We start from the raw sequence: 57,311 nt of genomic DNA, 5'->3' as shown, positions 1-57,311 counted from the left end.
CCACCGACGGCGGTGCTTCCACCTGGATCACCAGGTCGACTGCGCCCATGTCGATGCCCAATTCCAGGCTCGAGGTCGCCACCACCGCTTTCAATCGGCCGCTCTTCAAGTCCTCTTCGACGATGGCGCGCTGTTCCTTGCTGACCGAACCGTGATGGGCGCGGGCGAGTAGGGTTGGGGCGCCGTATGTTTGGCCGCTGCCGAGCAAGTGTGCGGGGGAGCCGCCGGCGACCTTCGGATTCGCGTCGTGCGACAACACTTCGCCCGAGCGTTCAGCGTGAATCTCGTTGAGCCGTGCGGTCAGTCGCTCAGCCAGCCGCCGCGAATTGGCGAACACGATCGTCGAGTTGTGCGACTCGACGAGATCGACCAGACGCGCCTCGACGTCGGGCCAGATGCTGTTATTGGCCAGATTGGCCATATCGGGGACCGGAACCTGCACGGTCAGCTCGAAAGTCTTGGCTGCCGGCGGGCAGACGATGGTCGTCGGAGACGCACCCGACAGGAACCGCGCCACTTCTTCGGGCGGACGTACGGTGGCCGACAACCCGATTCGCTGCGCCGGCGCCTGCAGCATGTCGTCAAGCCGCTCCAGTGACAGCGCAAGGTGCGCACCGCGTTTCGTGCCGGCGATCGCGTGCACCTCGTCGACGACCACGGTCTGCACGGCGGCCAGGGTCTGCCGGGCCGCCGACGTCAACATCAAGAACAGCGACTCCGGCGTGGTGATCAGCACGTCGGGCGGGTTGCTGATGAGCTGCCGGCGTCGGGCCGGCGAGGTATCGCCGGAACGCAGCCCCACGGTGATCTCCGGGGCGGGCAGACCCCGTTGGGCGGCCACCCGGGCCATCCCGGCCAGCGGCGTGCGCAGGTTGCGCTCGACGTCGACGGCCAGCGCCTTCAGCGGCGAGACGTAGAGCACCCGGGTACCGGGAGCCCGCTCGCCGCGCGGTGCGCCGGACAGGGCGTCGATGGCCCACAGGAACGCCGCCAGCGTCTTGCCTGACCCGGTCGGGGCGATGACCAGTGTGTTGTGCCCATCGGCAATCGCCGACCAAGCATCGGCCTGCGCTGGGGTGGGCGCCGCGAAGGTACCGGTGAACCAGTCGCGGGTGACGACGCCGAACCGGGCCAGCGGATCGTCGGGAGCAGAGGTCACCTAGCCATGGTGCCAGCGGGCACCGACAAAGCTAGCGCTGGTCGGGCGCGACCGCCTTGGCCAGTTGCTCGGGAATGTTGTTCACCCGGATGATCGCGTCGAGCAGCGAATGCGCGCACGAATTGCTGAGTTGGCCCGCGTCGGTGTCCGGGTGGATGATCCGCTGCCTGCAGATCTCGAAGGTCAGCGCCAGCCAGCCGTGGATGACGATGCGCAGGTCGCGTTCGACGTCCGGCTCGAGATGACTACCCGAGCCGTCGACCTCGCAGATGCGGCTCATGATGTGTTCCATCTGCCGGTCCTTGGCCTCATCGTCGATGCCGAGCAGGACCGGATCGGAGCGACCGAGCCCGACGTATGCGGCCCAGGCCGCGTGCGGGTGCTCCTGGTGATATTGCATGTAGGCAAGTACGCCGCCCCGCACCTCCTCGAAGAGATTCTCGCCGGGGGGCGGCGGCGTGTTGGTGGTCTCGAACAACTGGTCGGCCTGCCCCTTTACCACCGCGGCGAAGAATGCCCGCTTGTCGGGGAAGTAGTGGTACATCAACGCCCGGGACACCCCGGCCCGCTCCGCGATCTCGTCGATGCGGACCTCGTCGTAGGGCCGTTGCCCGAAGACTTCCGCGCCCAACGCCAGCAACTCGGCGCGGCGGTCGTCCGGGGATAACCGGCGCCGTGGGGTTCGCATAGAGCAGATGGTACTTGTCGATCCTTTGCGCAGGCGGTCAACGCTCACGAAGGTTCTGCAAACTTCTATTCGGCGTCGTCTTCGTCAATAGTTGGCGCTCCGCCGACGATCGCCGCGAAGCCCTGGCTGGCCGTTTACCTGGGGGTTTGCCCGCCCAGCGAAGTGAAGGCGGGCGTCGGGTGGCTTTGCGGCCCGCTGGCCGGGCAACCCGCAATCCGGGCAACCGACGCGCGGCGGCGCGGGCGACGCCGTCTGATCCGACCACTCGGACGCTGGTTTACCGCCAGCGGACCCACGGGTATACGCATGTGGCGCGTGTGTCCGCGCGTGACAGTGATAGAGGATTGCCGATGACCACACAACAGCAGCGCTCAACCGATGACCGACTTGGGCGCGAAGACAACGAAGTACACGCCGCCGTCAGGTTCGCCGTGCTGGCCGCGGCCGCGGGAGTGGGGTTTCTGATCGTTGCCGCGCTGTGGGACAGCACCTGTAAGGGCGCGATGTCCATCGACACCGTGGCATGCGGGGCGCCCCAGCTGACCATTCTGGCGTTCGGTGCCCCGGTGATCCTGCTGGCCACCGGGATCTGGGCTTTCGTGCGTACCTACCGGGTATGGCGCGACCACGGAACCTGGTGGGCATGGCAGGGCGCCGGATGGTTCTTGATGATGCTGATGTTCGTCACCCTCACCATGGGCGCCCCGATCGCTGGACCGATTCTGGCCCGTTGATCGGGCCGCTGAGCCCGGAAGGCTCAGTGGTGGCGCAGCTTGCTGATCAGCTTGCCCTTGGTCAGGCTCGAATAACCTGAGATACCAAGCTCTTTGGCTCGCTTCTTGAGTTGTGGAACAGTCCAGTCGTCATAGGAGCCCGACTGGCCGCCCGATTTGCCGACCTTCGATCGGCCGCGACCCGCTGCGGCATTGGAAATGCGGGCAGCCTTTTCCTTGGAGTCACCCTGCTTGCGCAGATCCTGGTAGAGCTTCTCATCTTTGATTGACGGGTTGGGCATCGTTACCTCCTGTTATCTCGGTAATCCTCGAGATCGTCGTCGACGCCGGGGATCTCCTGGCGCTGTTCCTGCCAGTCAGAGTCATTCGCCTCCACCGGCGGTCCGTCCTGGTCCGACTCGGCAGGCTCGAGCGTGGTTTCCTGCTGTTGCTCGACAGCGTCGGCGATCGGAGTCTCGTCGGAAAAGCTGTCACGTTGATCCATGAAGCTCCAATACGCGTCGTCTGGGTTTTATTTGTAGCCCCTTGTGGGTATTTGCTTCTGACCATGACGAGCTTGTCGGCCGGAGTTCCGCCATCACCCGATCATGGGGGACAAAATCACGAATGCGATGACATAGATGCCCACTGCGATCAATACGAGGATGACCAACGTGACGACGGAAACCACAGCGATGCGTCGAATGCGGCGCGTCCGCTGGACTTCCGTCGTTTCGCTTGAATCCATGGCACGTCGAATACCCGGCGCCGATCATGACTAACCAACTCGAACGCACGGGTAGTCTCGGTCAAACAATGCTTGGAGGCCCCATGACCGCTGCTGCAAAGTCAGTGGACAATCAGCAGCGCGGTGAGCGCGCCATCGAATTGCGCGTTGCGGCGAAGCTGGAGAACTTGGCTGTTTTGCGGACCCTGGTGGGAGCAGTCGGCGCCTTCGAAGATCTGGATTTCGACGCGGTCGCCGATCTGCGGCTCGCCGTGGACGAGGTGTGTACCAGGTTGATCCGCTCGGCCGTCCCGGGCAGCACGCTGGCGATCGTGGTCGATCCACGCGACGACGAGCTGAAGGTCGAGGCATCGACGACATGCGACGGCGATGACGTCGTGACCCCCGGCAGCTTCAGCTGGCATGTGCTGACGTCGTTGACCGACGAGGTGCAGACATTTCAGGACGGTCGCGGGCCAGAGGGCCACCGCGTTTTCGGTGTCACGCTGACCACCCGACGGGCGGGCTCTCACAGGTGACACCGCGAGCTGTCGGCGGTTCGTCATCTCGTCCCAACGAATACGCCGACGTTCCCGACATGTTTCGTGAGTTGGCTACCCTCGACGCCGACTCGTCGGATTTTCAGCGTCACCGGGACAAGATCGTCGCGCGCTGTCTGCCGCTGGCCGATCACATTGCCCGCCGTTTCGAGGGTCGCGGGGAACCCCGCGACGACCTGGTTCAAGTGGCACGCGTGGGACTGGTCAACGCTGTCGCCCGCTTTGACGTCGAGACGGGCTCTGACTTCGTCTCCTTTGCGGTACCCACCATCATGGGAGAGGTCCGCCGGCATTTCCGGGACAACAGCTGGTCGGTGAAGGTCCCGCGGCGTCTGAAGGAACTACACCTACGGCTCGGCACCGCGACCGCCGACCTTTCGCAGCGGCTGGGCCGCGCTCCGACAGCGACCGAGTTGTCCCACGAACTCGATATGGACCGCGCCGAAGTCATCGAGGGCCTGGTGGCGGGCAGCTCCTACAACACCCTGTCCATCGACAGCGGCGGTGGCAGCGGCGACGAGGAAGCCCGAGCGATCGCAGACACGCTGGGCGACGTCGACGCCGGTCTGGAGCGGATAGAGAACCGCGAGTCATTACGACCGCTGTTGGACGGCCTGCCTGACCGCGAGCGAACAGTGTTGGTGCTCAGGTTCTTCGAATCGATGACGCAGACACAGATTGCCGATCGCGTGGGCATTTCCCAAATGCATGTCTCGCGATTACTGGCCAAATCGCTGGCGCGGTTACGGGATGAGCTGGAATAACTGGTCTGGATCCCGGTTTTCGTCGTCTGTATCCAGCACATCGTGCACCGACTTGACCAACGGCAGCGTGCTGTCGGGGTCGCAGATCCGAAGTAGCCGAGTCACGGCCTTGTTCGGGACCACGGCCCAGCGCACATTCGCGCCCGCGCACTTGACGTTGATCAGGTGTAGTGCCGAAAAGCCGGCGGTGCCAAAGAATTCCAGGTCGGTCAGGTCCAGGATCAGTGGCATCGAGTGCGCGATGCAACGGTCGAAATAGTCGGCGAGCTGAGTTGCATTGGAGGCGTCGAGCTCGCCGCGGACGGTGATCACCACACGCGACGAATCCCACTCCGCGGTGAATCGTGCGGAATGGTTTTCCCACGCGGGCGATGGCAGTGCTGCGTCGGATTCACGAACCTGCGAAGCAGAATTCAGGTGTAGAGCAGACATCAAGTGACTCCATCAGTCGACAATCATCTGTGGATCACGTCAAGCGGATTACCTGCCGCGCGCGAGGAGAAGCTGGGAGGACCGGCCCCCCCTTGCGTCAATTAACGCTTTTTCCGGGCGGCTGCGAACTCAACCTGGATCAAACAGTACCCCGGCCCCGCGGTGCCCACAACGCTTGAGAACGTTTCTCAGAAAGCCTGGTAAATGCTTATCTCGAATTCTGTTCAGGCACAACGACTGCGGCGGCGAACCTGAGAACTGACTCAGCTGCCGCGGCGGCCGCGTCGGCGTGGCCGGTACGGGCTCGGGTGACGACCTCTGCGGTGGCCGGATCCAGCGTCACCTGAGCCAACAACTCACCGGTCGTGACCTCGCACACCGCCCAGCAGAAGCGGGAGTCCGTCGACCAATCGGCGACACTGCGCGCGACATGGTCCGGTTCGGTCACACCCAGCTCGGCCAACGCGGGACGGTCGTCGATGCGGCCGTCGGCGCGCAAGCCGCGCAGATACCACTGCCCGGCGTTGATCTCGATAGGGTCGATAAGCCCCGGCCGCGCTACTTGATCTCGGCGAGCACCGTGCCCTGGGTGACAGCGGCCCCAGTCTCGACGGCCAAACCGGTGACAACGCCGTCTTTGTGCGCGGTCACCGGGTTTTCCATCTTCATGGCTTCCAAGACCACCACCAGGTCGCCGGCCGAGACCTCTTGTCCCTCCTCGACGGCAACCTTGACCACGGTGCCTTGCATCGGGGCGGTCACCGAGTCACCGGACGCCGCGGCTCCGCCGGCAGCACCTCGCTTGCGCGGCTTAGGCTTCTTGCGGATGACACCGGCCGCGTCGGCACCGCCGTTGGACAGCGCCAGATCGCCCGGCAGCGACACCTCGAGCCGTCGGCCGCCGACCTCGACGACCACCTTCTGCCGCGGCAGTGCCTCGTCCTCATCGATGGGCTCGCCGCCGGTGAACGGTTCGATGGTGTTGTCCCACTCGGTCTCGATCCAGCGGGTGTGCACGGTGAAGCCGTTGCCGTCACCGATGAACGCCGGGTCGGACACCACCGCCCGGTGGAACGGGATGACCGTCGCCAACCCTTCGACGTGGAACTCGTCCAGCGCCCGGCGCGAGCGCGCCAAGGCCTCTTCGCGAGTGGCGCCGTAGACGATCAGCTTGGACAGCATCGAGTCGAACTGCCCGCCGATCACCGAACCGGCTTCGACGCCGGAATCCAGCCGGACACCGGGCCCGGTGGGAATGTCATACCGGGTGACCGGGCCGGGGGCGGGCAGGAAGCCGCGTCCGGCGTCCTCGCCGTTGATCCGGAACTCGATGGCATGCCCGCGCGGGGTGGGGTCCTCGGTGATGTCCAGCTTCTCGCCGTTGGCGATCTTGAACTGCTGCAGCACCAGGTCGATGCCCGCGGTCTCCTCAGTGACCGGGTGCTCGACCTGCAAACGGGTGTTGACCTCAAGGAACGAGATCAGCCCGTCCTGGCCGACCAGGTACTCCACCGTGCCGGCGCCGTAGTAGTGCGCCTCTTTGCAGATCCGCTTGGCCGACTCGTGGATTTCCTTACGCTGGGCGTCGGTCAGGAACGGCGCGGGCGCCTCCTCGACCAGCTTCTGGAAGCGGCGCTGCAGCGAGCAGTCGCGGGTCCCGGCGACGACGACGTTGCCGTGCTGATCGGCAATCACCTGCGCCTCGACGTGGCGTGGCTTGTCCAGATAGCGCTCGACGAAGCATTCGCCGCGGCCGAACGCCGCGACCGCCTCGCGGGTCGCCGACTCGAACAGCTCGGGGATCTCCTCGATGGTGCGGGCCACCTTCATACCGCGGCCACCGCCGCCGAAGGCCGCCTTGATCGCGATCGGCACGCCGTATTCCCTGGCGAAGGCAACCACCTCGTCGGCATCCTTCGCCGGCTCGGGGGTGCCGGGCACCAGCGGCGCCTGCGCACGGGCGGCGATGTGCCGGGCGGTGACCTTGTCACCGAGGTCGCGGATCGACTGCGGGCTGGGCCCGATCCAGATCAGGCCGGCGTCGATCACCGCCTGAGCGAAGTCGGCGTTCTCCGACAGGAAGCCGTAGCCGGGGTGAATCGCGTTGGCGCCGGACTTCTCGGCAGCCTCCAAGATCTTGCCGAAGTCCAAGTAGGACTCGGCTGAGGTCTGACCACCCAGCGCGAAGGCCTCGTCGGCCAGCTTCACGTGCGGGGCTTCGGCGTCGGGCTCGGCGTACACCGCCACACAGGGCAGACCGGCATCCTTGGCCGCGCGGATCACCCGCACCGCGATCTCACCCCGATTCGCGACCAGAACCTTAGAGATCCTCGCGGTCGTCGAGCTGGCGTGACTAGGCACTGCGCCTCCTGTATGGCTGAACACTTCTCACGTTGTCTAAGAGAAATTCTTACAAGTCGTGTCGGGGGAAGTTTAAGCGGCGCGCCGTGGGCGATACGACCCGGTGTCTACTTCAGGCTGACTCGCGCAGGCGACGCTTGATTCGGGCCAGCATCCCCGACATGCCACGCAGCCGCAGCGGGCTGACCAAGGCGGCCAGGCCAAGCTCGGCGTAGAAATCCTCCGGCACTGCCAGGATGTCGGCGGCAGGCTGCTCGTCGAGGCCGGCAGCCAGTATCGACGCGAAACCACGAGTGGTAGGCGCTTCGGCCGGCGCGCTGAAGTGCAGCCGCACCCGGTTGACGTCGCTGGCATCGACGTGCAGAAACACTGGCGATTGGCACTCAGGCACCGGCTCCATCGCCGCCTCTTCCAGATCGGCCGGCAACGCCGGCAGATCATTGGCGAATTCCAGCAACAGCGTGAGCTTGTCCTGGCCTTCGACCTCGGCGAAGTCGGAGACCACCTCGGCCAGCGGCGCGGGCATGCTCATAGCGCCGGCACGGCTCCCGGGCTTTCGCCGGCGACGATCGGCACTCGCACGGCGTTACCCCATTCGGTCCACGAACCGTCGTAGTTGCGCACACCGGGGATGCCGAGCAGATGCGTCAACACGAACCAGGTGTGGCTGGACCGCTCGCCGATGCGACAGTAGACGATCGTTTTGTCGTCCGGCTCGATGAACCCGTAGAGCTCCGCCAGCTCGTCTCGGCTGCGGAACCGTCCGCTGTCGTCGGCGGCCTTTCCCCACGGGATCGAGCGCGCCGACGGGATGTGGCCGGCGCGCAACGCGCCTTCCTCCGGGTAGTCCGGCATATGGGTGCGCTTGCCGGTGTATTCGTCGGGTGAGCGCACATCGATCAGCGGCTCGGAACCCAGCACGGTCAGCACGTCTTCTTTGAATGCGCGGATCGGCGCGTCGTTGCGCTCCACGACGGGATAGCCCGAGGATGTTCGGTTCGGGACATCCAACGTGGTGTCGCGTCCGTCGGACATCCACAGGTCGCGCCCGCCGTTGAGCAGCCGCACATCCGGATGGCCGAAGAGCGTGAAGACCCACAGTGCGTACGCCGCCCACCAATTGCTCTTGTCGCCGTAGATCACCACGGTGTCGTCGCGTGAAATGCCTTTGCGGTCCATCAATTCCGCGAACTGCTTGCCGTTGATGTAGTCGCGCACCCGTGGGTCGTTGAGGTCGGTGTGCCAGTCGACTTTGACCGCGCCGGGGATGTGGCCCACGTCGTAGAGCAGGACGTCTTCGTCGGATTCGACGATGGCAAGCCCGGGCCGACCCAAGTTGCCGGACAGCCAGTCGGCGGTGACCAGGCGTTCCGGGTGGGCGTAGGCGCTCAGCGTCGGGCTGGGATCTGCTGGCAGAGGCACACCGCGAGCCTACCTGCCGGTTGGTTTCGGTTGCCTCGGCGTCGACGCTCGGGTGGCGGTCGGATTGGCCGCCCACAGCTCGGCGACCGACACACCGACGCGTTCCAGCAGGGCCCTGGTCTGGGGCAGACTCAAGCCGATGACGTTGGACGGATCGCCCTCGATCCGCTCGACGAACCAACCGCCCAGCCCGTCCAGGGTGAACCCTCCGGCGACCGCCAGCGGCTCGCCGCTGTGCAGATAAGCATCCAGGTCCGCGGCCGTCGGCGTGGCGAAATGCACTGTGGTGACCAATGATTCGGCTGCCCGGCAACTGACTTTGCTGTCGATCAGCCGCACCAGGCAGTGTCCGGTGTGCAGCTCGGCCGACCGACCGCTCATCGTTTGCCACTCGCGTCGCGCGACAGCGGTCGACGCGGGCTTGCCGGCCAGCCGGCCATCGATATAAAGCATCGAATCACAGCCGATGACAACGCAATCCGCGGCGACCGAGTCATCCAGCACGGCCGCGACCTGATCGGCCTTGGCCTCGGCCAGCCGGCGAACCACGTCGCCCGCGGTGGCGTCCGGTCCCAACTCGGCGAGTATCGCGTCCTCGTCCACACCCGAAACCACAACCACTGGATCGACACCGGCCTGCCGCAGCACCCGCAGCCGGCCCGCCGAAGCGGACCCGAGCACCAGCCGCGTCATGCGCCACTCCTCGATCGCGGCTGCGCCGGCATCATCGTCGTGCCGGGCGGGTCATTTTCGCATGTGGGTCCGTTGCACCAGGGTGAGCTTCTGCCAGCTGAAGACCGAGTAACGCAGTTTGTCGACGGGCAGCCCCCACCGGGTGATCTCGGGCTGCCCGGGCTCACCGGGGCCGGCCGCGGCGCTGCCCAGCACCGTGATCAGCGCCGCCAGCTCCTGGTCGGTCGGCTGGCCCTTGAGCACCCGGATGTGCGGCTCGTGTGGCTGATCTGCGGCCGGCGTTTGGTCGCTCACTGCGTTCGCTTCGCTCGTTCCGCTCACAGCGGGATGTTCCCGTGCTTCTTCGGCGGCACCTGGGCAATCTTGCGCTCCAGCAGCCGCAGTGCCGTCCCGATGTAGCCGCGGGTGTGCGACGGCGGGATCACCGCGTCGACGTAGCCCCGCTCGGCGGCGATGTACGGGTTGACCAGGGTGTCCTCGTACTCCTGCTGTAACTGCAGCCGCAGCGCGTCAACATCCTCGCCGTTCTTGGCCGCTTCGCTGAGCTGTTGGCGGTAGACGAAGCCGACCGCGCCGGAGGCGCCCATCACCGCGATCTGAGCGGTCGGCCAGGCGACGTTGACGTCGCAGCCCATGTCCTTGGAGCCCATGACGCAGTAGGCACCGCCGTAGGCCTTGCGGGTGATGACGGTGATCTTGGGAACGGTGGCCTCGCCGTAGGCGTACAGCAGCTTGGCGCCGCGGCGGATGATGCCGTTGAATTCCTGTCCGGTGCCGGGCAAAAAGCCCGGCACGTCGACCAGCATGACGATCGGGATGTTGAAGCAGTCGCAGGTCCGCACGAAGCGGGCGGCTTTCTCCGAGGCGTTGATGTCCAGGCAGCCGGCGAAATGGGTGGGCTGGTTGGCCACGATGCCGACCGGGTGGCCTTCGATGCGACCGAACCCGATCACGATGTTCTGCGCGTAACCGGATTGCACCTCGAGGAACTCGTCGTCGTCGAGGATGCGGGTGATCACCTCGTGCATGTCGTAGGGCTGGTTGGCCGAGTCCGGGATCAGCGTGTCCAGCTCGATGTCCTCCTCGGTGAGGTTGTCCTCGATGGCGCCCTCGGGAACCGGCACCGGATACCGCGGCGGATCGGTGAAGTTGTTCGGTGGCAGGTAGCTCAGCAGATCGCGGACGTAATCGAAGGCGTCCTGTTCGCCGGAGGCGACATAGTGCGCCGTTCCGGACTTGGCCATGTGCGTGTGCGCGCCGCCGAGTTCCTCCATCGTCACGTCTTCGCCGGTGACGGTCTTGATGACGTCGGGGCCGGTGATGAACATCTGACTGGTCTGGTCGACCATCACCACGAAGTCGGTCAGTGCCGGCGAGTAGACGTGGCCACCGGCGGCCGCACCCATGATCAGCGAGATCTGCGGGATCACGCCGGAGGCCAGGATGTTGTTGCGGAAGATCGAGCTGTACAGGCCGAGGGAGACCACACCCTCCTGGATGCGCGCGCCCGCGCCGTCATTGATTCCGATCAGCGGCCGGCCGGTCTTGATGGCCAACTCCTGCACTTTGACGATCTTTTCGCCGTAGACCTCGCCGAGGCTGCCGCCGAACACCGTGACGTCCTGGCTGAAGATGCAGACGTCGCGGCCGTCGACGGTGCCGTAGCCGGTGACGACGCCGTCACCGAGCGGGCGCTTCTCGGCCAGCCCGAAGTTGGTGCTGCGGTGGCGGGCCAACGCGTCGAGTTCGACGAACGATCCCTCGTCGAGCAGCGCGTAGATGCGCTCGCGCGCGGTGAGTTTGCCCTTCGCGTGCACCTTCTCGACGGCGGTTTCACCCACCGGGTGCAGCGTCTCCTCGCTCCGCTTGCGCAGTTCGGCGAGCTTGCCCGCGGTGGTGTGAATGTCGATATCGTGCTCGGCCTGCGCCTCGACCGAAGTCTCCGAAGTGCTCGTCATGGCTTTCGATCTTAGCGGTCCCTTAGATTGCGCCCGTCAACCGCGCGTCGAGCGGGTATTCAAGGCGGGAGTTTTGCACGAATCCCGCCGTCAGCGCACAGTGGAAGCCCAGAACGCGCACTCGGCAAAACGGCACTTAGGCTGGTCGGAATGGACAACGACTCACCGAGAGCACCGTTGGATCCGGCGGCGCTGCGCGACGGGCTGGTAGGGGCCGGTCTGCCGTGGCGTGAGCTCGACGTGATCGCCGAAACAGGTTCCACCAACGCCGATTTGATCGCACGAGCAGAAGCCGGGGCCGACATCGACGGGTCGGTGTTGCTCGCCGAGCACCAGAACGCCGGTCGGGGCCGTCATGGCCGGCAGTGGTTGTCGCCGCCGCGGGCGCAGGTAGCCCTGTCGGTGGGGGTGGCCGGCGGCTCGGTACCCCGGACCGGTTGGGGATGGCTGCCACTGGCGACCGGGGTCGCGGTGGCTGACGCGCTGGCCGCGCACGGTGTGCAGGCGGGCCTGAAGTGGCCGAACGATGTGCTGGTCAACGGCGGCAAGCTGGCCGGGATCCTGGCCGAGGTCGCCGCGCCGACGCCGGTGATCGTGCTCGGCCTCGGGCTCAACGTGACGTTGACCGCCGGTGAAGCACCGGACCCGGTGGCCACCTCGCTGCTGATGCTGGGCTCATCGGCCACCGATCGAAATACATTGGCGCGCAGCATACTTCGCGAGCTAGCGGCGCGCGTCGACGCTTGGCGCGCCGCCGGGGGCGCCGACCCGGCGCTGATCGCCGACTATCAGCGCTACAGCGTGACGCTGGGGTCCCGGGTGCGGGCCAGCATGCCCGGTGATCGTGAGGTGGTCGGGATCGCCGCCACCATCGACGAGACCGGGCGATTGTGCGTCGACACCGGTGGTCAGGTGGTGGCGATCTCGGCCGGCGACATCACGCACCTGCGTCCCAGCGGCTAAAGTGCCGGCGTGGGCTACCCCGACAAGGTGCTGGCGGGCGACGAACAAGTCGTGCTGCACCGTCACCCGCACTGGAAGCGACTGATCGGACCGGTCTTGGTCCTGATCCTGGCGAGTGCGGCGGCGTCATTCGGCTCCGCGGTGGTCAACGCCACCAACTGGGACCCGACCGCGAAGAGGGTCGTCTTCGCGGTCATCGGGGTGATCTGGCTGGTGCTCATCGGCTGGCTGACGCTGTGGCCATTCCTGAACTGGCTCACCACACATTTCGTCATCACCGACCGGCGAGTGATGTTCCGGCACGGGGTGTTGAGCCGAAGCGGCATCGATATCCCACTGGCCCGGATCAACAGCGTCGAATTCCGGCACCGGCTGATCGATCGGATTCTGCGCACCGGCACGCTGATCGTCGAGTCGGCGTCACAAGATCCGTTGGAGTTCTACGACATTCCGCGCGTGGAACAGGTCCACGCGCTGCTGTATCACGAGGTTTTCGACACCCTCGGATCCGAGGAATCGCCGAGCTGATCCGCCCGGCTGCGACGCGACCGCCAAGCCCGCATCAGCGTGACGTTGCCGCTCTCTCCGACGTTCTCGAACACCTCGGCGATACCGCCCGCGGTGAGCGCCGATTCCAGCGCCTGGTCCCCGGTCCGGGCCGACTCGTCCGGGAACACCCAGCGCCGGAAAGCCCAGAATCGGAACGCCATCTGCAACAGGTTGCCGATCAGGTAGGCGGAGATGAAGTCGGCGATGTTCTCGGCGGTCAGGGACACCATGGGCACCCGCAGCTGCAGGACGTAGCTGGAGATCCACAACGGCGCCATGCTCAGCAGGACCCCGACACCGCTGAAGGCAAAGAACAACAGCGCCTCGTGGTGGCGCTCGCGGCCGCCGCGGTCCCGGAAGCTCCATTCCCTGTTCAAGATGTAGGACGCGATGACCGCGACGATGCCGGCGATGACCTTGGCGGTCACCGGCTTGGGCTCCAAGATCGTCAGCTTCAGCGTGTAGAAGATCGCCGAGTCGATGACGAATGTGGTGCCGCCGACGATGGCGAACTTGATCAGTTCGTGGTGGCGCTCGGCGTAGGGGCGGATCGGCCCCGGCAGTCGGGCGATCGTGGCATCGGCGAAGGACACAATGTCGCAGTCTACGTATTAGTAGTCAAGGGTGCTCTGTGGCGGGGTAGCCGCCGCCAAATGGCCCGTTCAGCGGCCATGACACCATGATTGCCGTGACGAGTACCCGCAACGCTTCGCCGCAGGTCGCCATGGTCGGCGGTGGCCAGCTGGCCCGGATGACCCACCAGGCGGCGATCGCGTTGGGCCAGAGCTTGCGGGTGCTGGCCGCCGACGCCGCCGATCCCGCCGCCCAGGTCAGTCCCGACGTGGTGATCGGTGCGCACAACGACCTCGACGCGCTGCGCCGCGTTTCGGCCGGCGCCGCCGCGCTCACCTTCGATCACGAACACGTGCCCACCGAGCTGTTGGAAAAGCTGGTCGCTGAGGGCGTCAACGTCGCGCCGCCGCCGGAGGCGCTGATACATGCGCAGGACAAGCTCGTCATGCGGCGGCGATTGGAGGTGCTCGGCGCCGCAGTGCCGCGCTACGTGGCCGTCGAAAGCCGCGACGACCTGGACAGCATTGCCGAGTTCGCCCGCCAGGTGGATGGCCCGGTCGTGGTCAAGGCGGTTCGCGGCGGCTACGACGGCCGCGGAGTGCAGATGGCGGTCGATACGGCGCAGGCCCGCGAGATCGCGGGTCAATATTTAGATTCTGGCGTAGCGGTATTGGTCGAGCAGCGGGTCGCGATGCGACGCGAGCTTGCGGCGCTGGTGGCGCGATCGCCGTTCGGACAGGGCGCCGCTTGGCCGGTGGTCGAGACGGTGCAGCGCGACGGCATCTGCGTGCTGGTGATCGCGCCGGCTCCGGGGCTGCCCGACGACGTCGCTGCCGCGGCCCAGCAGCTGGCGCTGCGGTTGGCGGCAGAACTCGGCGTAGTCGGCGTGCTGGCGGTCGAGCTGTTCGAAACCGTCGAGGGGGAGCTGCTGGTCAACGAGCTGGCGATGCGCCCGCACAATTCCGGGCACTGGACTATGGATGGGTCGAACACCAGCCAGTTCGAGCAGCATCTGCGCGCGGTGCTGGACTATCCGCTCGGTAACACCGACGCCACCGTGCCGGTCACCGTGATGGCCAACGTGCTGGGTGCCGCGCAAACGCCGACGATGTCGCTCGATGAGCGCGTGCATCACCTGTTCGCGCGGCTGCCCGACGCCCGGGTTCACCTGTACGGCAAGGAAGAACGTCCGGGCCGCAAGATCGGGCACGTCAACTTCCTGGGCGGCTTTATGGAAGGCGGAGCGGCCGAGTTGGCCAACGTGCGTGAACGCGCCGAGCGCGCGGCACACTGGCTATCAGATGGGGAATGGACGGACGGATGGGATCCGCATGACTAGACCATCGCGCGTCGGCGTGATCATGGGCAGTGACAGCGATTGGACGGTGATGTCCGAGGCCGCCGACGCGCTGGCCGAATTCGATGTGCCCTACGAGGTCGGGGTCGTCTCGGCGCACCGCACGCCACAACGGATGCTCGACTATGCGCAGCAGGCTGCCGTCCGCGGCATCGAGGTGATCATCGCCGGTGCCGGCGGCGCGGCCCACCTGCCCGGCATGGTGGCATCGGCCACGCCGTTGCCGGTGATCGGCGTTCCGGTGCCGCTGGCCAAGCTGGATGGGCTGGACTCGCTGCTGTCGATCGTGCAGATGCCCGCCGGCGTGCCGGTGGCCGCGGTGTCGATCGGCGGTGCACGCAACGCGGGCCTGCTCGCAGTGCGCATTCTCGGGGTCTCGGATCCCGCGCTGCGCAGCCGAATCGTCGCTTTTCAGGAAGAGTTGGCGGAGTCGGTGCTGGCCAAGGATGCGGCGCTGAAACAGCGTCAGGGTAAAGTTACCGACCAGTAGCCCGGCGACAATGCGCGCCGCGCAGCGGCCCGGGAGAGCCGCGCAATCGGAGGCAGTTAAGGAGGCCGGGATGGCTCAGTGGGCCGGAGATTCCTCGTTCGATCTGTTCAAGCTGCCTGAGGAGCACGACGAGTTGCGGGCGGCGATCCGCGCGTTGGCGGAGAAAGAGATCGCCCCGTACGCCGCGGATGTGGACGAGAAGCCGCGGTTTCCCGAGGAGGCGTTGTCGGCGCTGAACGCGTCGGGCTTCAACGCCGTGCACGTTCCCGAGGCGTACGGCGGGCAGGGTGCGGATTCGGTTGCGGCGTGCATCGTGATCGAGGAAGTGGCGCGTGTCGACGCGTCCGCATCGTTGATCCCCGCGGTGAACAAGCTGGGCACGATGGGCCTGATCCTGCGCGGCTCCGAGGAACTGAAGAAGCAGGTGCTGCCGGCGTTGGCCTCCGACGGGGCGATGGCGTCGTACGCGTTGAGCGAGCGTGAAGCCGGCAGCGACGCCGCGGCGATGCGGACCCGGGCCAAGGCTGACGGTGACGACTGGATTCTGAACGGCGCCAAGGCCTGGATCACCAACGGCGGCAAGTCAACCTGGTACACGGTGATGGCGGTGACCGACCCGGCCAAGGGCGCCAACGGTATTTCGGCGTTCATGGTGCACAAGGACGACGAGGGTTTCAGCGTCGGGCCCAAGGAAAAGAAGCTGGGCATCAAGGGCTCGCCGACCACCGAGCTGTATTTCGAGAATTGCCGGGTTCCCGGCGATCGGATCATCGGCGAACCCGGCACCGGGTTCAAGACCGCGCTGGCCACGCTGGACCACACCCGCCCGACGATCGGCGCTCAAGCCGTCGGCATCGCCCAGGGCGCGGTGGATGCTGCAATCGCATACACCAAGGACCGTAAGCAGTTTGGCGAGTCGATCAGCACGTTCCAGGCTGTTCAGTTCATGCTGGCCGACATGGCGATGAAGGTCGAGGCCGCGCGGCTGCTGGTCTACTCGGCCGCCGCCCGCGCCGAGCGCGGCGAATCCAACCTGGGCTTCATCTCGGCGGCGTCGAAATGCTTTGCCTCCGACGTGGCGATGGAAGTCACCACCGATGCCGTGCAACTTTTCGGCGGCGCCGGATTCACCACCGACTTCCCGGTGGAGCGATTCATGCGCGACGCCAAGATCACTCAGATCTACGAGGGCACCAACCAGATTCAGCGCGTGGTGATGTCACGCGCATTGCTGCGCTGAATCCGCGAGTGCGTCTGGAATTCCACCAATGCGCGTTTAGCGCGTGCCCGTGGGCTGGTGAGACTACAGTCACTGTGCATCATGACCCGGAAATGCATTTGCCGTAGCCGCATCGGCGACCGCTCCATTCGTCGCGACCAGGTGTCCTAAGCACACCGCGAGAATGGGGCCCTGCCATGGTGGACGGCTTGCTGGAGCGCGATACGCAGCTGGCGCAGCTCGGTGTGCTGGCACGCCGCGTGACGCGCGGCGGCCCCGGGCACGTGGTGTTGCTGCGCGGGGAAGCCGGTGTCGGTAAAACCACCGTGCTGGCCCGTTTTGTCGGCCAGCTGGATCCACGACTGCGGGTGCTACGAGGTTGGTGTGACCCGTTGGGCGCGCCGCGTCCGCTGGGCCCGCTGACCGACGCGTTGGCAGGGCTTGATGCCTCCGCCGGGGCCGGGCTGGCCGCGGCCGTCGACTCGGGGGACACCGCACGGATCTATCGACAATTGTTGGCGGCGTTGGGCGACAGTGACCGATGGGTGTGGGTGATCGAGGACGCGCACTGGGCCGACGGCGCCACGCTGGATCTGGTGCGGTTCTTGGCGCGGCGCATCGCGACGTTGCGGCTGCTGCTGGTGATCTCGTACCGCGACGACGAACTGGGCGCGGCCCATCCGTTGGCGGTGACGTTGGGAGACGTGTCGAACTATGCAGCAGTGAACCGAATCGAGTTGGCGGCGTTGAGTTTATCGTCGGTGGCGACACTGGCCGCCGGCAGCGGACTCAACGCCGACGAGTTGCATCACATCACCGGCGGCAACCCGTTTTTCGTCACCGAGGTGCTGGCTGCCGGGCCGGACTCGATGACTCGGAAAGTCCTGCCGCGCAGCATCTCCGAGGCGGTATATGGCCGACTGGCCAGGTTGTCGGCCAAGGCGCGGGAAACGGCGCATGCGGTGGCGGTGTGCGGTCAGCGCGCCGATGTCGCACTGTTGGACGGAATGTGTCCCGAAGCGCGCACTGCGCTGCATGAGTGCCTGGGCGCCGGAGTGCTGACCGCCGAGGGAAACCTGGTTGGGTTTCGTCATGAGCTTGCCCGTCGGGCCACCCTGGCGCAGATCCCCGACTTCGACCGCATCGATCTGCACCGGCGCGCGCTGTCCGTACTGGCCGAACCGCCGGTCGACGTGAATGCGTTGGCGGCGCTGGCCTTTCACGCTGACGAGGCCGGTGAGATCCAAGCAGCTGTCCGCTACGGCATCGCCGCGGCCGAACGGGCCGCGTCGTTGGGCGCCAATCGGGAAGCCGCGAGCCTGTACGCGCTCGCTTTGCGTCGTGCCGACACGGTCTCCGATGAACAGCGGGCCGTCTGGCTGGAGCGACATGCGTTCGCGTGCTATCTGAGTGGGCAGGCCGAACCGGCGGTCGTCTCTTTGCGAGAGGCGATCACGTTGCGCCGCAAGCTCGGTGATCAGCTCGCAGAGGGCGACGGCCTGCGCTGGCTGTCACGCCTGCTGCAGCCGCTGGGACGTGCTGCCGAGGCCATCGATGCGGCACACGCGTCGCTGCGGCTACTGGAAAGCCTTGACCCGTCACCGCAGCTGGCCTGGTCGCTGATCAACATGGCGCATATCAGCGCGCTCGCGTTGGATCCGGCGTGCGCCGAGTACGCGGCCCGGGCGCATGCCCTGGGTCGCGAATTGCGTGATCCTGCAGTCGATATCCGGGCGCGCGGCTACACAGCGCTCGCCGCGGTGTTCAGCACCGGCACCGGCTGGGACGAACTGGAAGCAGTGTGGCGAGAGGCGTTGTCGACCCGGGGGTTGGAGGAACACGCCGGTGTTCTGGGCGTCTTGATCTATTGGTATGCGGTGCTGCGCTGCGAGTTACAACGCGCCGAGAGGTATTTGAGCGAAGCGTCGCAATTCTGTGCTGACCACGACCTCGCCATGTTCAGCTCGCTGCTGACCTCCGCGTCCACGCTGGCGGCGCTGCACGTCGGGGACTGGGATCGCGCGGCCGCCGCGGCCGAAGCGATCATCACCCGGCCCGAGCTCAGCGCACAGCACCGGCTCCTGCCGCTGGTGACGCTTACCCTGCTTGGTGCGCGGCGTGGCCAGCCATCCACTGCCGCGTTGGCAGCAGGCGCGCAGGGCGGCGCCCAACCCGGCGACCTGGTCCATCTGGGCGCGGTGTGGGCGGCGCGCGCGGAGGTGGCCTGGTTGGCCGGCGATGACGAGACCGCCGTTGCCGAAGCGCAGGCCGGGCTGGCATGCTCCCGCGACAACGCGGATCCGTGGCAGCTGGGCCAACTGCGCCGCTGGGTTCACTTGGCGGGCGGCACGATTGAGGCCGGCGATGGTGAGGCGCTCACCCCCTTCGACTCGGAAATCGGCGGGCAGTGGCAATGCGCTGCCGAAGCGTGGACGGCGCGCGGCTGTAGCTACGAGGCGGCGCTGGCCCAACTCGGCGGCGACATCTCCGCGGTGAAAGCGGCGCTGGCCACATTCCGTCGACTCGGTGCCAAGGCCGCGGCCCGCCGCGCTCAGCAGCGGCTGGCCGCCCTGCGCGAGCGGACCCCGCGCACTCGGCACGCGGACAAAGTGTCCGATCCGCATGCGTTGACGGGGCGTCAGCGCCAGGTGTTCGACCTGCTCGTCGCCGGGCTCAGCAATCCCGAGATCGCCGCCGAGCTGAATATCAGCCCCAAAACGGTCGGCCACCACGTCGAGGCGATCTTGGCCAAGCTGGGCGTACAGAACCGCACCCATGCGGTGGCCTACGCGCTACAGCACCAGGCCGCAGTACCCGTAAACCCGTGAGTCACGCCGTTGTCTGGGAAGCGGTGTGGCTCAAACCGGCCCATTCGACGCTGAGCAGACTTTCGGCCTGGTGTTCTTCCCGATAGGCCTTGCCGCCGCCGTTCAGCCCGAAGAGCCGTTTACTCCACAGCAGCCATATCACCGCCGCGATATTGACGATCAGAGCGACAACCCTTAGCGCCGTGATCTTTTCGGTCAGCTCGTAAATTTCCAGCGGGAGGAACACGCTGGTGGCGATCACCGCGAAATATTCGCCCCACCGTTGCACCAGCCACAACCCGACCGCCTCGACGAGCTCGATCAGCGCATAGCCGGCCAGGCCCAGCGCGATCCATTGCAGCGTCGACGACGACAACGCGAAGGCGTCGGCGATGTGGCGAACGAGCTTGGAGTTCTCCGGATCCCATCCAACTTGATTCGCCAATGGCTTGAGCAACGGGATGTCTCGGTCCAGGGCGTGCTGCAACCGCTCGCGCGATCCGCTGACCTTGAACACCCCAGCGGCCACCAACAGAAAAATGACGCTACGAATCGCGCGCTCGACGGCCAGCGCGCGCATCAACGTCCGATCCCGCAGGAACCGTCCGCGTGGGATTTCCGGCGCGGTGTTCGCCGGGCCGCTGCGTCGCGGGGGGCCGACGACGAAAGTCTCGCAACGCAGGCAACGCCAGGCTTCCCCGGCGGCCGTGTCGACCTTCAGTCGCTCGCGAAGCTTCGGCTCATCGGGAGCGAAAGTCGCGTGTCCACGCAATCCACACGAGCGCAGCGCAAAATCCACCATCCCTGCACGCTACAGCGATGTGCCCGACCGCCAAGGCTATCGGCTGACGCGCTCGAACTGTACGGTGACCATGATGACGAGCACCGCCCGGGAGGCCGCGCGCCACGCGCTACTGCTCGAAGCCCTCGGTGGGCCGATCGATCTGAACGCCGTGGATTGGCGTGTCAAACACCACAATCCGTCAGCCTCGCCGCTAGAGGTGCAGAACGAGACATTGGATGCCATTCGTGACTGGGTGAGCGACGGACTGTTCAGGCTCGGCGCGCCCGGCGGTAAGGCGCGTCGCTTTGTGCCCTGGCATCACTCGGTCGAGCATTCGCTGCACAAGATCTCGCACGTCTACGTCAAACACTATGGCGATCCCGAGAAATGGATGTATGTGGTGTGGCTGTCGCTGACGGCGAAGGGCGAACTGCTCGCACGATCGCTGGAGGAAAAAGACATCGACGGATACCGCGCGAAAGCGACGTGAGCCCGCGTTGACGGTGCTGCGGATCAGGCCGGCCACCGACGATGACCTCGAGCATGTCTGCGAGATCGTCAACTACTACATCGAGAAGACGGTCTTCAATTTTCGGACCGAGCCGCAGAGCGTCGACGATGTGCGGGCCGAGTGGGCGCGCCGGCATCAACGATTTCCCTGGCTGGTGGCGAGCGACGGCGCCGATGTTGTTGGCGTGGCTTACGCGGGGCCCTGGAACGAGCGGGCCGCCTACCAGTGGACCGTCGAATCCACCGTCTACGTCGATGCCTCGGCGCAACGTCGCGGGGTCGGTGATGCGCTGTACACCGAGTTACTCAGCCGATTGCGCAGCCAGGGTTTCCACAGCGCCCTGGCGGTCATCGCCTTGCCCAATGACCCCAGCGTCCGGCTGCATGTGCGGCACGGATTCGAGCGGGTAGGTCACCTTCTCGAAGCCGGCTACAAACACGGCGCCTGGCACGACGTCGGTTTCTGGCAGCGAATGCTGGGTGGCGACTAGCGTTCGCCGAATTGTGCTGTGCAGTAATAATTTTCGGTCTCGCCGTCGTTGCGCTCCGGCACCGGCAACCCGGCGTCGGCCAGCAACTGTCCGGATCGTTCCCGGGTTGTCTGCCAGCCGCGCTCGCTCAGATAGGTTGCGACGTCGTGACGTTCGCCGCCATACCACAGGTCATCGATGTGGGCATCGAGGCCTTGCTCGTACCACTTCTGCGCCGCGGTGTGCATGACCTCCAGTGACTCCGACGCGCTCAGGAAGATCTCCGCGACCAGCCGACTACCAGCAGCGCTGAGCTCGGTGATGTTGTCCAGCAAGCGATCCTGCGTTTCCGGGGGCAGGAACGCGAGCAGGCCTTCGGCGACCCACACGGTCGGCCGTTGCGCGTCGAAGCCTGCCCGCCGCAAGGCCGCGGGCCAGTCGTCGCGCAGATCGACCGGCACCGCGCGCAGGTCGACGGCCGGCTCGGCCCCCGCTGCGGCCAGCGCGGCGGTTTTGAAATCGGTCACCTGCGGCTGGTCGATCTCGAATACCACGGTTTCGGTGGGCCACGACAGCCGGTAGCCACGTGCATCGAGGCCGGAGGCCAGGATCACCGCCTGCCGGACCCCGGATGCCGTCGCGTCGGCGATGAATTGGTCGATGAGTCGGGTGCGGACCGCCATCAGGTCGGTCATCGGCTGCATGCCCCACGGGTGGCCGGGGATGTCGACGTCGTCGGCGTCGAGCTCACCGGTGACCCAGCGGGTGAAAAAGTCGACTCCGACCGCGCGCACCAGCGGTTCAGCGAAGGGATCGTCGATGAGCCCGGCCCGGGTGGCGCGGCCCCTGCCCGCCGCCACCATGGTGGCGGTCGCTCCCACGCTCGTTGCCAGATCCCAGCTGTCGTTCTCAGTGCGCGCCATGATGGCCAGGGTAGCGAGCCGATGCTGGGAGTTTCCTTGTGGTGTTGGTTCGCGTTGCGGCCAAAAGTGATTGGTCCGTCATCGCCCGAGCGGCGGTGGGAAACCACCGTCGTCGCTGCCCGCTTCAGGGGGTGGGTTGTCACGGCTGCGTCGCGCATTGACCTACCATCGCCTGGTGACCGAATCCCGTTCGATCGGCGATCCGGCCGGGTTCGTCGCCGACGACTGCTGCGCCGAAGCCGGGCACGGACACCCCGTCGCGGATGATCCGCACTGGCAGCGCGGCGCGCAGTGGGCGTGGCGATTGGCCTGGGTCAGCATGGCCGCCATGCTCACCGAGGGGGTGGTCGGGCTATGGCAGGGCCTCGCGGTCGGCTCCATCGCGTTGACCGGGTGGGCGCTGGGCAGCTTGCCGGAGGCGCTGGCCAGCGCGATGGTCGCCTGGCGGTTCTCCGGCACGCGCACTACGTCGAAAACCGCTGAACGTCGGGCGCAGGTCGGCGTTGCGTGGTCGTTCTGGCTGACCGCCCCGTACATTGCCGCAGAATCGGTCCACCACCTGCTTGGCGAGCATCACGCCGGGCTGTCGGTGATCGGTATCGCGTTGACCGCGGCGTCGCTGATGGTGATGCCGATCCTGGGCAAGGCCAAGCACACGCTCGCCGATCGGCTGGGCTCCGCGGCCACCGCCGGCGAAGGCACCCAGAATTATCTGTGCGGCGCGCAGGCCGCGGCGGTGCTGGTCGGTCTGGCCGTCGTCGCTGTCTGGCCGAGCGTTTGGTGGTTCGATCCGCTGATCGGCATGGGCATCGCCGGCGTGGCGATCTGGCAGGGCGTCAAGTCGTGGCGCGGCGAGGACTGCGGCTGCTGAAGTCCGCCGCAATCGTCAGTCGTCGTCTGATGCGTCCGGGGAGTCGTTACCCCAGGTGCTCGGCATCATCGGCATCCGGGGTGAGCTCCCGAAATCATCTTCGGCCAGCGCGGCCAGTCCGGTCGCTGCGCCGGCGCTGACTTTCGTTGCGGTGCCGGAGAATCCGAGCGGTCCGGCGCCGTGCGTCGAGGGCGTCACAGTCGGCTCCGCTTCCAGGTCCATGTACTCGTGACCGCGCCCCAGTCGTTCGACGGTCGCGCCCCGGCGCCGCCGCCCGCTCGGCGCCTTTTTCGGGCCCGGCGCGGCGGCTGCGTTCTCGATGGTGTCGGCCGGCTGCGCTTCCTTGGCCCGGGCGGCCTGGCTCGCCGCTCTGCGCGCCGTCGCGGACAGGACGCCGATCATGTAGAGGTAACCCTGCATGGTGGCCAGCGGTGGCCCGGCCGGCGTCGGTGGGGGTGACGGCGGTGGGGCGGCCGGTGTCGAGGCCACCACCTGAGCCGGGGCGGGGGCCGGGGCCGGCGCCGGCGCCGGCACGGGCGTCGGGCCCGGCGGTACCGCTAATGCGAAGGCCGGCGGCAGCGGTGGGACGGGCAGCGGCGGGATGGCGGCCAGGCCGGCCAGGCCCGCCAGGCCCGCGAAGCCGCCCAGCGGAGCCAGTGCCAACGGTGCCAACGGGACCGTCAGCAGCGGTAGTACCGCCGGGAGCAGTGCGACGACCGATTCGAGCAAGGTTTTCAGCAACGCGATGGTGTCGGTGATGACCGTGCCGATGGCTTCGACGGTGCCGAGCACAAAGGTCACTCCGACGGCAACCGGGTTACCCGAAGCGAGCGCAGCGGTCATGTCTGCGCCGATGAAAGCGAAGGTTTCGGACAGATAGGCGACGTAGGACCCGATGTCCATCGGGTAGCCGAGGGCGAACGCGATGTTGAACGGGTTGAGGAAGGCAAGCGGATTGCCGACCGCGGTCAGGTAGGGATCGATCCCGGACAGCAGCGAAATCAGGTAGGGATTGTTATTGAGCGCGTCGATCCACGGCTGCAACACGTTGTTGTAGAAGTCGGTGTAGCCGATCTGCTGTAGCCAATCCATCCATTGTTGCTCCGTGTCAGGCGGCAACGACGGCGTCGAGTCCGCGGTCGACGCCGCGGAATTCGCCTTCACGACCTGCGGCGCCGGCGTCGTCTGCGGCGACGCCGCGACCGCTGCGCCGGCGATGGTTTGATAGCTGCCCATCACGGTGGCGGCCTGCACCCACATCCGCGCGTAGTCGGCTTCGTTGACCGCGATCGGAATGGTATTGATGCCAAGGAAATTCGTCGCCAGCAGCACACCGTGGGTGACGTGGTTGGCGGCCAGCTCGCCCAGCGTCGGCATGGCGGCCAGCGCGGTGGTGTAGGCCGTGGCAGCCACCTCCTGCTGAGCGGCCGTCGCGGCGCTGTCGGCGCTGGCCTGGGTCAGCCACGCCAGATACGGCACGTGTGCGGCCAGGTAGGCTTCGGAGCTCGGACCGTCCCACGTTGCTTGTACGCCTTCCAGGACCGCGGTCAATTCGTCGGCGGTCTCGGTGTAGGTGACGCTCAACGAATTCCACGCCTGCGCGGCCGCCAGCAGTGAGCCCGGGCCGGGGCCGCTGCTCAGCAGCGCAGAATGCACCTCCGGGGGCGCGGCCATCCAGATTGGGGCGGTCATTGGCCTTCCCTCTCAGACATTTCGGCCCTCTCAGACATTTCGGCGATCATGATGCGTCCTTCCTGCCGACGAGTCGGGTATTCGGGTGAAAACACAATCGCCGCACAGCCCGCCGATGGGCGTTCGGTAATACAGGCAGCAACTCGAACGGCGATAGTCATCGTCGCTGAAATTGATTGCGCCGTCGATTCTTTCGTCTGTGCATATGATGCGGGCGAGTTGCCAGCCCGGGCCGTGCGAGCCCGCCGCTCGATGGCGGTCATATTCCCGCGCGGCGCCCAACAAAGCTGATGCGGCGTTGCCGCGCAACAACTCTGGCGTGACGTTGGTCAGCCGGTGCAGCGCAGTGGACAGCGGCGCCAGGTGCGCATCGAGGACGTTGTCGGCAAGCGTCAGTTCCAAATCGTCGCCCTGCCATGCGACCGGGCGCGCGATATGCAACGCGATTCGGCCGCCGAACTCGCGGAACAACAACTCGTCGGCGCCTAGTGCGGGCAGCAGACCGTGCCCGGCGACGGCCCCCACTCCGATCGACCACAACCGCGCGGCGAAGCCGAGGAAGAAGATCGACGCGGCGACCCGCGGCTCGGGGGCGCAGAGCCGGGCCTGTACGCGGTCGACGATGCCGCCGAGCACTTCGGCGTCGGTGTAGAGCTGCTGCACCGGGCGCCAGCCGTCGTCGACCGGGCCGGTGCCGATTGCGAAATAGGCATTGATGTCACCGAGTTCGGCCAGCGCGGTTGCGGCGTCGTCCTCCGTTGCGCACCGGGCGGTGCCGGGCGCAATCCCACGGATCGGCTCAGGCAACGTGCCCAGCGTGGCTGACGCCCCAAAACCGGCGGCGCGCACGGTGATCCGGTCCGTGAGCGCCACCCAGAAACGGCGTGACATCGACTCGTCGGCTCTCTCGGGATGCACCGTCCCGGTTCGCAGGATGCGACGACGCGAGTGTCCTGGCTCTCGGATCGCTGCTCGCCTCGCCTTCCAGCTCGCAGCCGTGGCTAGTGAGGTTCGCTCCCCGATGACAGTGGCGGGACCGCGCCGGATTTGCACCGGCTTCCTACGTCGTCATCGCCTTACGCGCGACATTGTCGCATGTCTCGGGTTACTGCGTGGCGATCTGCCGCGCCCGGCTTCGCCGCGCTTGCAATCGCCACTACTTCAATCGGTAGCGGATCAGCCGTGAGCTGTTCGCCACGACGGCGACCGACGAGGCGTTGTGCAGGATCGCCGCGAGCACCGGCGACAGTGCGCCGCCGGCGCCGATGAGCAATCCGGCGGCGTTGACGGCGATCGACATGCCGTAGTTCTGCTGGATGACATCAACCGCGCGGCCGCCCAGATCGCCGACGTCGAGCAGGCGCCGCAGGTCGTCGTTGGCCAGCGCGACATCGGCCGTCTCGACCGCGACGTCGGTGCCGGCCAGGCCCATCGCTATGCCGATGTTGGCGGCGGCCAGCGCCGGGGCGTCGTTGATGCCGTCGCCGACCATCCCGACGATGTAACCCTCGTCCTGGAGCCGGCGAACCACCTCGAGCTTCTCCTCGGGCATCACCTCGGCGCGCCACTCGTCGATGCCGAGATCGCCCGCAACGACTTCCGCGATGTCGGGGTGATCGCCGGTGAGCATCACGATCCGGCGGATTCCGTTGGTGCGCAGTTTCTTCAGCACATCAGGCGCTTCGGAACGGATTTCGTCGCGCAGGCTGATCAGCCCGACCAGCGTGTCGTCCACGGCGAGCAGCAGCGGGGTCTCCGCCTGGCGGCGTAGTTTGTCGACCCAGTCGGCGGCTTCCTGGGACACCTGGACGTTCTCCGACCGCAGTAGCGACGGACTGCCCAGCAGCAGCGTGCGACCGTCGGCCCAGGTGCGCATGCCCAGCCCGACCAGCACCTCGCATTCCTCGTGCGGCGGAATGATGATGCGGCGTTCCTCGGTGGAGCGGATCACGGCCTCGGCCAGCGGGTGGCGAGAGTGCAGCTCTGAGCTCGCCGCATAGGCGAGCACCTGTTCGGGCTGCCAATCCTGGTGTAACGCAATGATGTTAGTAACCACCGGGCGCCCGACCGTGAGTGTCCCGGTCTTGTCGAAGACGATCGCGTCGACGCGGCCGGCCTGCTCAAGGTGCGAGCCGCCCTTGATGAGAATGCCGCGCCGCGCGCCGTTGCCGATCGCCGCGCTGATCGCCGTCGGCGTCGCCAGGCCCACCGCGCACGGGCACGCGATCAGCAACATGGTCATCGCGCGCCGGACATCGCCGGTGACGGCCAGCGTGATCGCCGAGACGATGAACGAAATCGGCACGAAGCGACGGGAGAAGTTCTCGCCGACCGTCTGGATGGGCGCCCGGTCGTGTTGCGCCTCTTCGACGCGGGAGATGATGCGCCCGATGGTGGTCTGGTTGCCGACCGCACGTGCGCGAACCACCAGACGCCCGCGCAGCACCACCGAACCGGCGTGTACGGTCGACCCGGCAACGATGCTGACCGGCAGGGTTTCGCCGGTGATCGCGGACTGGTCGACGACGGCTTCGCCGTCGACCACGTCACCGTCGACCGATATCGCCACGTGGTCATGGACCACCACGTCGTCGCCGATCTGCACGGTGTCGATCGGCACCTGGACTTCGTTTCCGTCTTCGAGGCGGATCCACGCCGTGTCGGCGGTGCCGCGCAGCAAATCCGAGATGGCCCGCCGGGTCCGCCGCAGCGTCAGATCCTGAAGGTATTCACCGATATTGAGCAGCCACAGCACGGTGAGCGCAACGACATTCTCGCGCAGCACCAGGCTGGCGACGGTCGCGGCGGTCACCAGCGCGTCGGTGCCCGCGCGCCCGGATCGCAGCGAGCGCAGCGCGCCGCGCAGGAACGGGTAACCCATGAACAGCGTCGCGCCGGTCGCGACCAGCTGGCCGGACGGGCCCAACAGCGGTGGCCGGTTGAAGACGTAGCGGCGAACACCGAGCAGGGCCAGCGCCGCGCCGCCGATCACCATCCGCAGCACTTCGGTGTTGCGGATATCGGAGGACCTCGGCGTGCGGGCCGGAATGAGCTCGGCGGCAACGTTTTCGGCCGACATGATCGCTGCCAGCACTTCGTCGCGATCGCAGCGCTTGGGGGAGTACCAGACGACGACGGAGCCGGTGTGCGGATAGGCGTGCACGGCCCGCACCCCGTGCTGCCGCTCCACCGCGTCTTCCACCGCTACCGCGCGCCGCGAATTCGCGTGCACCCAGGGCACTTTCACCCGCATCCGCCCGGCGGCGTCGGACACGACCAGTAAGTCGGTCATGTCCCCCGACGATGCAGAGCGCGCAGCGCGATGAGGAGGAGGCGGACGATCAGTCACGTCCGCCGACGATGCAGAGCGCGCAGCGCGATGAGGAGGAGGCGGACGATCAGTCACAGCCAGGATCAGTGGTCGTGATCGTGGTCGTGATCGCCGATGGACGGAGGCTGTGCCTCCTCACCGATGCGCTCGCGAGCTTCGGCGACGACATCGGCTACTTTCAACCGGGCTGACTCCGCTGCTTCCTCGGCCCGCCGCGTGCCGCGCAGGCTCCACTCGGTCGCGGTCACCGCGGCGTCGTGAAGTGGGGCCTTGGCCAGGGCTTTGCGGAGGACTTCGTAAGCGCTGACACCGACCAGGCCGGTTACCACCGTCCCGGCCGCCTTTCCGAGTAGGCCTTGCACCACCATCGCGAAACGTCCTCCCGTCCTGCAGTAGGGGCCCGAACTAACGGCCTCCGACGACGTTAACATCCATATATTGCGATATCAACATGGATTGTCATCCGTGCTCAGTCCAGCGTGCGGGTGACCTTCTCGGTCTGCATCCGGCGCGGCAGCGCAGCCGGGTCGGGGTTGGCGACGTATACCAGCGACCCGCCCGCCGACAGCACGCTCAGCAGGCCGTCGACCACGTCGTCGGCCGTATTCCATGGTGCTGTCGACACCGCTCGGTCGCCGGCCGTCAAAGCCTTTGCCGCCACGGCCTTGTGGCAGGCGTCCAGCACCTGGTCGACCGATCGCCCGCCCAGCGCCGGGCCGGGATGTTGCTCGGCGACGATCTGGTCGCCATGAACCCGGACCGCGGTCGCGTAGTCGGTGACGCCGATCGGCAGATCGGCTGCCGGCCGGCCGAACGCGTCCAGCGACAGCACGGCCACCTCGCCGGCGCCGGTGGTGTCGGCCTCGTCGAGCCGCTCGGCGGTGCACAGGGCAATGTCGGCCTGCGAGCCGTCCAGTACCACGTCCGCGCCGATCCACCACGCCCCGAACAACACCGCGGCGGTCTGCCAGTGGGCCGGCAGCAACACCGCTACCCGGCTGGCCGGCCCGCCGCCCAACTCGTCGCGCAACAGGTTGCCGGTCTTGGCCGCCCAGTTGGCCAGCGTGACCGCGGACAGCTCGATACGTTCGCCGGTGGCGTCGTCGTAGTAGGTGATGCGCGGGCCGACCGGGTCGTCGCGCAGTATCGGATCCAGAATCGCCGCGCTGAGGTTCACCCGGTCAGTAGATCAGTTGACGCACTCGGGGTGGTCGGCGCCGGCGGTCAGGATCGGCGAGGGCGGCGGAGCGTCGGACTTCTGCGAGCCGGAATTCGACGAAGCTGCCAGCATGGGGCGGCCGCCGTCGCCGAGGCCCGAGCCCGGGCCGGTGTAGTCGTTGCCCAGCACCACCCGAACCGACCCCTGCGGTACCGATTTGTTGGCGATGACCGGCAGCCCACCGAGTTCTTTGGCGACGGCTTGAGCGCCCACGTCATCGGGCTTGGCGGCTTGCACCTGGCTATTGGGCACGTGCGCGGCATCGTTGTTGCCGACCTGGCCTGTGCTGAATCCCTTGGCGCTCAACACTTCTGACACCGATGCGGCAAGACCGTTGATGTCGGTGTCGTTGAGGACGCTGGTAGTGGTCTTGCCCGGCGAGTAGGCCAGCTCCTCGGTCTTGCCCTTGGCCTGATCCTGCAGCAGGCCGCCGACCCAGTCCTGCACCTGATGGGGATCGACCCGCACCACGCTGTGCATACCGTCGTCGCTCCAGCCGGACTCGTCGAGCACCGGGATGGTGGCAAAGGCGATCTTTCCCGCGGCCAACTTCTGCAGCTGATTCACGAAATCCATGACGTCCCAGCCCGATGACAGCACCACCGAGCGCTGGATGGCTTGTTGCAGCCGGTTCATCGTTGCCGGGCTGGACAGCGTCTTGCCGGAGATCACCTGGTGGGCCAGCGAGGCCATCACCACCTGCTGGCGTACCACTCGGTCCAAGTCGCCGCGGGGCAGCTCATGGCGCTGGCGGACGAAGCTCAGCGCTTGCGGACCGTTGAGCTTCTGCCAGCCGGCCGGGAAGTCGGCGCCCGAAAGTGGTTCGAAGACAGGCTCTTTGAGGCATACATTGACGCCGCCGAGGGCGTCGGTGATCAGCGAGAAGCCCAGCAGTCCGATCTCGGCGTAGTGGTCGACGGTGACGCCGGTGAGGTCGGCAACCGTCTTGATCAGCGCCTCGCGACCGGCCTCGGTGCCCTCTCGCTCGGCCTGATCGGGCGCGACGCCCGATTCGACCAGGCTGACCCGCTTCTCCTCTTTGGTCTGGCCGTAGACGCCGTTGATCTTGGTCTTGCCCAGACCGGGCGCAGACACGTAGGTGTCGCGCGGAATCGAGATCGCGGTGGCCGACTTCCCGTTGTCGGGGATGCGCACCAGGATGATCGTGTCCGTGTTGCTGGCCACCTCGTCACCGGCCCGCAGTGACGCCAGTTCCTGCGGGCTCAGCGCGTTGCCGTGGGCATCGGTGCGGCTGTCCATGCCGACCAGCAGGATGTCAAGCGCCCCGTCGTCGCCACCGTGACCCAGCGACGGCGCGAAGACGTGGTAGATCCCGTCCTCGAAGGAGCGGACCTTGCTCCAGCCCACCCCCGTCACCAGGACGACCACCACGGCCGCGAGAGTCGCGATCACACGAGTCACTCGTTGCTCAGGCATCACATCAGGCTACTTGCGTCACAGCGGTATCGCTGGTAGCCGAGTCCCGGCGTGCCAGACTCGTAACTCGTGCAGCACAGGATTGTGATCGCCGGCGCGGGCGGGCAGGTCGGCAGCTTTCTCGCCGCCGAAGCGACTCGGCAGCAGCGCGACGTGCTGGCGCTGACGTCGTCGCAGTGGGACATCACCGACCCGAAACTTGCCGGGCAGATCGTGCAGGCCGACGACGTGGTGATCAACTGCGCGGCCTACACCGCCGTCGACGATGCAGAACACGACCAGGCCAGGGCGCACGCGATCAACGCCGTCGGCCCGGAATACCTGGCACAGGCTTGCGCGCGGGCCGGCGCGCGGATGGTGCACCTCTCCACCGACTACGTGTTCGGCGGCGACTTCGGTGACGCGCCGCCGCGGCCGTATGAGCCGAGCGACGAGACCCGGCCGCTGAGCGTGTACGGGCAGACCAAGGTCTCCGGCGAACACGCGGTGCTGGCGGCGTTGCCGCAGGCCGTGGTGGTCCGCACGGCGTGGGTCTACACAGGCGGCAACGGTAACGATTTCGTCGCCACCATGCGCAAGCTGGCCGCCGGCGATCGCACCATCGAGGTGGTCGATGACCAGACCGGCTCGCCGACCTATGTCGCCGACCTGGTCAGCGCGCTGCTCGAGGTGGTCGACGGACGGGTGCATGCGCCGACGGGAATCGTGCACGCCGCCAACGAAGGCGAGGTGACCCGATGCGGGCAGGCGCGCGCGGTGTTCGAATGCGTCGGCGCCGACCCGCAGCGGGTGCGGCCGGTGAGCAGCAGCCACAACCCGCGGCCGGCGCCGCGGCCGACCTATTCGGCGCTGTCCGCCCGCCAGTCCCAGGACGCCGGCCTGTCGCCGCTGCGACCGTGGCGAGAAGCGCTGGAGGCGGCGCTGTCCGCATCGCCGGACGCCTGACCGCTACCCTCGACGCGTGAGTGACGTGCTGCCGGTGGTCACGGTGACCTATTCACCGGGTCCGCATCTGGACCGGTTCCTGGCATCGCTGTCGCATGCGACCGACCGGCGGGTCAGCGTCCTGATGGCCGACAATGGCTCCACCGACGGGGCGCCGCAGGCCGCGGTCGAGCGCTACCCGGGCGTGCGACTGTTCTCCACCGGGTCCAACCTCGGCTACGGCAGCGCGGTGAATCGCGCGATGGCGCAGCTCGCTGAAGAAGAGGCTGACGGTGACGAGTGGGTTATGGTGGCCAACCCGGACGTGCAGTGGGGCCCGGGCAGCATCGACGCGCTGCTCGACGCCGCGGCGCGCTGGCCCCGGGCGGCGACCCTAGGGCCGTTGATCCACGACCCCGACGGGTCGCTGTATCCGTCGGCGCGTCATCTGCCCAGCCTGATCCGCGGCGGCATGCACGCGGTCGTCGGACCGCTGTGGAAGAACAATCCGTGGTCGGCGGCCTACCGCCAGGAGCGACTGGAACCCAGCGAGCGAGCGGTGGGCTGGCTGTCGGGGTCGTGCTTGCTGGTGCGTCGCGCGGCCTTCGAACAGATCGGCGGGTTCGACGAGCGCTACTTCATGTATATGGAGGACGTCGACCTCGGCGACCGGCTGGGCAAGGCGGGCTGGCTCAACGTCTATGTGCCCTCGGCGGAAGTGCTGCACCACAAGGGCCACGCGACCGCACGGGAGTCGGCGCGCAATCTGGCGGTGCATCACAAAAGCACCTACACCTACCTCGCCGACCGGCATCCTGGACCGTGGCGCGCTCCGCTGCGATTGGCCTTGCGGACCGGTTTGGCGGTGCGATCGCGGCTGATGGTGCGCAATTCTGCAGAAGGGCGGCAGTGAGCAAGCAAGTTGACGCAGTTGTCCTGGTCGGCGGCAAAGGCACCCGGCTGCGGCCGCTGACGCTGTCGGCGCCCAAACCGATGCTGCCCACGGCGGGGCTGCCGTTCCTGACTCATCTGCTGTCGCGGATCGCCGCGGCCGGGATCGAACACGTGATTCTGGGCACGTCTTACCAGGCGACGGTGTTCGAGCCCGAGTTCGGTGACGGATCCAAGCTCGGTCTGCAGATCGAGTATGTGACCGAGCAGAATCCGCTGGGCACCGGCGGCGGCATCGCCAACGTCGCGGACCATCTGCGCCACGACACGGCGATGGTGTTCAACGGCGACGTGCTCTCCGGAGCAGACCTCGGTCAACTGCTGGACTATCACCACGAGCAGCAGGCCGACCTGACCCTGCACCTGGTGCGGGTCGGCGACCCCCGGGCTTTCGGCTGCGTCCCCACCGAAAATGGCTTAGTCACAGCATTTTTGGAGAAGACCGAAGACCCGCCGACCGACCAGATCAACGCCGGCTGCTACGTGTTCTCCCGGGAGACCATCGATCGCATTCCGCGCGGCCGTGAGGTGTCCGTCGAGCGGGAGGTGTTCCCAACCCTGCTGTCCGACGGCGTCAAGGTGTGCGGCTACGTCGACACCAGTTACTGGCGCGACATGGGCACGCCGGAGGATTTCGTGCGGGGATCGGCGGACCTGGTGCGCGGCATCGCTCCGTCGCCCGCGCTGGGCGGGCATCGCGGTGAGCAGTTGGTGCACGACGGCGCGGCGGTGTCGCCCGGCGCGCTGCTCATCGGCGGGACCGTCGTCGGACGTGGCGCCGAGATCGGCCCCGGCGCCCGGTTGGACGGCGCGGTCATCTTCGACGGGGTGCGGATCGAGGCCGGCAGTGTCGTCGAACGGTCGATCATCGGGTTCGGTGCGCGCATCGGCCCGCGGGCGTTGGTCCGCGACGGCGTGATCGGCGACGGCGCCGACATCGGCGCCCGTTGCGAATTGCTGCGCGGCGCGCGGGTGTGGCCCGGAGTGGTGCTTCCGGACGGCGGGATCCGCTACTCGTCTGACGTGTAGGCCTCGCCGAGTGGCCAGTTACGTCACGCGAAATACGTTGGGGCGTACCATAAATAGCCACTCGACGAGGTTGAACACCTTCTGTCACACCGGTAACCGCCGGAGTCGGGTGCGGTGTTGCCCGCCTCTGCGCGACAACGGTGCCGACGCGATCACCTGTCACCGGACGCGACCAGCTCCAACCGCCTGACTGGGCCGGTGCGGAACGGCCGATCCTCGTCGATGGCCGCCGGTGCCCGCCAAGCGACTCGTTATGGCGTCCCGTTGGCGCCGTTGGACCCGGGGGGATTACCCGCACCAGCGGAGCCGCCGAGGCCGCCGATGGCAGTGCCCGGAGCACCTGTGCTGGCGTTACCGCCGACGCCGCCGTTCCCGCCCGCGTTCGGGTCGCCGGCCCCGCCGGTGCCGCCATTGCCGCCGGTGGCGTTTCCGGTTCCGGCCGTGGTCGCATAACCGCCGTCGCCGCCGGTCCCGCCCGTGGTGCCGTTGCCGCCGGCTCCACCGCTTCCGCCGGCGGCGGTCCCCGGCGAGGCACTGTTCCCGAAACCGAGGGTGAAGCCGCCGTTGCCGCCAGCCCCGCCGGTACCGGTGGCACCGCCGAACCCGCCGGCGCCGCCGGTGCCGCCGATGGCGTTTCCGGTTCCGGTTGGGGCGATGATCGCACGACCGCCGTTGCCGCCGGTCCCGCCGCCAGCGGGCCCGTAGCCGCCGTTGCCGCCGTTGCCGCCGTTGCCGCCGTTGCCGCCGATGACGTTTCCGGTGCCGTCGCTTTGCCCATTAGCGCCCGAGCCACCGTTTCCGCCAAAGCCGGTGGTGGCGAGGCCGCCCGACCCGCCAGCACCGCCGGTGGCGTTGCCCGTAGAGTCGCCGGTTGGGGGGCCGGGAGGAGAATAAATTATTCCAGAACCACCGGCCCCGCCGTCGCCGCCGTTAGCGCCGGTGCCACCTGCTCCGCCGACACCGCCGGTGGCGTCCCCCGTAGATGCGAAGTGGTCGATGGTCGCGTAGCCGCCCATCCCGCCGGCCCCGCCGTTGCCGCCGTCAGTGCCGTTGCCGCCTTTTCCGCCGTCGCCGCCGGTGGCATTTCCGGTGCCGGTGGGGGTTCCAAAAGGCTCATTGCCGCCGTTGCCGCCGTTACCGCCGTTGCCGCCGGTTGCACCGTTGCCGCCCGCCCCGCCGTTGCCGCCGCTGACGGTGCCCGCCGAGGCACTGTTGAGGACGGTCGCGCTGCCGCCAGCACCCCCGTTCCCGCCCGCGCCGGTGGTGCCGGTGCCGCCTGCTCCGCCGCTACCTCCCGTCGCGTTGCCGGTTCCGGTTAGCCCGGTCTCTGCGTAACCGCCGATCCCGCCGTCGCCGCCCGTGGTGCCGTTGCCGCCGGCGCCGGCGGCGCCGCCGGTCGCGTTTCCGGTTCCGCTGTAGCTGAAGGAGAGGTTTCCGGTTCCGTTGATGTGCGAGACGCCGCCGGCACCGCCAGCCCCGCCGAGGCCGGTCGTGCCGTCGCCGCCGTCGCCGCCGTTGCCGCCGTTGCCGCCGTAAGCGCCGCTGATGCCGCCGCGGCCGCCGTTGCCGCCGGAGGCGCCGGAGCCGCCCACCCCGCCGTTGCCGCCGCTGCCGGAGAACGGGCCGCCCGGGCCGCCGTTGCCGCCGGTGCCGCCGTTAATGCCGGCGGCGGTCGCGTTGTAGCCGTTACCGCCGTTACCGCCGGTGCCGCCGGTGCCGGTGGGAATGCTGCCGGCGTTGCCGTTCGCACCGTCAGTGCCGCCGGCGCCGCCGCTGCCGGCCACCCCGCCGAGGCCGCCGGCCCCCGGGTGGCCGACAAAGCCGCCGGCGCCGCCGTCGCCGCCGTCGGGCGCGCTGGCGGCGCCGTTCGCGCCGGCCCCGCCGTTGCCGGGGGCGCCGCCGGTGCCGCCGGTGCCGCCGGTCCCGCCGTCGCCATTGATGCCCACGGTGCCGGATCCGCCGTTGGCCACACCGCCACCAGCCCCGCCGGTGCCGCCGTTGCCGCCGACCCCGGCGTAGCCGCCGGTGCCGCCGTCGCCACCGTTGGAGTTGCCGCCGTTGGCAATGGTGCCGCCGTCGGCGCCGTTCCCGCCCAAGCCGCCGGTACCGCCGTTGCCGCCGTTGCCGCCGACCCCACCGGCCCCGCCGTTGCCGGAGATCGAGCCGCCCAAGCCGCCGGTGCCGCCGTTGCCGCCGTTGGTACCGGTGCCGCCGGCCCCGCCGGCCGCGCCGGTCCCGGCGCCGGGCGAACCGCCCGGGGTGCCGTTGCCGCCGTTGGCACCGGTGCCGCCGGCCCCGCCGTTCCCCCCGTTGCCGTAGTTGCCCCCGTTGCCGCCGACTCCGCCGTTACCACCGGGGGTGCCGGGGGTGGTGGCGTTGTAGCCGGCTCCGCCGGTTCCGCCGTTGCCGCCGGTGAGCACCGCGCCCGCGCTGCCGTTGGCGCCGGCGCTGCCGCCGCTGCCGCCGGTGCCGGCCGCTCCGCCGTGGCCGGCGAGGCCGGCGTACGGGGCGTTGTTTACGGCTCGGCCCCCGCCGTTGCCGCCATCACCGCCATTGGGGTTGCTCGCGGTGCCGGCCGCGCCGTCCCCGCCGTTACCGGGCGTCCCGGAGTTACCGCCGTTGCCGCCGGCCCCGCCGTCACCGTTGACACCGACGCTGCCGTTGGTGGCCGCCCCGCCGTCCCCGCCTTGGCCGCCCTGGCCGCCGGAGTCGCCGTTGCCGCCGTCGCCGCCGTCGCCGCCGGCGCCGTTGTTGACCCCGGCGACCCCGGGCGCACCATTGGCGCCGTTGCCGCCCACTCCGCCGTTACCGCCGGCCCCCCCAATCCCGCCATCCCCGCCGTTGCCGGAGATCGCGCCGCCCAGGCCGCCCGCGCCCCCGTTACCGCCGTCACCGCCGCCCGCGCCGAGGTTGTCGTCGCCGGGGCCGGTGAAACCGTTGGCGCCGGCTGAGCCGTTGCCGCCCGCCCCGCCGTTGCCGCCGTTGCCGAAGTTGCCGCCGTTGCCGCCGACCCCGCCGTTACCGCCACCTGCGGCACCGCTCGATGGTGTGGTCCCGCTGAGGCCGGCACCACCGTTGCCGCCATTGCCGCCGCTGGTGACAAGCGTGCCCGCGGTGCCGTTGGCGCCGGCGCTGCCGGCGCTGCCGCCGGTGCCGGCCGCTCCCCCGCTGCCGGCTCCGCCGGCCACCGTGCCGGGGTTGCCGCCGTTGCCGCCGCTGCCGCCGGGGGCTCCAGACTCGATGCGGGCCGCGCCGTCCCCGCCGTTGCCAGCCGCCCCGGAGTTACCGCCGAGTCCGCCGGCCCCGCCGTCACCGTTGGCACCAACGCTGCCGTTGGTGGCCGCCCCGCCGGCCCCGCCTTGGCCGCCGTTGCCGCCCGCCGCGCCATTGCCGCCGTCGCCGCCGTTGCCGCCGGCGTAGCTGCCCATGTACTGGGCCACCCCGGGCGCACCATTGGCGCCGGCGCCGCCGTATCCGCCGTTACCGCCGGCCCCACCGATCCCACCGATCCCGCCGTTGCCGGAGATCGAGCCGCCCAAACCGCCGGCCCCGCCGGTGCCGCCGGACCCGCCAGTTGTGCCGTCGGCGCCGTTGCCGTCGTTGCCGGTGACACCGTTGGTGCCGGCCGCGCCGGTGCCGCCGGCCCCACCGTTGCCGCCGTTGCCGTAGTTGCCACCGTTGCCGCCGACTCCGCCGTTACCACCGGGGGTGCCGGGGGTGGTGGCGTTGTAGCCGGCTCCGCCGGTACCGCCGTCGCCGCCGCTGGTGACCGTGGTGCCGGCCGCGCCGGTGGCGCCGGTGTTGCCGCCGTCGCCGGGGGTGGTGCCCGGTGTGCCGCCGGCCCCGGCGGCGCCGGGGGTGGAGCCGGGGCTGCCGCCGTTACCGCCCGCCCCGCCGTTGGGGTCAGCAGCTGTGCCGGCTGCGCCGGTGCCGCCGGTGCCGCCGGGCCCGGTGTTGCCGCCAAAACCGCCGGCCCCGCCGTCACCGTTTTGGCCCGCGGTGGCGCCGTTGCTGGCGACGCCGGCATTGCCGCCGACCCCGCCGACCCCGCCCGCCCCGCCGTTGCCGCCGGTGTCACCGGTGCCGCCAGCGCCGGCGTTGACCCCGGCAACCCCGGTCGCGCCGGTGCCGCCGGCCCCGCCATTGCCGGCAGTGCCGCCTTGGCCGCCTTGACCGCCGTTGCCGGCGATCGCGCCGGCGATGGTCGCATCCCCGCCGTTGCCGCCGGCCCCGCCAGGCCCGCCCGGGGTGCCGTCGGTGCCGTTGCCGTCGGCGCCGGTCACCCCATCGGTGCCGGACACCCCGGACGCGCCATCGCCGCCGTCGCCGCCTGTCGCGCCGGCGACCGTCGCGGCTCCGCCGGGCCCGCCGTCTCCGCCCGTACCGGGGGTGCCCGGCTCGCCGGGGGTGCCGTCGCCGGGGATTCCGGCCGCCCCGGGGGTGCCGCCGTCGCCGCCTTGACCGCCGGTCGCGCCGGCCACGGTCGCGGCCCCGCCGGCGCCGCCGACCCCACCGTTACCGCCGCTGCCGGCGTTACCGCCGTCGCCGTCAGCGCCGTCGCTGCCGGAGGCGGCCAAGGCCTTACCGCCGAGGCCGCCGTTGCCGCCGCTGCCGCCGGCGCCGCCGTTGCTGCCATTGCCACCATTGCCGCCGGTGCTTCCGGCGGTGATGGCGGCCGCGCCGGTGCCGCCGTCTGCGCCGTCGCCCCCGTGGGCAGCGTTGCCGCCGAGCCCGCCGGCCCCGCCGTTGCCGGCCAGCGTGCCGCCCTCACCACCTGCCCCGCCCTGGCCACCGGACCCGCCGTCCACCCCCGGGGTGCCGTTGCCATCGGCGCCGGTGACCCCGGCAGCACCGGCGATGCCGTCACCGCCCGTACCGCCGTTGCCGCCGTTGCCGATCGACCCGCCGTTGCCGCCGCTACCGCCGGCCCCCCCGCTCGGGTTGGCGGTATCGCCCGCGGCGCCGGCCCCGCCGTCACCGCCGTGAATGGTGCCGACGGTTGCCGCGGTGCCGTTGGCGCCGTTGGTGCCCGCTTGACCGCCGTTGCCGCCGGTGCCGACCGCCCCGCCGGCCCCACCGGTGCCGGCCACGCCGCTGCCGCCGGTGCCGGCATTGCCGCCGTCACCGCCGGCGCCATTGATGCCGCCGCTGCCCGCGTCACCCCACACCCCCGCCGCGCCGTTGCCGCCGCTGCCGGGCGCACCGCCATTACCGCCGGCGCCGCCGGCCCCGCCGTTGCCGTTGAAGCCTGCGCTGCCGTGGGCGGCTGTTCCTGCGTTGCCGCCGGCCCCGCCGGCCCCGCCGTTGTACCCGTTGCCGCCGTTGCCGCCGTTGCCGCCGGCGCCGTCGTTGACCCCAGCGACTCCCGCCGCGCCATTGCCCCCGGTGCCACCAGACGCACCGGTCCCGCCGACGCCACCGGCGCCGCCGCTACCGCCGTTACCAGATGTCGAGCCGCCCATGCCGCCGTTGCCGCCGGTGCCACCAGTCCCACCAGCGCCGTTGACACCCGCCAGCCCGGCACCACCGGCACCGCCGCTGCCGCCGTCGCCGATCGACCCGCCGTTGCCGCCGTTACCGCCGGCCCCGCCGTCGGGATTGGCGGTCTCACCGGCAGCGCCGGCCCCGCCATTACCACCGTGGGCGTCGCTGAGGGCCCCCGCGCCGCCGTTAGCGCCGTGAGCACCGGCGATGCCGCCGGTGCCGCCGGTGCCCGCTGCCCCACCTACCCCACCGCTGCCGCCCACCCCACTGCTGCCGGTGCCGGCGTTGCCACCGTCACCGCCGGCGCCATTGACGCCACCCGAGCCCGCGTCCCCCCACACACCGGCCGCGCCATCGCCGCCGCTGCCCGGCGCGCCGGCACTGCCGCCCACCCCGCCGGCCCCGCCGTTGCCGTTAACGCCCGCGCTGCCGAAGAAGCCGCCACCGGCACCAGCGTTGCCGCCGGTGCCGCCCGTGCCGCCGGTGTCGCCGTTGCCGCCGCCGTTACCGCCGTTACCGCCGGCACCGTCGTTAACCCCAGCCACACCGGCCGCGCCGGTAGCGCCAGCCTCGCCGTTGCCGCCGGCGCCGCCGACCCCGCCATCCCCGCCGTTGCCGCCGTGGCTGAAGAACAGCCCGCCGTCGCCGCCGTCGCCGCCGGCGCCGCCGGTGCCGCCGACCTCACCCGGCGCACCGGTGAGGCCGCTACCGCCGTCACCGCCGTCACCGCCGTTGCCGAAGAAGAGTCCGCCGTCGCCGCCGCTACCGCCTTGACCGGCCGAATCGGTGGCACCATCGCCGCCGTTACCGAACAACCACCCGCCGCCTTGACCATCGGCCGCCGTCAGCGAGCCGCCCCCGGTTCCATCAGCACCGTTACAGATAAACCCGCAGCTATCGCCCGCCGCGGCCGGATCGGTCTGCGCTGCCCACGCGTTGAGCGCGCTGTCGATCTGCTGACCGAACGGGCTGTTAATCCAATCCTGCTCAAGGACGTGCAGGAAGCTGGTCGACGAATCGGCCGCCGACACCGCAGAGCCGGTGTCAGAAAGCGTCGAGCTCGCCGTGGACACGGCGTCAAAACTGCTGGGGTTAAAGAAATCCGTGAGCAGCGTGTCCCACCCGGCCGGCGTGCTCAGATCGCCGAGCAGCCCGCTCAACACACCGGGATCGAAGAAATCAGTCGGATTGACCGCAGTCACCGCCGAGCTGGCGGCTGAGCCGACCGCCAAATCGAGGATGTCGTCGAACACGTCGGCCTTCGCGGACGGCGCGGTGCCCAACGGGCTCAAGCCAAACGCCAACAACGCCCCGGCACTGCTGCCCAGGCCGATCGCCCCGCGACGGCGCACCTTGGTCTTCCGCGACCGCTGATTCCGCTTCGTGCCGCGGTGACGAGCCATGGCCCCACCTCCGTGAAAGCCCAGCCAGCAAAATCGGCTGTTCCAATAGACCTGACCGAGGTGTCGTCCGACCCGGTTGGTCTCGGCTTCCCGCTACGTGGCGCCATCTCAGGTGGCATTAAGGTAACTCTGAAGGCCTAGCCTGCGGGCCAAAACTCGCAGTTTGCAGATAAATTCCAGCGGTCCGATGTAGCGGACTGTTTAGCCTGTTCAGCGGTCTGTACCGCCAGTGGGCCGGATTTGCGGGCAGCGGGTTGGCGAATGCTGGCAACTCTCAGCTGCAGTTCAGCTTCTACACGACTGAGTCCGGCAGGAATCGGCACCTCGGTTGGCCCGGCGTCCACATTTCCCGTCGGCGGGATCCGCTGCTGCAGCACCGTGTAAAGCTTTACCCGCCGAATGGGCGGCAGGCTTCACCCTCGGGCTGTCCGGCGACCAGATCAGGAGGCGGTCGGTGACCGACGAGACGTTGCCCGCACGAGTCGTGAATGTCGGGTCCATCAACCTGAACGTGATCGACACGGGTGAGGGTCCGGCGGCGCTGCTGTTGCACGGCTTCCCGGATCGCGCCCAGATGTGGAGCCATCAAATCCGCGACCTACGCCAAGCGGGCTACCGAGTGATAGCCCCCGATCTGCGCGGATACGGCGACAGCGACCGGCCCGCCGAAGTAGAGGCCTACGCGATGGACCACCTCGTGAGCGACATCCACGGACTGCTCGCCACCCTCGACGTGGACACCTTTCGCCTTGCCGGCCACGATTGGGGAGCAACCCTTGGATGGATCTTGGCCAGCACCTGGCCCGACCGCGTGCAGCAGTACGCCGCAATTTCCGTCGGCCATCCCGCCGCGATCGCCGCAGCCGGCTTCGAGCAAAAACAGCTCACCTGGTACATGTTGTGGTTCGCATTCCCCGGTATCGCGGAAAGCCAGCTGCCGCAAGATGATTGGCAGTGGTACCGCGACTGGGCCTACGACGGAGCGCGCCGCACCGACGATCGGGAACTCGACCGCCAGCTGACCGACCTCGCACGACCCGGTGCCCTTACCAGTGCGATGAACTGGTACCGAGCCAACATTCCCCCCGAGCTCTACGCCCTCACCAGCCGGGGCTCAGACCTCGCGCCCGTCCAGTGCTCAGTAATGGGGATTTGGGGTGACCGCGATATGGCGATGACGGAGCGGCAGATGATGGACTCGGGAGGCTATGTCGCCGGCCAATGGCGCTACGAACGTGTTCACCGCGTTGGACATTGGGTGCCCACCGACGCACCCGCGCGCGTGTCGGAGCTGCTGCTCGACTTCTTCGGAACCTGACGCAGGCTGACCTGTGATGGCTAAACAAAGAGATCGCGGCGCGCGCGGACGAAGTCTTCGACGCTTTGCGGCACATGGCCGGTAAGGGCTTGCACCTGATCGGTAGAGCGATTGTAGCGGTCTTCACGGTGTAGGCGCGCCATCGTCGTGATGTGTTCCTGCACATGGGGATCGAGTCCGCTTTCTGCGAGCTGGCTTCGCCAGTCATCGAAGTCGACGCGTTGTCCGGTGATTTCCCGGCCCAGAGCCCTGCCGTACTGTGCGGCAAGCCCATCGACATCAAGGACGGTCGGCCCGGTCAGCTCGTACACAGCGCCGATGTGCTCGGCCGGATTGCGCAGTACGGCGACAACCGCATCGGCAACATCGCCGGGCGCAATCGGTGAAGTCCGACCGGCGCCGAAAGGTAGTGCAAGCACCTGCTGTTCGCGTATCGAGCGGGCCGCTAGCAAGGTAAACAGCGGATTCTCCAGGAAAACGGTCGGCCGAATCTGCACAGCGGGTATCGGTGACCAGTCGATGACGCGTTCAGCAAGCCAATGCAATCGCTGTTGGTGAGACTCTGAAGTGCTGGTCGGTGTCATCTGCGACACGGTCATCTGCGACATGTTCACCAGCAGATCGAGATCGCTCGTTTCGGCGGCAAGCGAGCAGACAACGGTGGTGGCTTCCAAGTAGGAAGCGGACACACTCATGCTGAAGAAAACCCGGTTGATGCCATCAAGTGCGGTCGCAACGTCGACCGGGTCGGTGAGATCACCGATAACGACCTCAGCGCCGCTCTCACGCAGCGCTTCTGCGCGGTCGTCTTCCCGATGCACCATGGCCCGCACGGTTTGGCCGCAAGCCAGCAGCTCGTCGACGACTATCCGACCCACTCCGCCGACTCCGCCGCCCGCTCCGGTAACCAGATACATTGGTATTGCCGTCATTCCGGTTCTCCATCGTCGTCGTACATCGTGGCGTGAGCGCGCTCGACCAGGTAGGCCAGTGCATCGTCGGTGCCGGTGGGCAGCGCGTCGATCGGCCACCAGCGCAGGTCCACTGACTCCTCGCTGACCGCGATCTGCGCTGCGGCCGGCGCCCGCGCCACGAACTGCAAGTCGAGGTGACGGGTCGGCACCCCCAGCGAGCACGTCAGCGCGTGGACGTTGATCGCGGTCAGGTCGGGCGCGATCTTCAGGCCGTCGACTCCGGATTCCTCGGTGGCCTCCCGCAGCGCCGCCGCCACGATGTCGGCGTCGGAATCCTCACAGTGCCCGCCTAATTGGACCCAGCGGCCCAGCCGCGGATGCAACGTCAGCAGGACCTGGCCGCCGGAGGCGTCGAGCACCAGCGCCGAGGCGGTGATATGCCCCGGTACGCATTCCCGAAGGCAGGCGTCGTCCCGTGCGTGCAGGAAGGCGAGGACGGCGTTGCGCAGCGAGTCCTGCGACCGATCCGGCGGCTGCCAGTCGGACAGCAGCGCTATCGCCGAGGATCGAACGCTCACTTGCGCACCAGTAGATCACTGACGGCGACGGGTTCGCGAGGCTCGGTCACCGGTTGCGCCGAATAACCGATTGCGATGGCGCCCAATGGTTCCCAACCGTCAGGCAGGCTCAGCTCATCGCGGACCAGGTCCGCGGCGAAGATCGTCGAGCCGATCCAGCAACTGCCCACTCCGCGCACTGCCAACGCCACCAGCAGCGCCTGCACGGCGGCCCCGACCGCGACGGTGAACATGGTGTGCTCGGCGTCGGTGCGGGCAGCGTCGGGATAGCTGTGCGCTCCGTCGGGCACCAGCATCGGGATCACGACTTCGGGTGCGTCGTAGAGGATCTGACCCCGCGCGACTCGTCGTTCGACCGCGTCGGCGGGCTTGCCGTCACTTTGCAGATCGGCGCGCCACTTGTCGCTCATGCGCTCGAGCAGCTTGCCGCGCGTCGCCGGCGTCTGCAGCCAGACGAAGCGCACCGGCCGGGTGTGGTGCGGAGCCGGGGCAGTGAGCGCTTCGGCGACAGCGTCCTCGATCAGGTGTGGTGGGACCGGTTCGTCGGCGAACTGGCGCACCGAGCGGCGTAACAGCTGGGCTTGCCGGCGGCCCAGTTCCAGGGCTTCGGCGGTGCCCAGCCAGAACAGGTCGTCGGTTCCGGCGCGCACGAGTTGTCGTGCCGTGGCGCCGGTGTCGGTCACCACGCCGGTGGGCAGCCCCCGCACGACGGCCACCGGTATCCCGGTCAGCTTGCCTTTGACCAGATCGGCCGCCGCGGCGATCTCGTCGGCGAGCGCGACTTCGGTGACCAGTAGCTCGTTGCCGTGCCGGTCGATCGCGCCCGCGTAGCCGTGCAGCACCGAAATGCCGGCCGCGCCGACCGCGGCGTCGGTCTGGCCGTTGCGCCAGGCGCGGCCCATCGTGTCGGTGATCACGACGCCGACAGTGACGCCGAGACTCCTGCGCAGCCCGGCGCGCAGGACCGCGGCGCTGGCGTCGGGGTCGACGGGCAGTAGCGCCAATTCGTCGGAGCCGATGTTGGATCCGTCCACGCCGGACGCGGCCTGCACCACGCCCAGCCGGTTCTCGGTGATCAACGTGCGACCCTTACGGGCAAGTACGCGAACAGACTCGGCGTCGACAAGCTTGCGGCGCAGCGTATCTCGTTCCTCGGGATCTTCCGGGGCGGGCACCAGGCGGCCTTCGCATTTGGACAGCACCTTGCTGGTGACGACCAGCACGTCGCCGTCGCGGAGCCAGGATGCGGCGCTGGCGAGCGCGGCACTCAGGTCGTCGCCGGGGCGGAACTCGGGAAGCCCGGGCACCGGCAGGATTTCGATCGGCGACGCGGTGCCGTGCTCGCCGCCGGCGGCGGTCGAGGAGCTCACGCCGCCACGCCCGCAAGCTCCAGTCCGGCGCTGACCATCTCCGCGGTGGCTTTCGGATCGGACATCAACAACGGTACCGATCGCACGGCGATACCGTCGATTTCGGCGTGATCACCCTCGTGGATTAGCCAGCAATCCAGGATGCCGGTGCCAGCCCGCGCACCATAGTGCCGTCCCACCGCCTCGGCGGTTGATGCCACACCGACCACCTTGAGGCACTCATCGGCCATGCCGCGCAACGGTTTCCCGTCAATGATCGGCGAGTATCCGACGACGGGAGCGGCGGTGGACCGCAGTGCCGCACGGATCCCGGGAATGGCCAGGATCGCGCCGACACTCACCACCGGATTCGACGGTGCCACCAGGATGACGTCGGCATCAGCGATAGCATCGGTGACTTCCGTTGTGGCGTTCGCTTTTTCGGCGCCGACAAACGCAAAACTGTGTGTCGGAAGCTGCGCGCCGTAGCGGACCCACCACTCCTGAAAGTGGATCGCGCGTTGGCTGTCGTCGACGGGATCGGTGATCACGACGTGTGTTTCACAACGGTCGTCGCTGGCGGGCAGCAGTCGCGCGCCTGGCTGCCACCGGTCGCACAGTGCGGCGGTCACCTGCGACAGCGGGTAGCCTGCCCGCAGCATCTGGCTGCGTACCAAGTGGGTGGCCAAGTCGCGGTCGCCGAGCTGGAACCAGTCGGGCTGCACGCCGTAGTGGGCCAGTTCCTCCTTGGCATGCCAGGTTTCGTTGCGATGGCCCCAGCCGCGTTGCGGGTCGACGCCGCCGCCCAAGGTGTACATGCAGGTGTCCAGGTCGGGGCAGATCCGCACCCCGTGCATCCAGGCGTCGTCGCCGACGTTGACGATCGCGGTCAGCTCGTGGTCGCCGAGGGCTGCAGACGCCGAAGCGAATTGGCCCAAGCCGAGTAGCTGCTGGACCCCGAGCAGGAAGCGGGCGCCACCAACCCCGCCGACCAGAACCGTCACCTTCACACCGCACGACAGTACGCGCGAGCACGGTTGAGACGCCGAGGTGAGTGGGGAAAATCGGAGCGCGGAGCCGATGCCGGAATGCCTTGTGTGACGGGTGTGACCGACACGCCATAGCGGCTTAGGCGTCAGTGTCGCAAAAAATTGGTCACGAGATGATATGGAAATCTCCCCAATCGCTTGCAAAGCGCCCCTCGCCCGTGTGTAATCACACCAGTGTCATTTCGGTTGGCCGGCCGGATTCGGTGTCGCAGACCGAGATTCGATCATTTGTTCGAATCGAGATGGCCGCACATCAGAACAGTGCTGACATTCACGATCAACGAAACCAGGTGAGGAGGCGGACCATGTCCTATGAACACCTTCGGGGGTTAATGGGTGGGACACCGCACACCACTACCGGCTTGCCGATGATAGGGGTATCCCCAAGGCCCCATTTGAGTTTGGTTCCCGATGCGGCCGAGGACGAGTTCGAGGCCACAGAGGTAGCGACCGAACAGTGGCAAGACCGTGCGTTGTGTGCACAGACAGATCCTGAGGCGTTCTTCCCCGAGAAGGGCGGCTCCACGCGCGAAGCCAAGAAGATCTGCCTTGGCTGCGAGGTGCGCAGTGAATGCCTCGACTACGCCTTGGCTCACGACGAGCGCTTCGGCATTTGGGGCGGCCTCTCGGAGCGGGAACGCCGCCGCCTCAAGCGCGGAATCATCTGACCCGACTGCCTTCACGTCGGCGGGCGACACGCTGCGCCGCGCTTGCGATCAGCCGCTATTCCTCGTCGATCATCGGGTCGATGACCGATGGTTCGACATCCAAATAGGTGGCCACCTGAGCCACCAGGATTTCATGTAGCAATTCAGCCAGCTCGACGGTGTCCTTGGCACGTCGCTCGATCGGCTTGCGGAACAACACAACTCGCGCGCGGGTGGCGCTTCCGCGCACGTCGACGCCGGCGCCGATCAGCCGGGCCAGCGCGATCGGCCCGTCGGCGACCACCTCTGGGGGCCACTGCACATTGTCAGGGTCCTTCGCCGAAATCCGCGGGATCTCATCGACCGCAACGTCGAGTCCCGACAGCCGTTCTTGCCACCGCCGCTCGATGGGCTCGTAGGCCTCGAGCACGGCCATGTCGAAGCGTTCGGCACGGCTGCGCCAACCGGGCACCGTCGGCGGCAGCAACGGTCCGCGCATATCGCGGCCGCGCCGCGAGAGCCTTTTACTCACCGAGCGCCGGCCGCGCGGGGAGCTGCGCGAATCGCTCACCCGGCGATGGTAACGGTTGGGCATCCTGGCCCGAGGGAATGCGCGTGTCCGGCGCCACGTGGACGTTTCCGCACGATAACCTCTCGATCGTGAACGTTCCGCGTCGCTGTTGCCGGCCTGGGTGCCCGCATTACGCGGTCGCGACGCTGACCTTCGTGTACTCCGATTCGACGGCGGTCGTCGGCCCGCTGGCCACCGCCCACGAGCCGCACTCCTGGGATCTCTGCGTCAGCCATGCCGGCCGGATCACCGCGCCGCGCGGCTGGGAACTCGTCCGGCACGCCGGCCCGCTGGCCACCAATCCCGACGAAGACGATCTGATCGCGCTGGCCGAAGCCGTACGAGAGGGCCGCGACGTGGCCGCCGGCGGGGGACCAGTCAACGGATTCCACGACGCGGCGGTCCAGTACAGCGGTGCAACGGTTGAGATACCGGCGACCGGTGTACTGACCTCCGGCGCAGGGCGGCCGGCCGGCACCGGACGCCGCCGCGGTCACCTCCGGGTACTGCCCGACCCCGCCGACTAGCGCCCGGATCGGGCCGTCGGCCCGAATCGTCGCGGGGCCATTAGGCTGACGGCCAACTGTCCCCTTCGTCAGGAGCCCCTCGATGTCTCGGCCCGCTGCGGCTGTTCACCGTGTGATCAAGGCCTACGACGTGCGAGGCTTGGTCGGTGCGGAGATCGACGAGTCGTTCGTCACCGACGTCGGTGCCGCCTTCGCCAGGCTGATGCGCAACGAAGGCGCGCGGCGAGTCGTCATCGGCTACGACATGCGGGACAGCTCACCGCCGCTGGCGGCGGCCTTCGGAGCCGGAGTCAACGGACAGGGTCTCGACGTGGTCCGGATCGGCTTGGCGTCGACCGATCAGCTGTACTTCGCCTCGGGGTTGCTGGACTGTCCGGGCGCGATGTTCACCGCGAGCCATAACCCGGCTGCCTACAACGGGATCAAGCTGTGCCGGGCGGGCGCCAAACCGGTCGGCGCCGACACCGGCTTGACCGCCATCAGCGACGACATCATCGCCGGAGTCGCGTCCCTCGAGGGGACCGCCGGAACCGTCACCGATAAAGACGTGCTGGCCGAGTACGGCGATTTTCTGCGCTCGCTGGTCGACACTTCCGGGCTGCGTCCGCTACGGGTGGCGGTCGACGCGGGTAACGGGATGGCGGGCCACACGGCGCCCGCGGTGCTCGGTGCGATCGACTCGCTCACGTTGCTGCCGTTGTACTTCGATCTGGACGGCTCGTTTCCCAACCACGAGGCCAACCCGCTGGATCCGGCGAACCTCGTCGATCTGCAGGCCTACGTGCGCGACACCGGTGCCGATATCGGGCTGGCCTTCGACGGCGACGCGGACCGGTGTTTCGTCACCGACGAGGGCGGCCGACCGGTTTCACCGTCGACGGTGACCGCTCTGGTCGCCGCGCGCGAGTTGGACCGGGAGATCGGTGCGACGGTAATCCACAACCTGATCACGTCGCGTGCGGTGCCGGAGTTGGTCGTCGAGCGCGGTGGCACGCCGGTGCGCTCGCGGGTCGGGCACTCCTACATCAAGGGGCTGATGGCGGACACCGGCGCGATTTTCGGCGGCGAACACTCGGCGCACTATTACTTCCGGGACTTCTGGGGCGCTGACTCGGGAATGCTGGCCGCGCTCTATGTGCTGTCCGCGCTCGGGAGCCAGCAGCGCCCACTGTCCGAGCTCACCGCCGACTATCAGCGCTACGAGTCGTCCGGCGAGATCAATTTCACTGTCGACGACGCCGCCTCCTGTGTCGAGGCGGTGCTCAAGTCGTTCGGTACCAGGATCCACTCCCTCGACCACCTCGACGGCGTAACCGTCGACCTCGGCGAGGGCAGCTGGTTCAACCTGCGCAGCTCCAACACCGAGCCGCTGCTGCGGCTGAATGTCGAAGGACGTTGCGTCGAGGACGTCGATGCAGTCGTCGAGCAGATCGCCCAAGAGATCCGGCGGCAGGCCGACGGGCTGGTCCAGCCGGAGGCAGTGACGTGAATGCGGCCCAGGCCGTGATCGACCTCGATGACAGCGAAAGACTGCTTGCCGCCGACCGCGACGGGCTGTTGCGGGCGGCGTCGATGGCGGGCGCGCACGTGCGCGCGGCCGCGGCCGCCCTCGACGAGGGTGCCTTGGACTTGCTGCGCGACTCACATGACCCTCCACGCACGCTGATCTGGGTTGCCGGGCGAGGCGTCGCCGAGACCGCGGGCACCATGCTGGCCGCGACGTCAGGCGGTTCGGCGGCCTCCCCGATTGTGATCGCCGCCGAGGCTCCGCCGTGGATCGGCCCGTTGGACGTGCTGATCGTGGCCGGGGACGACCCCGGCGATCCGGCGTTGGTCGGGGCCGCCGCCAGCGGAGTGCGCCGGGGCGCGCGAATTGTCGTCGCCGCACCCTACGAGGGACCGTTGCGCGACATCACGGCCGGCCGGGTGGCGGTGATGGAGCCGCGACTGCCGGTCGGAGTCGAGTTCGGTCTGTGCCGGTACCTGGCCGTCGGGCTGGCCGCCCTGCAAAGCGTCGATCCCGGGTTGCGGGTGGATCTGGCCGCGCTGGCCGACGAGCTGGACGCCGAGGCATTGCGCAACAGCGCCAGCCGCGAGGTATTCACCAATCCGGCCAAGGCGTTGGTCGAGCGGATGTCGCAACGCCGTGTCGTGCTCGCCGGCGACTCCGCCGCGACCCTCGCGTTGGCCCGGCACGGGTCCGGCATCTTGCTGCGCACGGCGCACGAAGTGACCGCTGCCACCGGGCTGGCGGACGCTTTGACGGCGCTACAGACGGGGGCGGGATCGGGGTTCGCCGACCCGACGGAGGCGTTGTTCCACGACGAGGAGATCGACGGACCGATCACCGAGCGGCTGCGCGTGCTGGCGTTGACGCTGGATGCCGAGCGGACGGTCGTCGGGTCGCGGATCGCCCAGTTCGACGACGTCGACATCGTCGGTGCCGAGGATGTGCCCGATCTGCCGGACGGCCGCCGCGCACTGCCCGGTGCACGACGGGTCGAGCAGCAGCTGGCTATTCTGGCTGTCCGGTTGGAGATGGCCGCGGTTTATTTGCGGTTGGTGCGGGGATAACTGGTTCTGAGGTAAATGCCAAGTGCAGTTGCTACGCGGAGCGATACGGACATACGCGTGGGGGTCACGGATCGCCATCGCGGAATTCACTGGTCGTCCCGTCCCGGCCGTACACCCGGAAGCCGAGCTCTGGTTGGGCGCCAACCCGGGCGATCCGGCCTGGCTGGAAGAACCTGACGGAGAAGTGTCGTTGCTGCAGGCGGTGAGCGCCGATCCGGAGGGTCAACTCGGCACCACCGCCCGCGCCCGGTTCGGCGATGCGCTGCCCTTTCTGGTCAAAGTCCTCGCGGCCGACGAACCGCTCTCGCTGCAGGCGCATCCCAGCGCCGAGCAAGCCGCCGAAGGTTACCGGCGTGAGGAACACCTTGGTATTCCGGTGAACTCGCCGGTGCGTAACTACCGCGACTCCAGCCACAAGCCTGAGCTGTTGGTGGCGCTGCAGCAATTCGAGGCGCTGGCGGGATTTCGTCCCGCGGCTCGAACCATCGAGCTGCTGCAGGCCCTGGCGGTGTCCGACTTGGATCCGTTCATCGATTTACTGAACGACCAGTCCGACGCTGACGGCCTGCGCGCGTTGTTCACCACCTGGATTACCGCGCCGCAGCCGGACGTCGACGTTCTGGTCAGTGCTGTGCTGGATGGCGCTATCCTCTATTTGAGTTCTGGCGCAACGGAATTCGCAGCTGAAGCCAAGACCGTGCTGGAGTTGGGTGAGCGGTATCCCGGCGACGCCGGTGTACTGGCCGCACTGCTGCTCAACCGGATAACACTGGGTCCCGGCGAGGGGATCTTTCTGTCGGCCGGAAACCTGCACGCCTACCTGCGCGGCGTCGCCTTGGAGGTAATGGCCAACTCCGACAACGTGTTACGGGGTGGTCTGACTCCGAAGCACGTCGATGTTCCCGAGTTGCTGCGTGTCCTGAATTTCACCCCGACGACCGAGTCTGAACTGCGTGCGCCGATGCATGCGGATGGGCTGGCGACCTTTTATGACACGCCCGCCGACGAGTTCGCGGCGTCGGTACTGACCCTCGGTGACGATCAACTCGGCCACCAAGTCGATGCGCCGTCACGCCACGACGGTCCGCAGATTCTGTTGTGCATCGAGGGTTCGACTGCGGTGCACGGAAAGTCCAGGGTGCTGACGCTTACCCGGGGTGCGGCCGCCTGGGTGGCCGCCGACGACGGACCTATCCGGCTCGTCGCGCACGAGCCGACCAAAATCTTCCGGGCTACCGTCGGCCTGTGATCCGCGCCGGCGCGCCCCGGCGATCGGGTCGCCCCGCCCGGCGCTCGGCGAGCCATAGCCGCATGTTGTGCTGGATGGTGCGGCCGACCAGCCTCGGCGACGGGACCATGTAAAGGCTGTCCAGTAGCGAGAATCGGCGCAAAAACCATTCCGCCAGAACCGGATCGGTCTCGGCCGCACCGAGGAACTGGTCGAACAGGTTGCCCACCGGGCCATACCACCACGGCTTGTCCGAGGTCGCGTGGTGGAAGGTGAGGTCACCGATCGCCGTCATCGTCCATACCGGATACGTCGACTTGGCGGTGGCCCGATTCACCGTGCACGCCAGGTCTTCACCCGCGCCGCCGGCCAGGGCGCGGCGCAAGTGACCCGCCTGCAGCGAGGTCATCGTCATGCCCTGCCCGAACGTCGGGTCAAAGCTGGCCACCGCATCTCCCAACGGAAGAATCCCGGACGGAAACCGGTCCAGTTCGTGGTAGCGGCGCCACCGGCTGGTGGGGAAGCGGTGAAAAGCCACCTCGCCGACCGGCTCGGCCCGCCGCAGCGCCGTGCTGATACGGTCAGGCAGCAGCTTGTCGGCCAGCGCCAGCATCTCGGAAAAGGTATGCGGCGGTTCGGCTTTCGCGACGCCGAAGGTCGTCAACGTCCACGTGCCGTCCTCGTAGCCCAGCAGGCCCAGCCCGTGCGACTGCTGCCGGGATGCGCCGGCAACGATCACTCGCTCCCGGATCGCGCCGTCGGGCAGCCGAAACTGATGTGACGCATAGCCGATGCCGACGTCGATCGTCTTCTCGGGCGGACGTCGATATCCCCACTGCTGCAACCACACCGGCAGCCTGGTGCCGCGGCCGGCCGCGTCGACCACCAGGTCGGCGGCGACGAAGTCGGGTTCCTCGGCGTCGCTGTCCAGCAACACCCCGGTGACCCGTTGCGCATCGACGTCGTAGCGGGGCTGGGCCACCGAGCGACGTTGGATCTCGACGTTGGCGATCTGGCAGACCCGGCGCCGGATCTGCCATTCCAGTTGTGGACGGCTGGGCACGTACGCGGTGAACTCCTCGCGCAACGTGTGCCCGGTGCCCAGTAGGTGGCCGGCCGCACCGAAGTAGATGCAGTCCGGACGGTTCTCCAGGACGGGAACGCCGGCGGCCACCATGGCGTCGAGCAGACCGGGGAAAAGCCCGTCGAATTCCAGCGCGCCGCGGGCCATCAACAAGTGGACGTGGCGGCCTTGCGGGACCGCGGTGCGGTTGCTGGGTGTGCTGGGCAGTTCGTCGCGCTCGAAGACCGTGACGCTGTCGTAGAAGTCGGACAGCACCCGCGCCGCGCACAATCCGGCGATGCTGGCGCCGATCACAACTGCGTGTTCCCGGCCGCTTCCCCCGCCCATCTGGCCACCGTACTCGGTAGTGTCCGGGTACATGGCTGATCGCCGGCGCACCAAATCCATTGAACAATCGATTGCCGACACCGACGACCCGGACACCCAGCTGCGCAAGGAATTGAGCTGGTGGCACCTCTGCGTGTTCGGGGTCTCGGTGGTGATCGGGGCGGGGATCTTCACCGTCACCGCGTCTACCGCGGGCGACATCACCGGACCGGCGATTTGGATCTCGTTTCTCATCGCGGCGACCACGTGCGGCCTGGCCGCGTTGTGCTACGCCGAATTCGCGTCGATGCTGCCGGTGGCGGGAAGCGCCTACACGTTCTCCTACGCCACCTTTGGCGAGTTCATCGCCTGGACCATCGGCTGGAACCTCGTCCTGGAGCTGGCGATCGGCGCGGCCGTCGTCGCCAAAGGCTGGTCCAGCTACCTGCAAACAGTGTTCGGATTAGCCAGCGGCACAATAGGTTTCGGGCCGCTCACGCTGGACTGGGGTGGGCTGCTGATCGTCGCGGTGGTAGCGACCCTGCTCGCACTGGGCACCAAATTGTCCTCGCACTTCTCGACGGTGGTCACCGCGATCAAGGTCGCGGTGGTGATGCTGGTGATCGTCGCCGGCGCCTTCTACATCAAGACCGCGAACTACTCGCCGTTCATCCCGCCGCCCGAGGCCGACGGCGGTGGCACCGGCATCGACCAGTCGCTGCTGTCGCTGCTCACCGGAGCGCACGGCAGTCACTACGGCTGGTACGGGGTGCTCGCCGGAGCATCGATCGTGTTCTTCGCGTTCATCGGATTCGACATCGTGGCCACCATGGCCGAGGAGACCAAGAACCCGCAGCGCGACGTCCCCCGGGGCATCCTGGCCACGCTGGGCATCGTGACGGTGCTTTACGTGGGGGTGTCCGTCGTGCTGTCCGGGATGGTCCCCTACACCCAACTGAAGACGCACGACGGCCACCACGCGAACCTGGCCACCGCCTTCACGGCGAACGGCGTGCACTGGGCGTCCGGAATCATCTCGATCGGCGCGCTGGCCGGCCTGACCACGGTGGTGATGGTGCTCTTGCTCGGTGGCTGCCGGGTGCTGTTCGCGATGGCGCGCGACGGGTTGTTGCCGCGACGGCTGGCCAAGACCGGTTCGCGCGGTACCCCGGTGCGCATCACGGTTCTGGTCGCCCTGCTGGTCGCTGCCACCGCCTCCGCGTTTCCGACGGACAAGCTGGAGGAAATGGTCAACGTCGGCACCCTGTTCGCGTTCCTGCTGGTCTCCGCCGGCGTGATCATTCTGCGTCGCACCCGTCCGGATCTGCCACGGGGATTCCGTGCGCCCATGGTGCCGCTGCTGCCCATCGGCTCGGTATGCGCCTGTGTCTGGCTGATGGTCAACCTGACCGTCGTCACCTGGCTCCGATTCGGCGTGTGGATGATCGCGGGGGTCGCCATCTACCTGGGCTATGGACGCCGGAAATCCGTTCTGGCCAGCCGTGCTGCCGATGATCGTGCGGACGTGGAGGTCGTTCCCTAACGCTGCGCCCAACGTGCGCTGAGGGTCGAACTTTTTGCGAATTTCCGCCCTGATTACACGTTCGGGCGGCTGCCGTACGTCCGGCGGTTTTACAAATAGATACTCTATGTCTAGACAAAGGACGCAGACGTCGCTATTGTCCAATCCCAAGGAGTTGTAGCTCACAAGGAGGTTGGGATGACCGCGGCATTAAGTCCGAACGCAAGGGTGTGGCAGGACAAGAAGCGCTACCTGTGGCTGATGGGACTGATCGTCCCGACGCTGCTGCTGACGATGCTGCCGATCGTCTGGGCGATGAACCAGGCCGGTTGGCAGGGCGCCTCGCAGGTGCTGTTCTGGATCGGCCCGATCCTGCTCTACATCCTGCTGCCGGCGCTCGACCTGCGGTTCGGGGCCGACGGGCAGAACCCTCCCGACGAGGTGATGGAGTGGCTGGAGAACGACAAGTACTACCGCTACTGCACCTATGCCTTCATCCCGTTCCAGTTCGTCAGCCTGATCCTCGGCGCCTACCTGTTCACCGCGTCGAACCTGAGTTGGCTGGGTTACGACGGTCCGTTGAGCTGGCCGGCCAAGATCGGTCTGGCACTGTCGGTGGGCGCGCTGGGCGGCGTCGGCATCAACACCGCGCACGAAATGGGGCACAAGAAGGATTCGCTGGAGCGCTGGCTGTCCAAGATCACGCTGGCGCAGACCGGCTACGGGCACTTTTACATCGAGCACAACCGGGGCCACCACGTCCGGGTCGCGACACCGGAAGACCCCGCGTCGGCCCGCTTCGGTGAGACGTTCTGGGAGTTCTTGCCGCGCAGCGTGTTTGGCAGTCTGCGGTCGGCCGTGCGGCTGGAGGCCCAGCGGGTGCGCCGGCAGGGGGCCAACCCGTGGAACCCCAAGACGTACTTGTCCAACGACGTGCTCAATGCCTGGCTGATGACCGTGGTGTTGTGGGGCGCGCTGATCGCGGTGTTCGGCCCTACGCTGATCCCGTTCCTGATCATCCAGGCGGTCTTCGGATTCAGTCTGCTGGAGGCGGTCAACTACCTCGAGCATTACGGATTGCTGCGGGCTGAGAACGACAACGGTCGCTACGAGCGCTGCACCCCCGAGCACAGCTGGAACTCCGACCACATCGTCACCAACCTGTTCCTGTACCACCTGCAGCGGCACAGCGATCACCACGCCAACCCGACCCGGCGCTATCAGACGCTGCGCAGCATGGACGGGGCGCCGAACCTGCCGAGTGGCTACGCGGCGCTGATCGGGCTGACCTACTTCCCGCCGCTGTGGCGCAGGCTGATGGACCACCGGGTGCTGGCGCACTACGGCGGCGACATCAGCCGGATCAACGTGCAACCCCGCGTGCGGCAGAAGGTGCTGGCCCGCTACGGCGCCGCGGCCTAGTACAGGAAAAGCCCGACTTCGAATTGGAGGTAACGAAATGAGTGACTACAAATTGTTCGTGTGTGTGCAGTGCGGCTTTGAGTACGACGAGGCCAGGGGCTGGCCGGAGGACGGCATCGCGCCCGGCACCCACTGGGACGACATTCCCGAGGATTGGAGCTGCCCGGACTGCGGCGCCGCGAAGTCCGACTTCGAGATGGTCGAAGTCGCACGCTCGTGAGCCTGCCCACTACTGTCGCGCATGTGAGAAGGGTTCCGTACGCCGAGGCGTCACGGGCCCTCCTGCGTGATTCGGTGCTCGACGCGATGCGCGAGCTGCTGGGCAGTCGCGACTGGTCGGCGATCACGCTGGCGGATGTGGCCCGCGCCGCGGGCATCAGCCGACAGACCATCTACAACGAGTTCGGCTCGCGGCACGGTCTCGCGCAGGGGTATGCGCTGCGGCTGGCCGACCGCCTGGTGGACGCGGTCGAGGACGCCATCTATGCCAACGTCGGCGACGTCTACGCCGCCTTTCTGCAAGGTTTTCGGTCCTTCTTCTCCGACTCGGCCGCCGATCCGCTGGTGATCTCGCTGCTGAGCGGGGTGGCCAAGCCCGACCTGCTGCAGATCATCACCACCGACAGCGCGCCGATCATCACGCACTGTTCGGCCCGCCTGACGTCGTCGTTCATGAACAGCTGGATGCGCGCCAGCAACGAGGACTCCGGGATGCTCGCGCGGGCCATCGTCCGGCTGGCGATGAGCTACGTGTCGATGCCGCCGGAGGCCGACCACGACGTCGCCGCCGACCTGGCACGACTCATGACGCCGGCGGCCGAGCGCTACGGTGAGCCTCGGGACGACACGAAGCCGTGGTCTCCGGGCGGGACCGCTGGCCAGGGCGGGGAAGCCGGCGAATAGGCTGCGTGGCGACGGACCTAGATCGCGGCCGCAAGCGTGTCGCAACTAATATGTAACCAAGCTAAATATTTGACCGGAGGAATGGGTAGTAGATGACGACGACCGAACAGCAGCTGACCGCCGACGTCGTGAACGGACTCGAGTTCAAGGTGGCTGACCTGTCGCTGGCCGACTACGGCCGCCGCGACATCGAGCTGTCCGAGCACGAGATGCCGGGCCTGATGTCGCTGCGCCGCGAATACCACGATGTTCAGCCGCTCAAAGGCGCCCGCATCTCGGGTTCGCTGCACATGACCGTGCAGACCGCGGTGCTGATCGAGACCCTGGTGAGCCTCGGTGCTGAAGTCAGATGGGCGTCCTGCAACATCTTCTCCACCCAGGACCACGCCGCGGCCGCGGTGGTCGTCGGCCCGCACGGAACCCCCGAGGAGCCCAAGGGTGTGCCGGTGTTCGCGTGGAAGGGCGAGACGCTCGAGGAGTACTGGTGGGCCGCTGAGCAGACCCTGACCTGGCCCGGCGAGCCGGCCAACATGATCTTGGACGACGGCGGTGACGCCACCATGCTGGTGCTGCGCGGTGCACAGTTCGAAAAGGCCAGCGTGGTGCCGCCCGCCGAGGAGGACGACTCGGCCGAGCACAAGGTCTTCCTGGAGCTGCTGCGCAAGCGCTTCGAGACCGACAAGAACAAGTGGACGAAGATCTCGGAGTCGATCAAGGGCGTCTCCGAGGAGACCACCACCGGCGTGCTGCGGCTCTACCAGTTCGCCGCGGCCGGCGACCTGGCCTTCCCGGCGATCAACGTCAACGACTCGGTGACCAAGTCGAAGTTCGACAACAAGTACGGCTGCCGGCACTC

General features: G+C 68.0%; 53 protein-coding genes, 1 pseudogene and 1 riboswitch (1 of these 55 running past the window's edge). Of the genes and pseudogenes, 26 read left to right on the top strand and 28 right to left on the bottom strand.

Going from position 1 to position 57,311, the window contains the following annotated elements; all coding sequences use genetic code 11:
• On the bottom strand, positions 1-1,159 hold the 5' end (the start) of the coding sequence (locus VGG53_RS06340; protein ID WP_331517149.1) for an ATP-dependent helicase. The gene continues 3,413 nt to the left of window position 1, outside the view; 1,159 of the gene's 4,572 nt are visible here — the first part of the coding sequence; it begins with the start codon at positions 1,157-1,159; its stop codon lies beyond the left edge, outside the window.
• A 31-nt stretch (positions 1,160-1,190) separates the two neighbouring features.
• Positions 1,191-1,847, bottom strand: coding sequence for a TetR/AcrR family transcriptional regulator (locus tag VGG53_RS06335; RefSeq protein ID WP_331517148.1), 657 nt, complete (start codon positions 1,845-1,847; stop codon positions 1,191-1,193).
• A 350-nt stretch (positions 1,848-2,197) separates the two neighbouring features.
• Here VGG53_RS06335 and VGG53_RS06330 point away from each other — a divergent pair, with 350 nt between their 5' ends.
• Entirely contained in the window at positions 2,198-2,581 is a 384-nt protein-coding gene (locus tag VGG53_RS06330; RefSeq protein ID WP_331517147.1) for a hypothetical protein, read from the top strand.
• A gap of 23 nt (positions 2,582-2,604) precedes the next feature.
• On the opposite strand, the gene VGG53_RS06325 is transcribed toward VGG53_RS06330, so the two are convergent.
• Both VGG53_RS06325 and VGG53_RS06320 read right to left on the bottom strand, forming a co-directional pair.
• The gene (locus VGG53_RS06325) at positions 2,605-2,862 is read right to left on the bottom strand and encodes a DUF7218 family protein (protein ID WP_331517146.1); all 258 of its coding nucleotides are present in this window, start codon (positions 2,860-2,862) and stop codon (positions 2,605-2,607) included.
• A 2-nt stretch (positions 2,863-2,864) separates the two neighbouring features.
• Positions 2,865-3,065, bottom strand: coding sequence for a hypothetical protein (locus tag VGG53_RS06320; RefSeq protein WP_331517145.1), 201 nt, complete (start codon positions 3,063-3,065; stop codon positions 2,865-2,867).
• Positions 3,066-3,391: 326 nt separating this feature from the next.
• Here VGG53_RS06320 and VGG53_RS06315 point away from each other — a divergent pair, with 326 nt between their 5' ends.
• Complete coding sequence (locus VGG53_RS06315) at positions 3,392-3,826, top strand: ATP-binding protein (protein WP_331517144.1); 435 nt, start codon at positions 3,392-3,394, stop codon at positions 3,824-3,826.
• Positions 3,823-4,611 carry an RNA polymerase sigma factor SigF gene (locus VGG53_RS06310; RefSeq protein WP_331517143.1) on the top strand — a complete coding sequence of 263 codons (789 nt, stop codon included), beginning with the start codon at positions 3,823-3,825 and terminating at the stop codon, positions 4,609-4,611. Before VGG53_RS06315 ends, VGG53_RS06310 begins: the two co-directional genes overlap by 4 nt.
• On the opposite strand, the gene VGG53_RS06305 is transcribed toward VGG53_RS06310, so the two are convergent.
• From VGG53_RS06305 to VGG53_RS06270, 8 genes and pseudogenes are all read right to left on the bottom strand, one after another.
• Complete coding sequence (locus tag VGG53_RS06305; protein ID WP_331517142.1) at positions 4,591-5,043, bottom strand: STAS domain-containing protein; 453 nt, start codon at positions 5,041-5,043, stop codon at positions 4,591-4,593. The genes VGG53_RS06310 and VGG53_RS06305 overlap by 21 nt on opposite strands.
• Positions 5,044-5,251: 208 nt before the next feature.
• Positions 5,252-5,587 carry a hypothetical protein gene (locus tag VGG53_RS06300; RefSeq protein ID WP_331517164.1) on the bottom strand — a complete coding sequence of 112 codons (336 nt, stop codon included), beginning with the start codon at positions 5,585-5,587 and terminating at the stop codon, positions 5,252-5,254.
• 14 nt (positions 5,588-5,601) lie between these two features.
• Entirely contained in the window at positions 5,602-7,404 is a 1,803-nt protein-coding gene (locus tag VGG53_RS06295) for an acetyl/propionyl/methylcrotonyl-CoA carboxylase subunit alpha (protein WP_331517141.1), read from the bottom strand.
• 112 nt (positions 7,405-7,516) lie between these two features.
• Complete coding sequence (locus tag VGG53_RS06290) at positions 7,517-7,936, bottom strand: SufE family protein (RefSeq protein ID WP_331517140.1); 420 nt, start codon at positions 7,934-7,936, stop codon at positions 7,517-7,519.
• Positions 7,933-8,826 (bottom strand): sulfurtransferase, encoded by an 894-nt coding sequence (locus tag VGG53_RS06285; protein WP_331517139.1) that lies wholly within the window; start codon positions 8,824-8,826, stop codon positions 7,933-7,935. The genes VGG53_RS06290 and VGG53_RS06285 overlap by 4 nt, the downstream gene beginning before the upstream one ends.
• Before the next feature lie 9 nt (positions 8,827-8,835).
• Entirely contained in the window at positions 8,836-9,519 is a 684-nt protein-coding gene (locus VGG53_RS06280) for a nucleoside triphosphate pyrophosphatase (protein WP_331517138.1), read from the bottom strand.
• A gap of 51 nt (positions 9,520-9,570) precedes the next feature.
• Positions 9,571-9,840 (bottom strand): annotated as a pseudogene (locus VGG53_RS06275) (acyl-CoA carboxylase subunit epsilon); the annotation flags it as partial.
• Positions 9,837-11,477, bottom strand: a complete 1,641-nt coding sequence (locus VGG53_RS06270) for an acyl-CoA carboxylase subunit beta (protein WP_331517137.1) — start codon at positions 11,475-11,477, stop codon at positions 9,837-9,839. The pseudogene VGG53_RS06275 and the gene VGG53_RS06270, both read right to left, overlap by 4 nt.
• Before the next feature lie 150 nt (positions 11,478-11,627).
• Here VGG53_RS06270 and VGG53_RS06265 point away from each other — a divergent pair, with 150 nt between their 5' ends.
• Positions 11,628-12,440 (top strand): biotin--[acetyl-CoA-carboxylase] ligase, encoded by an 813-nt coding sequence (locus VGG53_RS06265; RefSeq protein ID WP_331517136.1) that lies wholly within the window; start codon positions 11,628-11,630, stop codon positions 12,438-12,440.
• Positions 12,441-12,449: 9 nt separating this feature from the next.
• Positions 12,450-12,968, top strand: a complete 519-nt coding sequence (locus VGG53_RS06260) for a PH domain-containing protein (RefSeq protein WP_331517135.1) — start codon at positions 12,450-12,452, stop codon at positions 12,966-12,968.
• On the opposite strand, the gene VGG53_RS06255 is transcribed toward VGG53_RS06260, so the two are convergent.
• Positions 12,923-13,582, bottom strand: a complete 660-nt coding sequence (locus VGG53_RS06255) for a GtrA family protein (protein ID WP_331517134.1) — start codon at positions 13,580-13,582, stop codon at positions 12,923-12,925. The genes VGG53_RS06260 and VGG53_RS06255 overlap by 46 nt on opposite strands.
• 86 nt (positions 13,583-13,668) lie before the next feature.
• Here VGG53_RS06255 and VGG53_RS06250 point away from each other — a divergent pair, with 86 nt between their 5' ends.
• From VGG53_RS06250 to VGG53_RS06235, 4 genes are all read left to right on the top strand, one after another.
• Positions 13,669-14,901, top strand: coding sequence for a 5-(carboxyamino)imidazole ribonucleotide synthase (locus tag VGG53_RS06250; protein WP_331517133.1), 1,233 nt, complete (start codon positions 13,669-13,671; stop codon positions 14,899-14,901).
• The gene (gene purE, locus VGG53_RS06245; RefSeq protein WP_331517132.1) at positions 14,894-15,409 is read left to right on the top strand and encodes a 5-(carboxyamino)imidazole ribonucleotide mutase; all 516 of its coding nucleotides are present in this window, start codon (positions 14,894-14,896) and stop codon (positions 15,407-15,409) included. Before VGG53_RS06250 ends, purE begins: the two co-directional genes overlap by 8 nt.
• Positions 15,410-15,479: 70 nt before the next feature.
• Positions 15,480-16,649 carry an acyl-CoA dehydrogenase gene (locus tag VGG53_RS06240; RefSeq protein ID WP_331517131.1) on the top strand — a complete coding sequence of 390 codons (1,170 nt, stop codon included), beginning with the start codon at positions 15,480-15,482 and terminating at the stop codon, positions 16,647-16,649.
• Between the two features lie 176 nt (positions 16,650-16,825).
• A complete protein-coding gene (locus VGG53_RS06235; RefSeq protein ID WP_331517130.1) occupies positions 16,826-19,456 on the top strand; it encodes an ATP-binding protein in 2,631 nt (876 codons plus the stop codon).
• A 1-nt stretch (position 19,457) separates the two neighbouring features.
• Here VGG53_RS06235 and VGG53_RS06230 read toward each other — a convergent pair whose 3' ends face one another.
• Entirely contained in the window at positions 19,458-20,237 is a 780-nt protein-coding gene (locus tag VGG53_RS06230; RefSeq protein WP_331517129.1) for a DUF2127 domain-containing protein, read from the bottom strand.
• Positions 20,238-20,310: 73 nt separating this feature from the next.
• Between VGG53_RS06230 and VGG53_RS06225 the strand changes: the two genes are divergently transcribed.
• Together VGG53_RS06225 and VGG53_RS06220 are read left to right on the top strand one after the other, a co-directional pair.
• Positions 20,311-20,709, top strand: a complete 399-nt coding sequence (locus VGG53_RS06225) for a hypothetical protein (RefSeq protein WP_331517127.1) — start codon at positions 20,311-20,313, stop codon at positions 20,707-20,709.
• 13 nt (positions 20,710-20,722) lie between these two features.
• Positions 20,723-21,220, top strand: coding sequence for an N-acetyltransferase family protein (locus tag VGG53_RS06220; RefSeq protein WP_331517163.1), 498 nt, complete (start codon positions 20,723-20,725; stop codon positions 21,218-21,220).
• Here the strand turns inward: VGG53_RS06220 and VGG53_RS06215 are convergent.
• Positions 21,217-22,122, bottom strand: coding sequence for a class I SAM-dependent methyltransferase (locus VGG53_RS06215; protein ID WP_331517126.1), 906 nt, complete (start codon positions 22,120-22,122; stop codon positions 21,217-21,219). The two genes, VGG53_RS06220 and VGG53_RS06215, sit on opposite strands and share 4 nt — an antisense overlap.
• 304 nt (positions 22,123-22,426) lie before the next feature.
• Here VGG53_RS06215 and VGG53_RS06210 point away from each other — a divergent pair, with 304 nt between their 5' ends.
• The gene (locus VGG53_RS06210) at positions 22,427-22,993 is read left to right on the top strand and encodes a cation transporter (protein WP_331517162.1); all 567 of its coding nucleotides are present in this window, start codon (positions 22,427-22,429) and stop codon (positions 22,991-22,993) included.
• Positions 22,994-23,008: 15 nt separating this feature from the next.
• On the opposite strand, the gene VGG53_RS06205 is transcribed toward VGG53_RS06210, so the two are convergent.
• The 6 genes from VGG53_RS06205 to VGG53_RS06180 form a co-directional block, all read right to left on the bottom strand.
• On the bottom strand, positions 23,009-24,685 hold the full coding sequence (locus tag VGG53_RS06205) for a PPE family protein (RefSeq protein ID WP_331517125.1): 1,677 nt from the start codon (positions 24,683-24,685) through the stop codon (positions 23,009-23,011).
• Between the two features lie 30 nt (positions 24,686-24,715).
• Positions 24,716-25,576: a (2Fe-2S)-binding protein gene (locus tag VGG53_RS06200; RefSeq protein ID WP_331517124.1), complete on the bottom strand. Its 861-nt coding sequence runs from the start codon at positions 25,574-25,576 to the stop codon at positions 24,716-24,718.
• A gap of 35 nt (positions 25,577-25,611) precedes the next feature.
• Positions 25,612-25,791, bottom strand: a riboswitch (cobalamin riboswitch).
• A 50-nt stretch (positions 25,792-25,841) separates the two neighbouring features.
• Positions 25,842-27,977, bottom strand: a complete 2,136-nt coding sequence (gene ctpC, locus VGG53_RS06195) for a manganese-exporting P-type ATPase CtpC (protein ID WP_331517123.1) — start codon at positions 27,975-27,977, stop codon at positions 25,842-25,844.
• Between the two features lie 122 nt (positions 27,978-28,099).
• Entirely contained in the window at positions 28,100-28,384 is a 285-nt protein-coding gene (locus VGG53_RS06190) for a DUF1490 family protein (RefSeq protein ID WP_331517122.1), read from the bottom strand.
• 101 nt (positions 28,385-28,485) lie between these two features.
• Positions 28,486-29,193, bottom strand: a complete 708-nt coding sequence (locus VGG53_RS06185; protein ID WP_331517121.1) for a TIGR03089 family protein — start codon at positions 29,191-29,193, stop codon at positions 28,486-28,488.
• A gap of 12 nt (positions 29,194-29,205) precedes the next feature.
• Entirely contained in the window at positions 29,206-30,672 is a 1,467-nt protein-coding gene (locus VGG53_RS06180) for an LCP family protein (protein ID WP_331517120.1), read from the bottom strand.
• 69 nt (positions 30,673-30,741) lie between these two features.
• Between VGG53_RS06180 and rfbD the strand changes: the two genes are divergently transcribed.
• From rfbD to VGG53_RS06165, 3 genes are read left to right on the top strand one after another with little or no spacing between them, the layout of a single operon-like run.
• A complete protein-coding gene (rfbD, locus tag VGG53_RS06175; protein WP_331517119.1) occupies positions 30,742-31,617 on the top strand; it encodes a dTDP-4-dehydrorhamnose reductase in 876 nt (291 codons plus the stop codon).
• A 34-nt stretch (positions 31,618-31,651) separates the two neighbouring features.
• Positions 31,652-32,509 (top strand): glycosyltransferase family 2 protein, encoded by an 858-nt coding sequence (locus VGG53_RS06170; RefSeq protein ID WP_331517161.1) that lies wholly within the window; start codon positions 31,652-31,654, stop codon positions 32,507-32,509.
• Entirely contained in the window at positions 32,506-33,576 is a 1,071-nt protein-coding gene (locus VGG53_RS06165) for an NDP-sugar synthase (protein WP_331517118.1), read from the top strand. Before VGG53_RS06170 ends, VGG53_RS06165 begins: the two co-directional genes overlap by 4 nt.
• 251 nt (positions 33,577-33,827) lie before the next feature.
• On the opposite strand, the gene VGG53_RS06160 is transcribed toward VGG53_RS06165, so the two are convergent.
• Positions 33,828-40,463, bottom strand: a complete 6,636-nt coding sequence (locus tag VGG53_RS06160) for a PE family protein (protein ID WP_331517117.1) — start codon at positions 40,461-40,463, stop codon at positions 33,828-33,830.
• 454 nt (positions 40,464-40,917) lie between these two features.
• On the opposite strand from VGG53_RS06160, the gene VGG53_RS06155 reads away from it, so the two are divergent.
• Positions 40,918-41,781 carry an alpha/beta fold hydrolase gene (locus VGG53_RS06155; protein WP_331517116.1) on the top strand — a complete coding sequence of 288 codons (864 nt, stop codon included), beginning with the start codon at positions 40,918-40,920 and terminating at the stop codon, positions 41,779-41,781.
• A 20-nt stretch (positions 41,782-41,801) separates the two neighbouring features.
• On the opposite strand, the gene VGG53_RS06150 is transcribed toward VGG53_RS06155, so the two are convergent.
• From VGG53_RS06150 to cofD, 4 genes are read right to left on the bottom strand one after another with little or no spacing between them, the layout of a single operon-like run.
• Positions 41,802-42,713, bottom strand: coding sequence for an NAD(P)H-binding protein (locus tag VGG53_RS06150; RefSeq protein ID WP_331517115.1), 912 nt, complete (start codon positions 42,711-42,713; stop codon positions 41,802-41,804).
• Positions 42,710-43,273, bottom strand: coding sequence for an NUDIX hydrolase (locus tag VGG53_RS06145; RefSeq protein ID WP_331517113.1), 564 nt, complete (start codon positions 43,271-43,273; stop codon positions 42,710-42,712). Before VGG53_RS06145 ends, VGG53_RS06150 begins: the two co-directional genes overlap by 4 nt.
• A complete protein-coding gene (locus VGG53_RS06140) occupies positions 43,270-44,643 on the bottom strand; it encodes a coenzyme F420-0:L-glutamate ligase (RefSeq protein WP_331517112.1) in 1,374 nt (457 codons plus the stop codon). The genes VGG53_RS06145 and VGG53_RS06140 overlap by 4 nt, the downstream gene beginning before the upstream one ends.
• The gene (gene cofD, locus VGG53_RS06135; RefSeq protein ID WP_331517111.1) at positions 44,640-45,632 is read right to left on the bottom strand and encodes a 2-phospho-L-lactate transferase; all 993 of its coding nucleotides are present in this window, start codon (positions 45,630-45,632) and stop codon (positions 44,640-44,642) included. The genes VGG53_RS06140 and cofD overlap by 4 nt, the downstream gene beginning before the upstream one ends.
• A 344-nt stretch (positions 45,633-45,976) precedes the next feature.
• Here cofD and VGG53_RS06130 point away from each other — a divergent pair, with 344 nt between their 5' ends.
• Positions 45,977-46,339, top strand: coding sequence for a WhiB family transcriptional regulator (locus VGG53_RS06130; RefSeq protein ID WP_414688896.1), 363 nt, complete (start codon positions 45,977-45,979; stop codon positions 46,337-46,339).
• A 55-nt stretch (positions 46,340-46,394) separates the two neighbouring features.
• Here VGG53_RS06130 and VGG53_RS06125 read toward each other — a convergent pair whose 3' ends face one another.
• On the bottom strand, positions 46,395-46,817 hold the full coding sequence (locus VGG53_RS06125; RefSeq protein ID WP_331517159.1) for a metallopeptidase family protein: 423 nt from the start codon (positions 46,815-46,817) through the stop codon (positions 46,395-46,397).
• A gap of 161 nt (positions 46,818-46,978) precedes the next feature.
• Here VGG53_RS06125 and VGG53_RS06120 point away from each other — a divergent pair, with 161 nt between their 5' ends.
• The 4 genes from VGG53_RS06120 to manA all read left to right on the top strand — a co-directional run bounded on the left by VGG53_RS06120 (position 46,979) and on the right by manA (position 51,239).
• The gene (locus VGG53_RS06120) at positions 46,979-47,416 is read left to right on the top strand and encodes a DUF3499 domain-containing protein (RefSeq protein ID WP_331517110.1); all 438 of its coding nucleotides are present in this window, start codon (positions 46,979-46,981) and stop codon (positions 47,414-47,416) included.
• An 82-nt stretch (positions 47,417-47,498) separates the two neighbouring features.
• Positions 47,499-48,905, top strand: coding sequence for a phosphomannomutase/phosphoglucomutase (locus tag VGG53_RS06115; protein WP_331517109.1), 1,407 nt, complete (start codon positions 47,499-47,501; stop codon positions 48,903-48,905).
• Positions 48,902-49,990: a TobH protein gene (locus tag VGG53_RS06110; RefSeq protein ID WP_331517108.1), complete on the top strand. Its 1,089-nt coding sequence runs from the start codon at positions 48,902-48,904 to the stop codon at positions 49,988-49,990. The genes VGG53_RS06115 and VGG53_RS06110 overlap by 4 nt, the downstream gene beginning before the upstream one ends.
• A gap of 22 nt (positions 49,991-50,012) precedes the next feature.
• Positions 50,013-51,239 carry a mannose-6-phosphate isomerase, class I gene (gene manA, locus VGG53_RS06105; RefSeq protein WP_331517107.1) on the top strand — a complete coding sequence of 409 codons (1,227 nt, stop codon included), beginning with the start codon at positions 50,013-50,015 and terminating at the stop codon, positions 51,237-51,239.
• Here the strand turns inward: manA and VGG53_RS06100 are convergent.
• Positions 51,223-52,629, bottom strand: a complete 1,407-nt coding sequence (locus VGG53_RS06100) for an oxidoreductase (RefSeq protein ID WP_331517106.1) — start codon at positions 52,627-52,629, stop codon at positions 51,223-51,225. The genes manA and VGG53_RS06100 overlap by 17 nt on opposite strands.
• Before the next feature lie 31 nt (positions 52,630-52,660).
• Between VGG53_RS06100 and VGG53_RS06095 the strand changes: the two genes are divergently transcribed.
• The 5 genes from VGG53_RS06095 to VGG53_RS06075 all read left to right on the top strand — a co-directional run.
• Positions 52,661-54,151: an amino acid permease gene (locus VGG53_RS06095; protein ID WP_331517104.1), complete on the top strand. Its 1,491-nt coding sequence runs from the start codon at positions 52,661-52,663 to the stop codon at positions 54,149-54,151.
• Between the two features lie 177 nt (positions 54,152-54,328).
• Positions 54,329-55,552, top strand: a complete 1,224-nt coding sequence (locus VGG53_RS06090; protein ID WP_331517103.1) for an alkane 1-monooxygenase — start codon at positions 54,329-54,331, stop codon at positions 55,550-55,552.
• A 37-nt stretch (positions 55,553-55,589) separates the two neighbouring features.
• On the top strand, positions 55,590-55,772 hold the full coding sequence (locus tag VGG53_RS06085; RefSeq protein WP_331517102.1) for a rubredoxin: 183 nt from the start codon (positions 55,590-55,592) through the stop codon (positions 55,770-55,772).
• Positions 55,769-56,455: a TetR family transcriptional regulator gene (locus VGG53_RS06080; protein WP_331517101.1), complete on the top strand. Its 687-nt coding sequence runs from the start codon at positions 55,769-55,771 to the stop codon at positions 56,453-56,455. Before VGG53_RS06085 ends, VGG53_RS06080 begins: the two co-directional genes overlap by 4 nt.
• Before the next feature lie 92 nt (positions 56,456-56,547).
• A partial coding sequence (locus tag VGG53_RS06075; RefSeq protein ID WP_331517100.1) for an adenosylhomocysteinase occupies positions 56,548-57,311 on the top strand: 764 nt, incomplete at its 3' end.

The sequence above is a fragment of the Mycobacterium sp. genome (assembly GCF_036490025.1).
Taxonomy (GTDB): Bacteria; Actinomycetota; Actinomycetes; order Mycobacteriales; family Mycobacteriaceae; genus Mycobacterium.
Note: the sequence above shows the minus strand (reverse complement) of the source record. Positions and strands in the feature narration are given on the sequence as shown.

Coding starts and splice junctions, on each gene's coding strand:
- VGG53_RS06335 (WP_331517148.1), bottom strand. CDS start 1,847: ATGCGAACCCCACGGCGCCGGTTATCCCCGGACGACCGCCGCGCCGAG.
- VGG53_RS06085 (WP_331517102.1), top strand. CDS start 55,590: ATGAGTGACTACAAATTGTTCGTGTGTGTGCAGTGCGGCTTTGAGTAC.
- VGG53_RS06305 (WP_331517142.1), bottom strand. CDS start 5,043: ATGTCTGCTCTACACCTGAATTCTGCTTCGCAGGTTCGTGAATCCGAC.
- VGG53_RS06125 (WP_331517159.1), bottom strand. CDS start 46,817: ATGCGCGGACCGTTGCTGCCGCCGACGGTGCCCGGTTGGCGCAGCCGT.
- VGG53_RS06235 (WP_331517130.1), top strand. CDS start 16,826: ATGGTGGACGGCTTGCTGGAGCGCGATACGCAGCTGGCGCAGCTCGGT.
- VGG53_RS06160 (WP_331517117.1), bottom strand. CDS start 40,463: ATGGCTCGTCACCGCGGCACGAAGCGGAATCAGCGGTCGCGGAAGACC.
- VGG53_RS06215 (WP_331517126.1), bottom strand. CDS start 22,122: ATGGCGCGCACTGAGAACGACAGCTGGGATCTGGCAACGAGCGTGGGA.
- VGG53_RS06115 (WP_331517109.1), top strand. CDS start 47,499: ATGTCTCGGCCCGCTGCGGCTGTTCACCGTGTGATCAAGGCCTACGAC.
- ctpC (WP_331517123.1), bottom strand. CDS start 27,977: ATGACCGACTTACTGGTCGTGTCCGACGCCGCCGGGCGGATGCGGGTG.
- VGG53_RS06240 (WP_331517131.1), top strand. CDS start 15,480: ATGGCTCAGTGGGCCGGAGATTCCTCGTTCGATCTGTTCAAGCTGCCT.
- VGG53_RS06090 (WP_331517103.1), top strand. CDS start 54,329: ATGACCGCGGCATTAAGTCCGAACGCAAGGGTGTGGCAGGACAAGAAG.
- VGG53_RS06320 (WP_331517145.1), bottom strand. CDS start 3,065: ATGGATCAACGTGACAGCTTTTCCGACGAGACTCCGATCGCCGACGCT.
- VGG53_RS06130 (WP_414688896.1), top strand. CDS start 45,977: ATGTCCTATGAACACCTTCGGGGGTTAATGGGTGGGACACCGCACACC.
- VGG53_RS06205 (WP_331517125.1), bottom strand. CDS start 24,685: ATGACCGCCCCAATCTGGATGGCCGCGCCCCCGGAGGTGCATTCTGCG.
- VGG53_RS06325 (WP_331517146.1), bottom strand. CDS start 2,862: ATGCCCAACCCGTCAATCAAAGATGAGAAGCTCTACCAGGATCTGCGC.
- VGG53_RS06280 (WP_331517138.1), bottom strand. CDS start 9,519: ATGACGCGGCTGGTGCTCGGGTCCGCTTCGGCGGGCCGGCTGCGGGTG.
- VGG53_RS06225 (WP_331517127.1), top strand. CDS start 20,311: ATGACGAGCACCGCCCGGGAGGCCGCGCGCCACGCGCTACTGCTCGAA.
- VGG53_RS06190 (WP_331517122.1), bottom strand. CDS start 28,384: ATGGTGGTGCAAGGCCTACTCGGAAAGGCGGCCGGGACGGTGGTAACC.
- VGG53_RS06290 (WP_331517140.1), bottom strand. CDS start 7,936: ATGAGCATGCCCGCGCCGCTGGCCGAGGTGGTCTCCGACTTCGCCGAG.
- VGG53_RS06265 (WP_331517136.1), top strand. CDS start 11,628: ATGGACAACGACTCACCGAGAGCACCGTTGGATCCGGCGGCGCTGCGC.
- VGG53_RS06180 (WP_331517120.1), bottom strand. CDS start 30,672: ATGCCTGAGCAACGAGTGACTCGTGTGATCGCGACTCTCGCGGCCGTG.
- VGG53_RS06200 (WP_331517124.1), bottom strand. CDS start 25,576: ATGTCACGCCGTTTCTGGGTGGCGCTCACGGACCGGATCACCGTGCGC.
- VGG53_RS06250 (WP_331517133.1), top strand. CDS start 13,669: ATGATTGCCGTGACGAGTACCCGCAACGCTTCGCCGCAGGTCGCCATG.
- purE (WP_331517132.1), top strand. CDS start 14,894: ATGACTAGACCATCGCGCGTCGGCGTGATCATGGGCAGTGACAGCGAT.
- VGG53_RS06100 (WP_331517106.1), bottom strand. CDS start 52,629: ATGGGCGGGGGAAGCGGCCGGGAACACGCAGTTGTGATCGGCGCCAGC.
- VGG53_RS06230 (WP_331517129.1), bottom strand. CDS start 20,237: ATGGTGGATTTTGCGCTGCGCTCGTGTGGATTGCGTGGACACGCGACT.
- VGG53_RS06150 (WP_331517115.1), bottom strand. CDS start 42,713: ATGACGGCAATACCAATGTATCTGGTTACCGGAGCGGGCGGCGGAGTC.
- VGG53_RS06270 (WP_331517137.1), bottom strand. CDS start 11,477: ATGACGAGCACTTCGGAGACTTCGGTCGAGGCGCAGGCCGAGCACGAT.
- VGG53_RS06330 (WP_331517147.1), top strand. CDS start 2,198: ATGACCACACAACAGCAGCGCTCAACCGATGACCGACTTGGGCGCGAA.
- VGG53_RS06095 (WP_331517104.1), top strand. CDS start 52,661: ATGGCTGATCGCCGGCGCACCAAATCCATTGAACAATCGATTGCCGAC.
- VGG53_RS06315 (WP_331517144.1), top strand. CDS start 3,392: ATGACCGCTGCTGCAAAGTCAGTGGACAATCAGCAGCGCGGTGAGCGC.